The organism is Pigmentiphaga aceris (genome assembly GCF_008119665.1).
GTDB lineage: Bacteria > Pseudomonadota > Gammaproteobacteria > Burkholderiales > Burkholderiaceae_B > Pigmentiphaga > Pigmentiphaga aceris.
Map to the genome: position 1 here is coordinate 1,495,442 of NZ_CP043046.1, position 57,671 is coordinate 1,553,112.

The window sequence follows — 57,671 nt, forward strand, 5'->3', positions numbered from 1 at the left end:
CCTGTACGGCCGCAAACGGCGGCCGGACATGCTGGCCCTCAACCGCATGACGCTGGAAGTGTTGACCCCGGCGCTGATCTTCACGGCGCTCACGGACAAGTCTTTCCATATCGGCGAACAATTGCCGCTGGCCATCGGCGGCGTGCTGCTGATCCTGATCTGCGGCGCGATTGCCATTCCGCTGGCAAAGCCGCTGGGAATATCGCGGCGCGCGCTCATGCCGTCGATGATGTTCATGAACGCGGGCAACATGGGCTTGCCGATGGCAGTGCTGGCCTTCGGCCCGGCATCGCTGCCTGCCTTCGTGGCGCTGTGGCTGGTCTGCAACCTGTTGCAGTTCACCTTGGGCGTGCGCATTGTCAGCGACAACGCGTCGTGGCGAGCGCTGCTGCGATCCCCGCTGCTGATCGTGATGGCGCTCGGGCTGATTTTCTCGGTTGGCGGCTGGCATTTGCCGGCAATCATGATGCCGGGCCTGCGTATGATGGGCGACGCCAGCATTGCGCTGATGATCTTCTCGCTGGGCGTGCGCCTGACGGACGTGAACCTGCGCGACTGGCGCATCGGCGTGATCGGCGGGGCCTTGCGCCCGCTGGCAGGCATCATCGTGGCCTTGCCGCTGGCGTGGCTGCTGCCCCTGTCAGGGGAACAGCGCGGCCTGTTGTTGATGTACGCGGCGTTGCCGCCTGCCGTGGTCAATTATCTGATGGCAGAGCAGTATCAAAGCGAGCCGGAAAAAGTGGCGTCGATCGTGTTGATCGGCAACGCGATGGCGCTGCTGTTCGTGCCGATCGGGCTGTGGCTGGGTTTGAAGATGGGGTGATCCTCGCGCGGGCTGTCAGCCGCGGCGGGGTGTACGTGCATTGCAGAACCGCGTAAGTTCGTGGCAGCCTCGCACGATCGTCTTGCAAGGCTGCCTTGCTCGGCTGCTTTATACGATGAAATCACTTGCCTGGATGGCGGTCACTGCGACCCCAGACAGCTGGATGACGTTGGTGTAGCCATTCCCATCAATATCCGTCACCACATACGAGTCGTTCCCGATCTGCCCCAGGTAGTACTGCACAGAGCTGTTGAGCATGCTATTTGCAATCGAGAGCAGCGCGTCCAGGGTGCCAGGGTCCGCAGTATTCTTGACAAGGCTTGTCACTGATGCAGCCGCGCTGCCAACGATCTTGAGCTTGTCCACCCCGGGCGCGAAGTCGGTGATGATGGTAGTGACCGCACCGCCTCGTGCGTTGGCGTCCGGCGTACTGAACACGAAGGTATCCGCCCCGTCGCCACCGGTCAGGGTATCCAGCGTACCGGACACGGCAGCCGCAGCGGATCTACCTTGGCTCACGACCGACGCGACGGCCGCTGCCGCCCCCGTTCCACTGGCTGCGAGATCACTCACGTTGCCGGTTACGGTTGATGTGAAGGTGACGGTGTTGTTCGAGACCGAACTGGTGTCGTAGCCGGTCAGTGTGCCGGTGTAGCTGCCCAGGGCGGTGGCAGAGCCCGTCATGGCACCGTTGGTCAGGTCGGCGAATACCTGTGCCACCTGTGCCCGGGTGAGGGGGCTGCCGTGTGCCGTGAAGGTCAGGTTTGCCACCGTGATGGAGGCCCCCGCTGCCAGTCCGCCAGCGTTGGCCGTCAGCGTGGCGACTTCCGCTGCCGCAGTCACGGCAGCTGTCCCCTGCGTTACCAGCCCGCCGTCGATGATGTCATCCCCTGCGCCACCCGTGATCGTGTCGCTTCGGCCCGACCCGGTGATGCTCAGCTTGCCGGTGAACGCGTTTGCATCGACCGTACTGCCCAGGGTCGATCCTGCCAGGGCATTGGTGATCGTCAGGTCGGTGTCGCCCTTGATGGTGATGGTCGCGTCGTCGGCCTGAGTCAGGCTCGTGATGACGTTGGCATTTCCGGTGGTCCCCAACGACGTCAGGGAAATAGCCTTTGTGCTGCCGAGTGCCAAGGTGCCGAGTGTCTTGGCACCTGCGACGGCTGCCGCATTGGTCAGCGTGATGTCGGTAAGGGTTTGCGCCAGGCCATTGACGATGTTCACGGCAGTCACGCCGCTGCTGTTGTCGATGCCGATCCGCATCGTGTCCTGCGCCCCGTTGAAGGTGGTGGTGCCGGTATTCACGACCGCGAACCGACCGATACCTGCAACGTCCGCTGCGTCCACGGTCGTGCCGCTGGCACCCAGGGCCAACACCTCGAACCCAAAGACACCCCCGATCCCGGTCAGATCGGTCGTATTCATCTGCAAGGTGTCGTTCCCCGCACCACCGGTGATGGTCCAGCCTCCGACGCCGAGCGGTGCCGACAGGATCAAGGTGTCATCGCCGTCGCCAAGATCGATGGAGGCATTGACCGCCAGCGCACCCGCGATGCTGACCACGTCGTTGCCCGCGCCGACCTGAATCGATTTGACGCTTGCCCCCGCTGCGGTGATCGTGTCTTTGCCTGCGCCGGTGGTCACGGTCAATGCCGTGGTGCCGGTGGACGTGAGCTTGATCCCGCCGTCGCCTGCCGTGACGGTTTTCAGGGCCAGCAAGGCTTGTCCCGACAAATCGACCGATCCCGTGCCGGTCACGGCCAGCGTCTGCACCGTTGCCGCCGTCGCTCCCGACAGGCTCAGTACGTTGGTATCGGTGGCGGTCACGTTCACCGTGGTGACGGCGGCGCCGAGGATGGTCTGTGCCAGCGCGGCATGGGCACGGTCGAGCACGATATCGTGAGTCGTGGCCAAGGGGGCGGCCCCGGAGGCGGCCAGGTTGACCGCGGTCGGGCTGCCCGCGATGCCGACCTGGGTCAGCGTCAAGGACAGTGTCGTCGCGCTGGAGCCGGTGAATGCAGCTGCCGCGCGCTGATTCTCGACCGACAGACTGGCGTTGCCAACGTTGCGAATCGTGCCGCTTGACGAGAGGGTGCCGTCCACGAAGCCAGCGTGCGTGACGCCGGTGGCATTGGCGAGGTCCAGGACCGTGCCGCCATTACCCGATGTCGTGAGCCGGATCACCTCGATGTTCTTCAGCGTCGGGCTTACCAAGGTCGAGTTGATCAATGCCGCGTTCAGGGTGTCGGTCCCTCCGCCGCCATCCAGCACGTCGTTGGAATTCAAGGTGGCGGAATTGCCGACGATCGGCACGAGAACGAGCGGAGCGTTGAAGCTGTCGTTCGCGGTTCCGCCGGTGAAGGTGTCAAAATTGAGGGTCAGCGTGAAGACGGTCGGCGCGTCGGGCACGGTGGGCGTGCTGGGTGGCACCGGCGCATTCACATTGGCAATGACCTGCTTGGCCAGCACCAGATCTTCACTTTTCAGGTTCAGCGCGAAATCCAGGCCGATCGTCACCTTCTTGCCAAAGGTATCGCGGTCTTTCACCGTATCGGCATATTGCGCATCGCTCAGGTCGGCCGGCTTGGTCGGCAGCGGTGTGCTGACGACTTCGATGATCTTCCATACCAGCGCGGCCCTTGCCGCCATCGACCCCACGCCGCCAGCGGCATTCAGTTCACCGGTCCAGAACGTCAGGCCACCGGCGTCGGGCGCGCGACCGAATACGGTCTGATAGAACGTTGTGACGAAAGCCGTTGCGCTTTGCGATGCGGGATAAATGCCTGCCGCTTCGGGGCTGCCCAGGAATACCGCAGTGATCGACGGCAGTGAGACACCGGATGCCAGGCCCTGGCTCCAGAATTCAAAGCCAGATGCATCCGGAGCGCGATTGAACAGCGCAATGTACAGATTCGTGATTGCGGTTTGCTGAGCAGGGGTGGCAGTTGCCATGGCAAATATTCCGGTGTCGTGAGTGTGTTGGAACATCACGGAGAGAGAGTGCCGATTGTCCGAGATGGTCTGAGCGGCTTGCTTGCGTGCCAGGGGGGCAGGCAACGAGAAAGACGTACCAAGCTGCTGTCCGTAACTACGATGCGTTACGGGTTCCCAATTAATGGCCGGTTGGATTGGTCAAGTTGGGATGGGTGTGACGAGCGTCACAAACCGCGCTTGTGGCTAATTCAAATAGATGGTGTTTTGGAGCCTGTTGGTGGCTCGCCCGCCATCGCCTTGCGCAACACCCGGTGATACCAGTACTGCAAACACGCCGTCGTCAACACCATCGCCAGAATCGCCATCAGCCACAAGGTTGCCGCTCCCACTGGAGCCCCAGGCAGCCATTGCCCGATCACTCCAGCCAGCGGGTTGGACGCCGACCCAAAACCCAGCCACCAGCCGCCACCCAACCCGATCCCCCACAGCGTGACCGCCTGGATCAGCATTGGCACCACCGCAATCTTGTGCGCCCGCAAGATGTAGCTGGTAATGCACTGCAAGGCATCCAGCATGTGAAACACCACCAGCAGGCGGATCAGCGCCATGGCACCCAGGGCAACCTGGGCATCGCTGGTGTAGCCATCCACAATCCAGGCGCGCCCGACGATCAGCAGGCTGATGGTCAGCATGGCCCCGGCCACGCCTATACCCAGCCCGGCGAGCGCCGTTCGGCGTGCACGGTCAGGGGAACCTGCACCGATTGCCTGCGCGGTCAGTGTGGACGTAGCCACGCCAATCGACATCGGCATCATGAAACACAGCGCCGCCAGATTCGACATGATCTGGTGGCTGCCCAGCGCAAAGGTGCCGCCGCGTGCCACCAGCAGCGCCATGAAGGTGAAGGACGTGACTTCGATCAGGTAGGACGCGCCCATGGGCAAGCCCAGGCGTATCAGGCCGCCCAGAATCTTCCAGTCAGGCCGATACAGGCGGATCTTGAAGCGTGCGTAGAAGGGGTCACGCAGCAAGATCGTGATGCTGATGGTGGCCGAGATCCAGAACACGATGGCGCTCGACATGCCGGCACCCACCGCACCGAGTGCGGGTATGCCGAACTTGCCGTAGATCAGCACCCAGTTGAAACAGGCCTTCAGGCAGACGCCAACAATGTTGATCGCCATGATGACTTTCGGGCGCGACACGGCAGTGCTCAGCGCGTAGACGGTGCGGAACAGCAACGCGGCGGGGAGCGCAATCACCAGGCAGCGCAGGTAATTGGTCATCAGCTCGCGGACAGTCGGGTCGACTTCGCCAGACATGCTCAGCCACACGTCGGGGAACAGCATGGCCACGCCGCCCACCACTGACAAGGCAGCTGCAAGCCATACGCCTTGCGCCCAGGTACGGCCGATCTCGGCCATGCGGCCGCCGCCGAAGTCCTGCGCAATGATCGGGATCATGGCGTGCAGCACGCCCATCAAGCCCACGAACACGCTGATGAATACCGATGCCGCCAAGGCCATCGCTGCCAGGTCGGTGGGCGAGGCGTGGCCCGTCATCGCGGTGTCCATCACCCCAAATGCCATGCTGGCCCACTGACTGATCAATACCGGCCAGGCTTGCTTGACGATGCGCCATGCTGCGCGCCGGAATCCACCCGGCGCGCTTACCGCTGAAGTCATGGTGCGGTTGCCTCGGGAACGCGTACCAGCCTGAAGCGTTCACGCAAGTCACTGGCGCGGCCACCGTCCCAACGCACCACGGCACCTTCCAGATCAGGGCGGCGCTGGTAGATCACCAGTTGGTCTGGTGAGCCTTGAATCAGGACCAGCGGGCAGTTCGGTGAGGGCGTGAACACCAACTGGTCGAACAACGCGAACGAGGCGCGCTGGGGCAGGCCCAGGCCGATGGTACGCACGCAGGCGGTCTTGCCGACGACACGGTGCTCGGCTTCCAGCGCCTGTGCCAAGCCTTGCGACACCACGCGATAGCTCTTGCTGTAGTTGATTGATGGCAGCCACAGGGTCATCAACAGCAGCCAGCTGACCACCATGCCGCCCGCCGACAGCACGGAACCGCGCCACATGGCCGCCGGACGCATGCGCACCCGCCAGGTCACCAGCGCAATCCAGGCGACCGTGGCGGCCACTGCAATGCCGATCGACAGAATCGAGAACTCGGCGATGAAACCCGGGGTCTGGCGGGCGATATTGCGGGCCAGCCGGGGCGGCACGCCGGTCGACAGCGCGGTCCAGCCCAGCCAGATCACGAACAGCGCAAACGAATAGCTCATCAGCGCGAACCAGTCGAGCGCGTTGACCAGCCCGCGTCGCAGGGTGGGCAGCACGAAGACACCGAGTGCTGCGCAGGGAATCACCAAGGCCAGGAATTCCGGGTCGCTGGGTCGCTGGGTGAAGAACAGCATCACAAAAGCGGCTGCGCCCAGCGCCAGCGGCAGTTGCACATGCAGCATGGCGCGATGGCCGCGCCAGCGCCAGGCAGCCAGCGCAGCCAGCGGCAAGGTCGGCCACAGGAACCAGGGCAGATTGCGCAAGGTACCAATGGCCCCCTGCTGCGAAATCCAGCCCAGCACATTGCCGTGCCAATGCCACCAGCCGTTCATCCAGTAAGGATTGCTGTTGGCAGCCGGAATCCACCAGGCCAGCGACAGCGCAATGCCAATCGGCAATGCAAGCAGGAACAGCCAACGGATTTCCCGCACCAGGGTCGTGCCCGGACGGAACAGCACCGGCAGTGTGATCAGCAAGGGGGCGACGGCAGGCAGGCCACGCGCCAAGAACGCCGCCGCCAATGCCACGCCCAGGGTGATCGCCCCGCTGCGCGGCCGGTCGGCCATGCGGGCCAGGGCGTAGAAGGCCAGCGCCTGCGCAGCCACGGCTGCGGGTTCAGCCGAGGTTTCATGGCTGCGCCACAAAAATCCCAGGGTTGCCAACAACAGCAGCAGGGCTGCATCGGCCAGCATGCGCCCATAGGCGGACGGCGAAGGCTGGCCACCGAAAGGCAGCGCAAGCGGTTGCGCTTCGGCACGTCGTCCAAGCAGGTACACGCCGTACCAAAGACTGGAAGCGGTGATCGTGAACCACAGAATGTTGGCAACCCGACCCGCCATGATCGGGTCGAGAATCGGCCCGAGCAGCACCATCAGGCCACCACCCACCCAGGTGGCAAGCGGGCCTTTCTGAGACACCGCAATGCCCGCCACCTGCGGATGCATCCAGGCGTTGTCGCTGAATGCGGCCGTCCACATCTGCGCCAGGCCGATCACGTCGTCCGATTTCCAGGGCTCGCGCCCGATCAGCCCGGCCAGGATATACACCGCGCACAAGGCGAACAAAGCCCAGCGTGGAAGCTTGGCAGTGGCCGGCGCGGTCAGGCGGGCAGGGGTGGACAACTTGGATGGCGTGGTGCTGATCATGAAGGCAACGTGGATCCGGCTCCGCGGCGGGCGAGGGCCGCACTATACCCCGGTGGCGTCGAGCCGGCAGTCATAGTCTTGCGACCGATGGGGCCGATCGGCAGTGGATGGCGACAGGCGTGTATCGCCTGAAACGATGAAAAACAAAAAAGGCAGCCGAAGCTGCCTTTTTTACCGGACCTGAGGTCAGCGCAAGCCGTTGGCTTATGCAGTCTTCGTGGTCGGGGTGGTGCGGGCGAAACGCTGGCGGAACTTTTCAACGCGGCCGGTTTCGACGATGCGGGTTTGCGCACCGGTGTAGAACGGATGCGATTCCGAGGTCACGTCGCACTTGAACAGCGGATACTCTTTGCCATCGAGTTCGATGGTTTCGCGCGAGTTCAGGGTCGAACGGCTGATGAACTTGGTGCCGGTCTGCAGATCGTGGAAGACCACGTCGCGGTAGTTCGGGTGAATGCCTTCTTTCATGGCAATTTCCTGGTAGTGGGTCGCCAGTCGGGCGGGGCAAAAGCCCTGCGGGGAAAGTGCCCCCATTTGCCCGACAACGTTCCCGTTGTCGATTAAGCCCTACATTATCGCGTGAGGGCGTCGCGTTGACAAGCCAAAACGGTCTGGTTGTTGCCGATCCGACCGTTTCAGGGCTGCACCAGCGGAAATCAGCTGCCGCCGCGCTTCATCATGTCGAAGAATTCGCCGTTGTTCTTGGTGGCGCGCATCTTGTCCAGCAGGAATTCCATCGACTGGATTTCGTCCATGTCGTAGATGAACTTGCGCAGCACCCAGACCTTCTGCAGCACATCGGGCTTGATCAGCAGTTCTTCGCGGCGGGTACCCGACTTGTTCAGGTTGATGGCCGGGTAGACACGCTTTTCAGCCAGGCGACGCTCCAGGTGCACTTCGCAGTTGCCGGTGCCCTTGAATTCTTCGTAGATCACGTCGTCCATGCGGCTGCCGGTTTCGATCAGCGCCGTGCCGATGATGGTCAGCGAACCGCCTTCTTCCAGATTGCGCGCGGCACCGAAGAAACGCTTCGGGCGTTGCAGCGCATTGGCGTCCACACCACCGGTCAGTACCTTGCCCGAGGCCGGCACCACGGTGTTGTATGCACGCGCCAGACGGGTGATCGAGTCCAGCAGAATCACCACGTCTTTCTTCAGCTCGACCAGGCGCTTGGCTTTTTCGATCACCATTTCTGCAACCTGCACGTGGCGGGTGGCCGGTTCGTCGAAGGTGGATGCAACCACTTCGCCGCGCACCGAGCGCTGCATTTCGGTCACTTCTTCAGGGCGCTCGTCGATCATCAGCACGATCATCACGGCGTCGGGATGGTTGCTGGTGATGGCGTGGGCCATGTGCTGCATCATCACCGTCTTGCCGGACTTCGGGCTGGCGACCAGCAGGCCGCGCTGGCCGTGGCCGATGGGCGCGAAGATGTCCAGAATACGGCCGGTCAGGTTCTCTTCGCTCTTGATGTCGCGTTCCAGGCGCATCGGGCGGTTCGGGTGCAGCGGCGTCAGGTTCTCGAACATGATGCGGTGCTTGACCTGTTCCGGCGGCAGGTTGTTCACCTTGTCCACCTTCACCAGCGCAAAGTAACGCTCGCCGTCCTTCGGAACGCGCACTTCACCTTCGATCGAATCGCCAGTGTGCAGATTGAAACGGCGAATTTGCGACGGCGAAATATAGATGTCGTCGGTGCTGGCCAGGTAAGACGTTTCCGGCGAACGCAGGAAGCCGAAGCCGTCCGGCAGCACTTCCAGCACACCGTCGCCGAAGATCTGTTCGCCCTGCTTGGCGCGGCGTTTCATGATCGCGAACATCAGTTCCTGCTTGCGCAGGCGGCTGGCGTTGTCGATCTCAAGGGTGGCGGCCATTTCCAACAGTGCGGAAACGTGCAGCGCCTTCAATTCGTTCAGATGCATTGCGGGTATTACTCCGGGATTTTTGGCTGGGGGACGCTGCGGTGAGCATCCTGCGCGCCGGCAGGGCCGGATCTCGGGCAATCGGGAAACCGATGCGGACGATCCGGCGTGCGATGAGGTGACGAGTGTCTGAAGCGTGTTCTTTCGGTGGAGCAGGGCGGGTCTGCGACGTGGCGGCCCGCCCGTGTTATTTGACTCTTCGGTTTACAGCGAGCCGTCCAGGAATGCGGTGAGCTGCGACTTCGACAGCGCGCCGACCTTGGTGGCAACAACCTGACCGCCCTTGAACAACATCAGGGTGGGAATGCCACGAATACCGAATTTGGAAGCGGTAGCCTGATTATCGTCCACATTCAGTTTGGCGACCGTCAGTTTGCCGGCATATTGCGCGGCAGCTTCTTCCAGAATCGGCGCAATCATCTTGCAAGGGCCGCACCATTCGGCCCAGTAGTCCACCAGCACCGGTTGGTCCGACTGGAGTACATCCGTGTCGAAGCTCGTGTCGCTGACGTGCTTGATCGCGTCGCTCATGGTGTTCCTTCTTGTCGCGCCACGGCGCGGAAAAAATGATGGATACAGAAACTTTGTTGGCTTGCCCGACTGCAGCACACTGCGTCTACCGCAATCGGCATGCCCAATCGATCCTGTCGGCGGGTGCGGCGGCTCGCGCACGACAACACGCGTGAGGGGGCAGGCGCAGACAGGGGGGAGGGCAAGAGGGGCGCTGGAAAAAACAGCAAAAGGCCCGAGATAACGTTAATGGTAACTGTAAAAAGCGCGGCGCTCAACGTGGCCGGCTTTTTATGTGTTTTCGTCCGCTTTTCGTGCCTGTTCAGCGGCATTTGAGCCACCACCGCTGCTTGTATCAGCCCCCCTACAATGCCTGTAGTGCCACCGCGCGCGTTGCCGCCCGCTGTGCGTTGATCCGTTTCAGCCTTTCCATCGTCCGGGAACTCCACTCTCATGTCGCAGGCCACCCCGCTTCAGCCGGGATTCATGATCGTCCAGAGCAATCGCCTGGAAGACCTGCGCCAGCTCGCGGTCGGCTGGATGCGCCGGTATCCGCTGAACCCGCTTGAAAACGAAGTCATCCTGGTGCAAAGCAACGGGATTGCGCAGTGGCTCAAGCTGGCGCTGGCCGCCGACCCCGACGCGGCAGATGGCGGCGGTTGTGGCATTGCTGCGGCCATCGACGTGCAACTGCCGGCCCGTTTCCAGTGGCAAGCCTATCGCAGCGTGCTGGAACGCGGAACGATTCCGGCCACCTCGCTGCTGGATCGCGCCCCGCTTACCTGGCGATTGATGCGCTTGTTGCCCGCGCTGCTGGCGCAGCCGGTTTTTGCGCCGTTGCACCGTTTTTTGCATGGTGACGATGATTTGCGCAAGCGTCATCAGTTGTCTGAACGGCTGGCCGATCTGTTTGATCAATATCAAGTCTATCGAGCTGATTGGCTGACCGACTGGGCGGCGGGGCGCGATGTGTTGCGCACGGTGGCAGGCACCACCCGACCGCTGGATGCCGAGCAATCCTGGCAACCGGCGCTGTGGCGGGCGGTGCTGGCAGACGTGGGGCCTGAAGGCCTGGCGCAAAGCCGCGCCGGGGTGCATCAGCGTTTTCTCGAACAACTGTCGGCGCTGGATCAAGCGCCCCAACGCCTGCCGCGCCGGGTAATGGTGTTCGGTATTTCCTCAATGCCTGCGCAAACGCTGGAAGCGCTGGCGGCCATGGCCAGGTTTGTCCAGGTGCTGCTGTGTGTGCACAACCCCTCGCAGCACCACTGGGGCGATATCGTGGCCGACAAGGAATTGTTGCGCCACGAATATCGTCGTCAGCAACGCCGGCCCGGTACGCCGGACCAGCTTGATGCCGACGCCATGCACGCACACGGCCAGCCTTTGCTGGCGGCCTGGGGCAAGCAGGGCCGGGACTACATTTCCCTGCTGGATCGTTACGACGAACCTGCGCTGTACAGCGCGCTGTTCCAGGACGTCGTCAGCGGCCGCATCGACCTGTTCGACGCAGCGCCCCCCGACACCTTGCTGGCCCAGTTGCAGAACGATGTGCTCAATCTGCGACCGCTTGCGGAAACCCGGCAGACCTGGCCGCCGGTCGATCCGCGTAGCGACCGGTCCATCCGGTTCGAAGTCAGCCACAGCCCGCAGCGCGAAGTGGAAATCCTGCACGACCAGTTGCTGGCCCGTTTCAACGCAGACCCCAGCCTGCGCCCCCGCGACGTGATCGTGATGGTCCCGGACATCGACGCTTACGCGCCGCACATTCGGGCCGTGTTCGGACAGGTGGCGCGCGACGATCTGCGCTTTGTGCCCTTCACGATTGCCGACCAGGGCCAGCGCGGGCGCGAGCCTTTGCTGATTGCGGTCGAGTTGCTGCTGAAACTGCCCGACAGCCGCTTTGCCGTCAGCGAAGTGCTGGACCTGCTGGATGTGCCGGCCGTCAGGGCGCGCTTTGGCATCAGTGATGTGCACCTGCCAGTGATTCATCGCTGGATCGAAGGGGCAGGGGTTCGCTGGGGCGTCGATGGTGAACACCGTCAGCAGTTCGGCATGCCGGCTGCGCTCGATCAGAACAGCTGGTATTTCGGCCTGCGCCGCATGTTGCTGGGTTATGCCGTGGGCAACGGTGATGCGCTGGGGGAGATCGAGCCTTACGACGAAGTGGGCGGGCTTGACGCGGCGCTGGCCGGGTTGCTGGCCGAACTGCTGGCGCGTCTGGACATGGCGCGCGAAGAGTTGTCGCAGCCGGCCACCCCAGTGGTGTGGACGGCGCGGCTGCGTGCCTTGTTGTCAATCTTCCTGCTGGTCGAAGACGACCGTGATGCCTTGCACATCGACCGCCTGATCACGCTGCTGGAAGACTGGGCGGCGCTGTGCCGCGATGCCGGGCTGGAAACCGAGCTGCCGCTGAGTGTGGTGCGCGAAGCCTGGTTGGCGGGGCTGGATCAGGGTGGGCTGACTCAGCGCTTCCTGAGCGGTTCGGTCAATTTCTGCACGCTGATGCCGATGCGCGCGATTCCGTTCCGGGTCGTGTGTCTGCTGGGCATGAACGACGGCGACTATCCGCGCATCCAGCGTCCTATGGACTTCGATCTGATGGGCAACGATTATCGGCCTGGTGACCGTTCGCGCCGCGAAGACGACCGCTACCTGTTGCTTGAAGCCATGCTGTCAGCGCGCGATCACCTGTATGTCAGCTGGGTCGGCCGCAGCATTCAGGACAATAGCGAGCGTGCCCCTTCGGTGTTGATCGGCCAGTTGCGAGACCACCTGGCCGCAGGGTGGCGACTGGATCGGGGCGAGGGTGACGCCGCCTTGCCGGAGACCATGTCGCTGGTCGATGCACTGACCTGCGAACACCCGCTGCAGCCCTTCAGTCGCCGGTATTTCGGTTCGACTGAGCCGCAGGATCAGGCGCAATCCGAAGGCCAACCCAACCTTCAACCTAAAGCTTGGCCGCATTACTTCACCTACGCCCGTGAATGGCGCGACGCCCTGTCGTCCGACCAAGGACGCGACGATGAAGCACCCTTGCCACCCCTGGTGGTGACCGAACCTCTGAACCTGGCCACGCTGAGCGATTTCCTGGTCAACCCGGTGGCGGCCTTCCTGCGACAGCGGCTGAACGTGCGTTTCGACCGCGCCTTGCCCACCAGCGAAGACAACGAAGTATTCGAACTGGACGGCTTGCAGACCTGGCAGTTGCAGGACGAACTAAGCGATCGGCTGCGCGACTGGGCCGAAACCGATGGCGACGAGACCACCCTTGCGCCGCGTCTGGCGCAGGAGATGCAACGCTTGCAGCGTCAGGGGCGTTTGCCGATGGCGGCTTTCGGTCAATTTGCGGCTCGGCGTCTGGAAACGCCATTGCCCGCTTTGCTGTCGCGCTATCGCGATGCATTGCAGGAATGGACCACGCCGGTGCCGGGGCAGATTGCGATTCATCATGTCTCGCGTACCGATCCCGAACTGGTGATTGAAGACTGGGCCGAGGGCTTGCGTCGCCATGTCGACGGACGTCTGGCACGCGTACAGCTGATCAGCAGCAAGCTGCATCAAGGGCCAAGCCTGCGCTGGCATGTGTTGCTGCGCCATTGGGTGCGGCACCTGGCCTTGCAGACCATTGGTGAACCCGTTGCCAGCGTGCTGGTCAGCATGACCGACACCGTGGTGTTGAAGCCTGTGGCAGCACCAATCGCCGCATCTGAACTGGACACCTTGCTGGGCGCGTGGCGTGACGGCATGCAGCGCGCTCTGCCGGTTGCCTGCAAGACCGCATTTGCATGGTTGGAAGATGGCGACTACGCCGCGTCGGTTGCCTACGATGGTGCCTACAACCGGCCCGGCGAAGCCGCGCAGTCGGCTGCGCTGGCACGGGTCTACGCCGATTATGCGGCGCTGACCGCAGATGGCACTTTCAGCGAATGGGCGCAGACCTTGTATGGGCCGCTGCTCAATACCTTGGGTCGCAAAAGCGCTGACCACAGTGCAGATGCCGATGCAGGCGGGGAGCAATCGCAATGAGCGCTGCACATCTGAAGAACCATTTGAACGACGATCTGAAAGACCACTCCGACGCTGACCTGAACTCAGGTTCACGTGCGCTTGATCCGCTGCGCTTCCCCTTGCACGGCAGCCGCTTGATCGAGGCCAGCGCGGGCACCGGCAAGACCTACACCATCGCCTTGTTGTATGTCCGCTTGGTACTGGGGCACGGCGACGAGCAGGCTTTCGACCGCCCCCTGAATCCGCCCGACATCCTGGTGGTGACCTTCACCGAAGCCGCCACGCAGGAGCTTCGTGAACGCATCCGCAAACGCCTGGGAGAAACCGCACGGTGCTTCCTGGACAGCGACGACAAGCACGACGATGCGGCTCTGGCGCTGCGTGACACTTATGCACAGGCCGAATGGCCGGGTTGTGCACGCCGCCTGCAACTGGCCGCCGAATGGATGGACGAATCCGCCGTGTCCACCATCCACGGCTGGTGTTATCGCATGCTGCGCGAACACGCTTTTGATAGCGGCAGCCTGTTTCTTCAGGAACTGGCCACCGACCAGCAAGACCTGATTTCCGAAGTGGTGCGCGACTACTGGCGGCGCAACTTCTACGGCCTGAATGCAAACGCAGCCCAGGCCGTTGCGCAAAGCTATGCCGGCCCGGCACAACTGGCGCAGGCCCTGCGTCCTTTGCTGGCCCAGGGCGATGCGGGATTTTTGTATGGCGGCGAAATCACCAAGGCACCTGCATCCTTGACCCCGCTGCTGGAAGACGCAGGGGCGTGGCTGCAAGAATGCGAAACCTTGCATGGGCGGGCGCGCGATGCGTGGGCCGCCGACGGTTCAGGGGCAGCGAAGGTCTTGCACGACGTGCGGGGCAACATGCATCGATCGACCTACGCGGATCGTGACGACGACACGGTTTTCGAAGGCTGGCTGTCTGCCCTGGATGCCTGGAGCCAGGGCGCGGACGCACCACCGAAGATCGCCACCTTCGGCCACAAACGCCTGCGGCTCACGGGCAAAAAAACGGCGTCTGAACATCCCGCCTTGCTGGCCATCGACGCCTGGCAAGACATGCTGGAAGCACCGCCGGAATTAGGTGCCGCGATTTTGCTGCATGCCTTGCGCGAAGTCGGGTGTGATCTGGAAGTGCAGAAGCAGCGCCGCGCCGAACTCGGGTTCGACGACCTGCTGATCCGTCTGGATACGGCTTTGCGCGGGCCGGGCGGCGAGCGCTTGGCTGCCTTGATCCACCAGCAATTCCCGGTGGCCATGATCGACGAATTTCAGGACACCGACCCGGTTCAGTACCGAATCTTCGACACGATCTACCGCGTGAAGGAATCACCCGCAGATCGCGGTCTGTTCCTGATTGGCGATCCCAAGCAGGCGATCTATTCGTTCCGGGGGGCCGACATTAATACCTATCTTCGTGCGCGGTTTGCGACCGAGGGCAGGCATTACACCCTGGCGACCAACTACCGTTCGACCTCCACGATGGTGGACGCCGTGAATCAGGTCTTTGCGATGGCCGAAACGCATCCCCGTGGCGCGTTCCGGTTCCGTTCCGACGGCGATGATTCCGTGCCTTTTGTGACGGTAGCCGCGCAAGGCCGCAAGGACACGCTGGAGATCGACGGCAAGCCGGTGTCCGCACTGACCTTTTGGCAATTGCCCCCGGAAGGCGACAGTGACGTGGTGGGTGCCACGCGGTATCGCGAGCGCATGGCTGCCCACGCGGCGTCTAGCGTGCGTGAATGGCTGGCGCTTGCACAGGAAGGCCGTGCCGGGCTGCGCGACGAGGCAGGAAAGCTGTCGCCGCTGCGGCCTGCCGACATCGCAATACTGGTGCGCAGTGGAACCGAGGCCCAGGCTATTCGTGACGCTTTGGCCGCGCGTGAGCTGCCCAGTGTCTACTTGTCGGACCGAGACTCGGTATTCGCCAGCGCACAGGCCGCAGACGTATTGGTGTGGTTGCGCGCATGTGCCGAACCTGCCAATGACTTGCTTTTGCGCAGTGCACTGGCCACCCGCACCTTGGACCAGGATTGGGCCACCCTGGATCGCCTGAGCCACGACGAAATGTTCTGGGAAGAACAGGTCATGCGCTTTCGGGGCTATCACGAATGCTGGCAGCGCCAGGGCGTGTTGCCCATGCTGCGCAGCATGCTCAGCGATTTTTCCTTGCCTGCCCGGCTGCTGCACCAGCCCGATGGAGAGCGCAGCCTGACCAACCTGCTGCACTTGGCAGAATGGTTGCAGCGCGAGGCGGCGGAACTCGACGGCGAACACGCGCTCATCCGTCACTTGGCGGAACAGCTGGCCTCGCCCTCGGGTGAAGAAGTGCTGCGCCTGGAAAGCGATGACGATCTGATCAAGGTGGTCACCATCCACAAGTCCAAGGGGCTGGAATATCCCCTGGTGCTGCTGCCCTTTGCCGCCAGTTGGCGCGAAGTGGGCGGGCGGGGCGCTGCGCCGCCAAGTTATTTCGACCCGATCACCAAGGGCCGCCTGGTGGAATTGCTGCGCGACACCAAAGTGTCCAAAGATGCCTACGTTCAGGCCGATGACGAGCGTCAGGGCGAAGACATGCGATTGCTGTACGTGGCGCTGACGCGTGCTCGTCATGCCACCTGGCTGGGGGTGGCTCCGCTGGTGTCGGGCAATGCCAAGCGCAATGAATTGCACAAGGGCGCGCTTGGCTATCTGCTGGGGGGCGGCGAGGCGCTGGACCTGACGCAGATCGACGAGGCGTTGGCCAAACTTGCCGCCCGCAGCCCGGCGATTGCAATTGCGCCAGCCCCTGCCATCACCGACTTAAGCCTGGCCCCGCCACCGGTCACGGCACCCGGCCCGGCGCGCATGCCGGTACGATCCTGCCGCGAGTCGTGGTGGATCGCCAGCTATTCCGCCTTGGCCTTCGATAACGTATTGCGTAGCGGTGGTGATGCGCCGGTTGCCGACGACGCGAATGCGGTGCGCCTGCCTGTCGTGGCGTCACGCCGTGGCATCGAGCCGGAAAGCGCCGTGCAGGCCCTGGTGTTGGAAGAGCGCGAACAACCTTTGCAGGCCGACCTGGGCTCGCCGGGGCGAACTCAGATCGACGACTTGCATCGCTTCCCGCGCGGCCCTGCTGCGGGCACCTTCCTGCACAGCTTGCTTGAATGGGCGGGCGACGAAACCTTTGCGTTGGCCGCCGACGATGGCGTGTTGCGTGAAGACGCGATTGCCCGACGCGCCAACCTGCGCGGCTGGACCCACTGGATTCCCGTGCTGGATGCCTGGCTGGCAGAGCTGCTCACGTGCCCGCTGCCATTGCCTGGCGGAAACCGCATGACCCTGGCGTCGCTGCGCACCTACCAGGTTGAACTTGAATTCTGGTTCGCCAGCCATCGCGTGGATGTTCAGCGCGTCGATGCATTGGTGGCCGCACATACGCTGGAAGGCCGGTCCCGTCCGGCCTTGGCTCCCAGCCTGCTCAACGGCATGTTCAAAGGCTTCATCGACCTGAGCTTTGAATATGAGGGCAGGTATTACGTGGCCGACTACAAGTCCAACTGGCTAGGTGAGAACGCGTCCGCCTATACCGTGGCCGCGATGCGCGACACGGTGCTGGAAGCGCGTTATGAACTTCAGTATGTGATTTATCTGCTGGCCTTGCACCGGCAGTTGAAGGCGCGTTTGCCTGACTATGACTACGACGAACACGTAGGGGGCGCTTTGTGTATTTTCCTGCGGGGGACCACCGCCTCCAGTCGCGGCGTTCATGTGGAACGGCCACCCGCCGCGCTGATCCACGCGCTTGATGAATTGTTCAGCGGAGGCACCGCATGACTTCGTCCCGCAAACGACGCGGTTCCGATGGCGACGACGGGCAATTTGCGCTGCCTGGGATGGGAGCGGAGGCGGAGTCTCCTGCGGTTGTGCCACAGGCTGCGCAGCATGCGGTTCCTGTGCCCGCGACAGTGACTGCTGTTGCCGAAACTGCTACTGCTGAGAATGCTGCCGCTGAGCCTCCTGCTGCTAGAAATGCCGCCGCCGCTGGAACGTCCGCCAGCGAACCGGAATGGTTGATGGACTCTGACCTGAACGGTGCCTGGGAACCGGATTTCGAATCCGAGCCAGACTTCGCGTCCGAGTCCTCTTTGGAACTTGCTGACGAGCCCGCGTGGTTGACTGCGTTCCTGGACGAAGGCGTCACCCACACTGAGTCCGCACCCGCACCCGCACCCGCACCTGGGTCTGCACCTGTGTCTGCACCTGGGTCTGCTGCTGCGTCTGCACCCGCATCTACCGCCAAGACAGCGCCAGCAAAGCCAGCTGTGCCGTCCGTGCGTGCCCACGCGCCTGCCACTGCACCGAACATCGAACCATTGACCGGCGCAACTCGGTCACTGGCCCAGTTCGCCGCCGATCGCAACGACCCCGTACAACCCGGTGGCCTGCGCCCGCTGGAAAACGCAGACGATCTGCTGCGCCAGCTCGATCTCTGGGTCGGGCGCGGCTGGCTGCGCGCGCTCGATCGCGCCTTTGTCGATCTGCTGCATGGCATCGCGCCGCAGTCCGACTCACTGGTCTTGCTGGCAGCCGCGCTGACCAGTCATCAATTGGGTCACGGTCATGTGTGTCTGGACCTCGCCGCCACCTTGGACGAGCCTGACTTTGCCTTGTCGCTGCCGCCAGAAGGCGATGCCCTGCGCAACACCATGCTGCCCTCGCAACTGCTGTCCGGGTTGACGCCAGACGTCTGGCGCGATGCCTTGCTGGCCAATCCGCTGGTCGATCACGGCAGCAACCTGGCAGCCGGCGACCGGCCGATGGTGCTGGCCGGCAATCGGCTGTATCTGCGCCGGTACTGGAACTACGAATTGAGTGTCGCGGCATCGCTGCGCGACCGTCTGGCCGAACCCTTGCCGGTGCCGCCCGATCTGCCTGCGCGCCTGGCCGACCTGTTCCCCGAGCCGCCCCCGCAGGTAGATGGCAAGCCAGTCAGCGACTGGCAGAAAGTGGCCTGCGCGCTGGCTGCCCGTGGCCGCTTCAGCCTGATCACGGGCGGGCCCGGTACCGGCAAGACCACCACGGTAGTCCGGCTGCTGGGCATGTTGCAGGCTTCGGCATTGGCCGATGGTCAAGCCCTGCGTATTCGCCTTGCCGCCCCGACCGGCAAAGCGGCCGCGCGCCTGGGGGAATCGATTGGCGTGCAACTGAGCCGCCTGCCGCTGACCGACGACGTGAAAGCTCATGTGCCGACAACGGTCAGCACCTTGCACCGTTTGCTCGGCAACCGGCCGGACAGCCGGCGTTTCCGCCACGACCGGCGTCACCCACTGTCGCTGGACGTACTGGTGATCGATGAAGCATCGATGATCGACCTGGAAATGATGGCCAGCGTGCTGGATGCCTTGCCCGCTTCGGCCCGCCTGATCCTGCTGGGCGACAAAGACCAGTTGGCGTCCGTGGAAGCAGGTGCGGTGCTGGGTGACCTGTGCCGTGACGCAGAAATCGGTGCCTACCGCGCCGATACCCGTGCGTGGCTGGAAGCCATGACCGGCGCACCGCTGGTCGATCCCATGCTTGAACCAGGCGAACAAGCGCTGGCGCAGCAGACGGTGATGCTGCGTCACTCGCGCCGCTTCGGTGGGGCCAGCGGCATCGGCCGTCTGGCGCGCGCCGTCAATGCGCAAGACCCGGCGCAGGCCCGCGTGGTGTTCGCCCAGTCGCCCCAGGATCTGAGCACCTTGCGTGTGGATGGCGAGCGCGATGCGGCGCTGCTTACGCTGATCGTCGGCGCAACATCACGCCGCGCAGCGGGTGCCGGGCGGACAGGCAGTGCGGCTGCAGCCGCGAGCAACGACGTGCCGTCAGACGCCGCGAATGCGGGTCCCCAAGGCTACGCCCACTACCTGAACCGCCTGCACAACGGCCGTCCACCCGCCACTACCCACCACGACGACCCCGCCTGGGCCAAATGGGCCGCCGATGTGCTCGCGGCCTTTGACGACTTTCGCTTGTTGTGCGCGCTGCGCAAAGGCCCTTGGGGCGTCGAAGGCCTGAACCAGCGGGTTGCCGACACCTTGCAGGCGCGCGGGCTGATCCGTGCCACAGACATCTGGTACGAAGGCCGTCCGGTCCTGTCCACCCGCAACGACTACAGCCTGGGCCTGATGAACGGCGACATCGGCATCGCCATGCAGGTGCCCACCGCAGAAGGAACGATGGCGCTTCGGGTTGCTTTCCCCCGCAACGACGGGCAGGGCGGCGTGCGCTTCGTGCTGCCGAGCCGCATCGGCGCGATTGAAACTGTGTTTGCGATGACCGTGCACAAGTCGCAGGGGTCTGAATTCGCGCACACCGCGCTGGTCTTGCCGCCCGCCTTGAATCCGGTGCTGACCAAGGAATTGATCTACACGGGCATAACCCGCGCCCGGCAGTGGTTCACGCTGGTGGAAAGTGGGGAGGGCGTGTTCGACGCCGCCGTGGCGCGCCGGGTCAGGCGGCTGAGCGGCTTGTCGCTGCATCTGGATGCGCCGTCGCAGGCGGTGGGGGCAGGATAGGGGGCGTGGTTGGTGCTTGGGTGCGAAGCGGGCTTGGAGATTACGAAGCCTGATTCCCACCATCTGCAACCGTTCAGCACAATTGTCGGCCTCGGCCCAACGAAGGGCCCGCCGATTTGCTACACTGCTCCCCGGCGGGCCCCTTCGCATGGCGGAGCGGTGAACCTGGTCAGGTCGGGAACGAAGCAGCCACAGTCGTATCCCGTTAGTGCCGAAGTCAGGCTCGCCACCTCATTCATCGCGGTTCTCACCGCGCGCAACATCGCTTTTCCCGTGCCCGGCTTGCATGCCGCGGCGCGCGGCGACACAAGCGGTGTGTTGTCTTCCCTGTTGATCTTCCCCTTACCGTTTCACTGGCAACGCGCTTGCTGCGCACAGCTACAATGCCGCTATGAGCTATCTCGTGCTGGCCCGCAAATGGCGGCCTCGTTCGTTCGACACGCTGGTGGGCCAGGAACACGTCGTCCGCGCGCTGACGCATGCCCTGACCACTCAGCGTCTTCATCACGCCTGGCTGTTCACCGGCACGCGTGGCGTCGGCAAGACCACCTTGTCGCGCATCCTCGCCAAATCGCTGAATTGCGAAACCGGCATCACGGCTACGCCTTGCGGCAAGTGTCGCGCCTGTACCGAGATCGATAGCGGCCGTTTTGTCGACTATCTTGAACTCGATGCCGCGTCCAACCGCGGCGTGGACGAGATGACGCAGTTGCTTGAGCAGGCCGTGTATTCGCCTACTGTGGGCCGTTTCAAGGTCTATATGATCGACGAAGTGCACATGCTCACCGGGCACGCGTTCAATGCCATGCTGAAAACGCTGGAAGAGCCGCCCGCGCATGTCAAATTCATTCTGGCGACCACTGATCCGCAGAAAATTCCGGTCACGGTCCTGAGCCGCTGCCTGCAATTCAATCTGAAGCAGATGCCGCCGGAATCCATCGTCGGCCATTTGTCGCACGTGCTTGACGCCGAGCAGATGCCCTACGAGACGCCCGCACTGCGGCTGATCGGGCAGGCTGCGCGCGGTTCGATGCGTGACGCCTTGTCGCTGACCGACCAGGCCATTGCCTTCAGTGCTGGTAACCTGACCGACGACGCCGTGCGCAGCATGCTGGGCACCATCGATCAGCGTCACCTGGTGCGTCTGCTGGACGCGCTGGCCGACGGCGATGGCGCAGCGGTGCTGGCGGTGGCCGACGAATTGTCGATCCGCAGCCTGTCTTATTCCGGCGCGCTGGGCGATCTGGCAGTGATGCTGTCGCAGATTGCAATCGCGCAACGGGTTGCCACGGCAGCCGTGGCGGAACACCCGCTGGGCGAAGACCTGATTCGTCTGGCATCGCGCTTGAACCCCGATGCCGTGCAATTGTTCTATTCGATTGCCGTGCACAGCCGGGCTGAATTGGCCTTGGCACCGGACGAATACGCCGGTTTTGCAATGGCCTGCGTGCGCATGTTGGCCTTCAGTGCAGAATCGGGCGGTGCCACGGTGCCGCCAGGAACGTCTGCCATCGTGCCTGCGGCGGCGAAGTCGGCTGCGCCGGTGGCGGCAGCGCAAGCGGCTGTTTCGGCCCCGGCCCCGACCCCGGCTTCGACCGCGATTGCTGTGGCTGGACAGACGGCTGCGGTGTCGCCGGCACAGAACCAGGGTGCGGCAAACGGTGAACCGCCTGCAGTCGCTCAAGGCGCTGCTACCGCTGCTGAATCTCGTGCCTCGGCAACCGCTTCGCAGAGCGACTCGTCGGCTGCAGTGAATCCTGCATCGGTGGCTTCTGCGACGGTCAATCCTGGCGCGGTCAGTTCTGTTGCGGGTAATTCCACTGCTGTTGACCCTGCTCCGGCCAGTCCCGCTGCAATTGCTTCGTCCTCTGTTATTACTGACGCAGTGTCTTCTACTGCGACGTCCTCGGGCGCAGTCACAGATTCGGCCAGCGCTTTGAACGCAGTTGCGGACTTAAACGCAGCCGCGGAATCAAGCACGCTCCCGGACCCCAGCGCAGCCATCAACAAGCCTGTTGCGTCGCAAGCTGACGTAGCCGTGCCCAGCGCCGCTGCCGATATGGCTACGCTGGAAACCGTGCCGACTGCGGCGGCTACTGCCGTGTTGCCTGAAGTGCCGGGTACACCGCCAAGCGCAGAATCCGGCGCGGTATCGCCTCCTGTCCAATCCGACTCAGCATCCACCGCCACCGATGATTCGCCGCCGTGGGATGTGACACAGGATGCTGTTGCAACACCTGCTGTTCCCGCAGCGTCGGCAACCGTCAGCGCCGCACCCGCCACTGCGCCAGCAGCATCGCAAAACACGTCAACCGACGCCCCGGTTAACAGCCCGCGCGCCGCGATGGCGCGTGCGCTGGCAGCCGGGCCCGCCTCGTCGCGCGATGCCAGTGCTGCGCAGTCGGCACCCGCCAACACGCCTGCACCAACGCGTGGCTCTGCTGCCCCGGCACGCGCCCCCGCGCCTGCCCCGCCGCCAGCTCGCCAGTCGCGCGCCAGCAGCGGCCCCCCGGATCTGGAACCGCCCCCGTGGCTGATGGACGACGCCGAGCCCAGCTTTGCCGAGCCGCCACCGGGCACCCAAGGTCGCCGGGATGGGGCAGGCAGCGCGTCACGCGGCTACGATGCCGACACGTCGCCAAGGCAGTCACCCCAGCCAAGCGCCCGTGCGTCCGCCCCGGCCTCTGCGACCGCGCGTCAAGCCGCACGCCAGCCTGCACAACAACCCGCTGCAGCCGCCTACGGTGATCCGCGCGACGCTCAAGACAACGGCTTCGACGACGAATTCGAGTCGCCGGCACCCAGTCGCGCGCCAGCGCCTGCTGCTGCACCGGCTTTTACTGGCAACCCCGGCGACGCGCTGGTCCTGAACGAACCCTGGTCCGCGCTGGCGGCCCGCTTGCCGGTACGCGGCATTGCGGCGCAGTTGGCGCGCCAAAGCGAATTGCTACGAATCGACGGCAATCTGCTTGTATTGCGCGTATCCGCCCGCACTCTTGCTGAAGGGCAGGGCGCGGAGCGCTTGCGCAGTGTGCTTGAAACCCATTTCGGTCGCCCCGTGCGGATCAGCGTCGAAGTAGGTACTACTGGCTCGGAAACCGCCCATGCGGTCGAGCAATCCGTACGCAGCGCTCGCCAGCAGGCAGCGGAAGAAGCGATCCTTGCCGATCCCTTCGTGCGTACGCTGATGGATAATTTCGGCGGACAGATCGTGCCCAATTCGATCAGTCCGGTCTCCCCAGAACTCCCCGTGAAGGAAACGCCAAAATGATGAAAGGTCAGATCGCTGGTTTGATGCGCCAGGCGCAGCAAATGCAAGAAAACATGAAGAAGGCGCAGGAACAGCTGGCCGACATTCTGGTGGAAGGTGCCGCAGGTGGTGGTCTGGTCAAGGCCACCGTCAGCTGCCGCAACGACGTCAAGCGCATCGTCATCGATCCCAGCCTGCTGGCTGACGACAAGGACATGCTGGAAGACCTCGTGGTTGCCGCATTGAACGACGCACTGCGCAAGGCCGAAGCCACCAGCCAGGAAAAGATGTCGGCGCTGACCGCCGGCCTGCCGATCCCCCCGGGCATGAAGCTGCCGTTCTAAAAGCAGCTTTTCAAGACCGTTCTCGAAAACAGGTTTCCATGATGTCTGCGCCCAAGCGCGTGCCCCAATGAGCGACCGGAACGCACCTGTTCCGCTGGCTGCCCTGGTCGATGCCTTGCGTCGCCTGCCGGGCGTGGGCGCGCGTTCTGCGCAGCGCATGGCGTATCACCTGTTGCAGCACGATCCGCAGGGCGCACGCATGCTGGGTCAGTCGTTGACCAATGCGGTCGAAAAACTGCGCCACTGCGCGAAATGCAATACGTTTACCGAGGTCGAGATCTGCGAGGTCTGCCTCAACCCCCGGCGCGACGCCACGCAGCTTTGCGTGGTGGAAACGCCGGCGGACCAGAACATGATCGAAGCCAGCCACAGTTACCAGGGGCTGTACTTCGTGTTGATGGGTCGCCTGTCGCCACTTGAAGGTGTGGGCCCCCGCGACATCCGTTTCGACCGCTTGCTGGAACGTGCCACCGATGGGGTGGTGAACGAGGTCATCCTCGCCACCAACTTCACCACCGAAGGCGAAACCACCGCGCATTACCTGACTGAATTGATGCGTGCGCGTGGCTTGCGTGTCACCCGCCTTGCGCGTGGTGTGCCGGTCGGCAGCGAACTGGAATATGTCGATGCCGGCACCATTGCCTGGGCCTTGATGGACCGCCGCGCGCCTTGAGCGCATTGTCATCACACCAGGTGATGCAGCAACAGGCTGGAAAGTTCGGTCTGCCCAAGCGCTCCGCAATGTGCCAATCTGCAAGTGTCAATCTCTGCTTATCGCCCAAAGTGCCATATTGCGGTTTTTGTGGTGCTGATTCGGGATCATCCTCATGCGTTACCTTGAGGCAAACCGATATCATCGTGCGGCGATAGACGCGCTGGAAAAAGAGGGTGCACCGCTTGTGCCCCGGCCGGCGTCGCTGCTTTCCATCGCCGGAGACCCTCGATGACCTTCACCCGACGCGACATCATCAAGCTGGCCGGCACGGCCGCTGCCCTCCAACTGTTCCCGGCATTCGTGCACGCCCAGGGCCTCGAAAAGAAAAAGGTCAGCATTGCGGTTGGCGGCAAGAACCTCTTCTATTACTTGCCGCTGACGATCGCAGAACAGCGCGGTTATTTCAAAGATGAAGGTCTGGACGTCGAAATCTCGGACTTCGCCGGTGGCTCGCGCGCCTTGCAGGCCGTGGTCGGCGGTAGCGCCGACGTGTGCTCGGGCGCGTTCGAACACACCATCAGCCTGCAGAACAAGGGCCAGGCCTTCCGCGCCTTCGCCCTGCAAGGCCGTGCGCCGCAGATCGTGATGGCGGTGTCCACCAAGACTTTCGCCAACTACAAGACGCCGGCCGACCTGAAAGGCAAAAAGATCGGCGTGACGGCACCGGGCTCGTCGACCAACATGATGGTCAACTTCTTCCTGGCCAAGCACGGCCTGAAGGCGTCCGATGTGTCGATCATCGGCGTGGGCGCTGCCGCTGGCGCGGTTGCCGCCATGCGTTCGGGCCAGATCGATGCGATCTCCAACCTTGACCCGGTCATCACCACGCTGGAACGTGCTGGCGATATCCGCATCATCTCGGACACCCGCAGCCTGAAGGACACGGAAACCATCTTCGGTGGCCCGATGCCCGCCGCGTGCCTGTACGCGGCGCAAGCCTTCCTGGACAAGAACCCGAACACGGCGCAAGCCCTGGCCAACGCCATCGTGCGCGCCAACAAGTGGCTGCAAACGGCCGGCCCCTCGGAAATCGTGAAAAACGTGCCGGAATCCTTCCTGCTGGGTGACCGCGCGCTGTACATCGATTCCTTCCAGAAGGGCAAGGAAGCGATCTCGCCGGACGGCGTGGTCCCGGAAGCTGGTGCGGCAACCGCACTGCGCGCCCTGGCTGCCTACGACACGGCCATCGACGCCAAGAAGATCGACTTGTCGCGCATCTACACGAACGAGTTCGTGAAGAAGGCGAACCAGAAATACCCGAACGGCTAAGTTCGTCACTGCGCCGCGGCGTGTGTCCAGTGGGCACACGCCGCGGCTTTTTTCATGATTACAGGAGTCGGGTTTGTCGACCGTATCATCCGCCACCCCCGCGTCCGCACCCGCGCTTCGCTTTGAAAACCTGACCTGCACCTTCGTGTCGCGTGAAGACCGCTCGCAGCGCTACACCGCTGTGAGGGACACCACCATGTCGGTGGAAGCAGGCGAGTTCGTCTCCGTCGTCGGCCCCACGGGCTGCGGCAAATCCACCTTGCTGAACATCGCTGCCGGCCTGTTGCAACCCTCGTCGGGCAGCATCAGTGTGTTCGGCAAACCGCTGGAAGGCATCAACACGCGCGCGGGCTACATGTTCCAGGGCGATGCATTGCTGCCCTGGCGCAATGCGCTGGACAACGTGGTTGCAGGACTGGAATTCGCGGGCGTGGGCCGCAGCGAAGCCGTCGAGCGCGGTGAAGAATGGCTGCGTCGGGTTGGTCTGGGTGGCTTCGGCGACCGCTTCCCGCACCAGATGTCGGGCGGCATGCGCAAGCGCACCATGCTGGCACAGACGCTGATCCGCGACCCGGACATCATCCTGATGGACGAACCGTTCTCGGCGCTTGATATCCAGACGCGTCAGCTGATGGAAAACGAAGTGCTGGAATTGTGGATGGCCAAGCGCAAGGCCGTGCTGTTCATCACGCACGATCTGGATGAAGCCATTGCCATGAGCGACCGGGTCATCGTGCTGTCAGCAGGCCCGGGCACCCACCCGATCGGTGAATTCGCGATCGACCTGCCGCGCCCGCGCGACGTGTCGGAAGTGCGCATGCACCCCCGTTTCGTCGAGCTGCACGCCGCCATCTGGGGCGTGTTGCGCGAAGAAGTTCTCAAGGGCTATGCCCAGCAAAAGTTGGTCGCGTAAGCGCCATACCAAAGGGCATCAGCATTATGTGGAATCTCATCAAACCCAGTCACAAGACCCTGCGCCTGTGGCAGTTGGCGGTACTGGTCGTCATCCTGGCCGTCTGGCACGGCATCACACGTGACCCGGCGGTTGCGTTCTTCTTCGGTGAACCGATCAAGGTCTTCCTGCGCGTGTGGCAGTGGTTCGTCACCGACGCCGACATCTATACCCACCTGGGCATCACGCTGCTGGAAACCATGCTGGCGTTTGCCATCGGCACGATTGCCGGTCTGGGCTTCGGCCTGTGGCTCGCGCTGTCGACCATGGCGGGTGCCATCCTGGACCCGTACATCAAGGCCATGAACTCGATGCCACGGGTGATCCTGGCGCCGATCTTCGCGCTGTGGTTCGGCCTGGGCATCTGGTCCAAGGTGGCACTGGCCGTCACGCTGGTGTTCTTCATCGTGTTCTTCAACGTCTACCAAGGCGTGAAGGAAGTCAGCCCGGTGGTCCTGGCCAACGCCCGCATGCTGGGTGCCAATGGTCGTCAGCTGCTGCGTCAGGTCTACCTGCCGTCGGCCACCAGCTGGGTGTTCTCCAGCCTGCATACGTCGGTCGGTCTGGCCTTCGTGGGCGCGGTGGTGGGTGAATACCTGGGCAGCGCACGCGGGGTCGGTTATCTGATTCTGCAGGCCGAAGGCACCTTCGACGTGAACACCGTGTTTGCCGGCATCATCGTGCTGACGGCGTGCGCGCTGTTCCTGGATCTGATGGTGGGCGTGGTCGAAAAGCGCCTGATGAAGTGGCAACCAAAGTCGGGTGAAACCGAGCGCCTGTAAGCGCACGGTACGAACGTGCTGCGCCGTCGATCCGGTCACGCAGCACGAACCAGTTGTTGTCACACGCAATAAAAGCGTACCAAACGGCCTTGGGGTTATCCCGAGGCCGTTTTCATTTCCGCGTCAGTCATGGGAAGTCGAAAGGTCGTCACCTTCCCGCCCAGCGCCAGACGTGACGTTTTGTAATCCAGTCACGAATAAAATTCGTACATCAGGCCGAATTAATATCGTTTTGCGCTGAAACCACACGGCTTTTAAATGGGCGTTCGTTCACCAACCGAGCCTCATTCAGATGAATCCCATCGGCTACCGCATGCTTGAGCGGTCCTCCTCGCCCGTGACCAGTGATGTTCTGCAGCAATTTGCCACCGTCGGCACCGCGCAGATCAGCGATTGCATGCAGCGCCTGTACGGCGCAGACGGTCTGCGACCGATGCATGGCGGCACGGGCCGGATGGTTGGCCTGGCAGTGACCGTGAAGGTACGCCCGGGCGACAACCTGATGATCCACAAGGCGATCGAGATGGCTGGCCCCGGCGACATCATCGTGGTCGATGGCAGCGGCGACACCACCAACGCGCTGGTCGGCGAACTGATGATGATGGCTGCCCACGAGCGCGGCATTCTCGGTTTTGTGATCGACGGCGCGATCCGCGATCTGGACGTGTTCGCCCAAGGCGAATTCGGCTGCTTCGCACGCGGCGTGTCGCACAAGGGTCCGTACAAGGATGGCCCGGGCGAAATCAACGTGCCGGTGTCGATCGGTGGCCAGGTCATCTGCGCAGGCGACGTGATCGTCGGTGACGCCGATGGCGTGGTGGGCATTCCTGCTGCGCATGCCGCAGACATCCTGGTGCTGGCGCTGAAGAAAGAGAACGCCGAACTGGTTTCCAAAGAAAAAATCCTGGCCGGCACGTACCAAAAGCCCTGGCTTGAAAAAACCATTGCTGAAAAGACCGGAGCAGCCTGATGTCCTTCATTTCCGAAAAAATCCGTCGCATCAAGCTGTCGCCCAGCGTGGCCGCGCGCGCCATCATCGCTGAACTGCGTGAGCAAGGCCGTCGTGTCATCGACCTGACCATCGGCGAGCCCGATTTCTCGACCCCCAAGCACATCTGCGACGCGGCCAAGGCTGCGATGGACCGAGGCGAAACCAAGTACCCCGCCGCCCAGGGCACCCCGGCGCTGCGCAAGGCTGCCCGCGTGCGCCTGTTGCTGGACACCGGTGTGGACTACCCGGTCGGCCAGATCATCGTCAGCACTGGTGCCAAGCAAGTGTTGTTCAACGGCCTGGCTGCCACGCTGAACGACGGCGACGAAGTGATCATTCCCGCGCCGTTCTGGGTGTCGTACCCCGACATGGTGCTGGTCAACGGCGGCGTGCCGGTGCCGGTCACCACCACGCCGGCCACCGGCTACAAGCTGACCCCGGAAGCCCTGGAAGCCGCGATCACCCCGCGCACCAAGTGGCTGATGATGAACGCCCCCAGCAATCCCACCGGTGCCGTCTATGGCAAGGAAGAATGGGAAGCGCTGGCTGCGGTGCTGCGTCGCCACCCGCACGTCTGGTTGATGACCGACGACATCTACGCGCGTCTGGGCTTCCTCGACACCGCCGCTGTGCATCCGCTGCAAGTCGCGCCCGATCTGGCGCCGCGCACCCTGGTGGTCAATGGTGTGTCGAAGGCCTACGCGATGACGGGCTGGCGCATCGGTTATGGTGCAGGCCCGGATGAACTGATCAAGGCCATGGCCATCCTGCAATCGCAAAGCACCTCGGGTGCCTCGTCGATCAGCCAGGCCGCCGCGCTGGAAGCGCTGTCCGGCCCGCAGGATTGCGTGGTCGAATTCGCCAAGATCTTCCGTGCACGCCGTGACGTCGCCGTGGCCGAACTGTCGAAGACGCCGGGCCTGACGGTAGTCGTGCCGGAAGGCGCGTTCTACGTCTTCCCCGACTGCAATGCACTGCTGGGCAAGAAGACGCCCGACGGCAAGGTGATCGCCACCGACAACGATCTGACAAATTACTTCCTGCGCGATGCAGGTGTGGCCGTGATCGACGGTCATGCCTACGGCGCGCCGGGCACGTTCCGCCTGTCGTTCGCGGCATCGGAAGACGACATTCGGGCTGGTTGCGCAGGCATCCGGGCCGCTTGCGAAAAGCTGAGCTAAGACCAATCCCCCCCTTAGATCCACCGAGGAGCACACATGAAACTGACCAACATCGCATACGGCCTGCTGGCCCTGACGCTCGCAAGCGCCGCCACTGTGGCGAAAGCCGACCAATTGGACGACGTGAAGAAGAAGGGCGAACTGGTGTGCGGCACCCTCGGCACCTCGCAGCCCTTCAGCTTCCAGGACCCGGCCACCCGTGAACTGGTGGGCTACGACATCGACATGTGCACCCTGGTTGCCAAGAAGATTGGCGTGAAGATCCAGTTCAAGCAGATCTCGGTCGCCGCGCGTATCCCTGAGCTGAACGAAAGCCGCGTCGACATTCTGGCCGCGAACCTGGGTTACTCGCCTGATCGCGCCGAGCAGATCTCGTTCAGCCACGCCTACTACGTCAGCCCGCAGAAGCTGCTGGTTCGCGCTGATTCGCCCTACCAGACCATCGACTCGCTGGACGGCCAGCGCATCGGTGCGACCAAGGGTTCCAGCTCGGAGCGCCAGATCAAGGAACGCTTCACCAAGTCGCAAGTGATCGGCTACGCCGACAGCCCGGCCGCTTACCTCGCCCTGCAGCAAAAGAAGGTCGAGGCGCAATTCGCGTCCGAGCTGATCATGGCCCGCCTGGTCATGCAATCGCCCCCGAGCTCGCCGGTTCGCATGATCGAACAGCCGGTGTTCAACGAGGCCTGGGGCCTGGGCGTACGCAAGTCTGAAGGTCAATTCCTGCGTCAGGTGAACCGCGCGCTGGAAGAAGCCGAAGCAACCGGTGAAGCCAAGAAGATCTTCGAGAAGTGGTTCGGTCCCAACACCGAATACAAGATCAATCGTTCGTTCACCATTGGCCGTATCGTTGGCTGATTGAACGTCTGATCGAAGCTTCGATCTTTCGTGTGTCCCGGCCGTGCTATTGAGCGGCCGGCAGGCAACGGGCTGGCCTATCGACTGAACGGCTGGCCCGTTGCCATGTGCGCCGCTGCCTCGGGGCGGCGTGCACACCGCTTCACGGCGCCATGTTCCATGGCGTTCCGCCCGTCATTCGTCGCCGCTGGCGACTTCCACGAGAAAACCCGCCACATGAGCTTTCTCACTAACGCCCAATTGCTCTCGATGCTCGAAGGCATGCTGACCACGGTTCAGCTGTTCGCGATCTGTTGGGTGATGGCCTTCATGCTTGCCGTGGTGCTGGTGGTAATTCGCACCATCGACTTCGCGCCTTGCCGCTGGTTCGTCGACGCCTACGTCGAGTTCCATCGCAACGTGCCCTTGCTGGTGCTGGTGCTGTTCTGGTATTTCGGCATGCCCGAGTTGCTGCCCGAATCCTTCCGCACCTGGCTCTACGCCCACAATGCCGAAATGTCGCTGGCTGCCATCGCCTTGTCGCTTGGCTCGGCCGCCTACATCTCTGAGGACATCCGCAGCGGGCTGCGCGCCATCCCGGCTACGCAGTTCGAAGCGTCGCGTGCCCTGGGTTCCAGCTTCCTGCAGACCATGCGTTTCGTGATTGTGCCGCAGGCCATCCGCACCTCGATTCCGCCGCTGGTCAGCCGCGCGCTGCTGCTGTTCAAGAACACCTCGGTGGCCATGGCCATCGGCGTGGTGGAACTGACCTACCGCGCTCGCGAGATCGAAAGCGAGACCTACCGCACCTACGCCACCTTCGGCGCAGCGACCATCATGTACCTGCTTGGCTCGTTCCTGATCATGTTTGTCGGGTCCCGTCTCTACAAGCGTTATCGCATCAACACGGGAGCCGGCCATGCTTGAGATCCTGCAGGACTTCTGGCTCCAGCTGCTGATCGGCCAGTACCCCAAGGGGCCGCTCGGCGGCGTGGTGATGACGCTGATCCTGGCGGTGTGCGGCATGCTCGCATCGCTGCCCTTGGCCGTGCTGCTGGCCATCGCCCGCGTCAGTCCCTATCGCTGGGTGGCCCGCAGCGCAGCGGTCTTCGTCAACTGCGTGCGCGGCATGCCGCTGCTGATGCTGATCTTCTGGTCCTACTTCGTGTTGCCCAAGCTGACTGGCTTTTCGCTGAGCGGCTTCTGGACCTTGCTGATCGCGCTCGTAGTCTATGAAAGCGCCTACATGTCCGAGGTGGTGCGTTCTGGCATCGAAGCCTTGCCGCGTGGCCAGATCGAGGCCTCGCGCTCGCTGGGCGTGGGCTACTGGACCACCATGCGCAAGGTGGTACTGCCGCAGGCCTTGTTCAACGTCTTGCCCAGCATGACCAGCCAATTCGTCTCCACCATCAAGGAGACCTCGCTCGGTTACGTGATCAGCGTGAACGAACTGACTTTCGCAGCCAACCAGGTCAACAACATGTTGCTGACCAAGCCGCTCGAAGTGTTCGGCTTGCTGGCCCTGATTTATTTCATCGTGTGTTTCAGCATGAGCCGCGCGCTGCGCTCGCTGGAATGGCGGGTGCGCCGTGCGCGCGCCATGGTTTGAGGATTCGTCATGATCAAGCTCCAGCAAGTCAATAAATGGTACGGCGAGCACCACGTGCTCAAGGAAGTGGACCTGGACGTCGCACGCGGTGAAGTGGTGGTGGTGTGCGGGCCGTCGGGCTCGGGCAAGTCCACCCTGATCCGCACGATCAACCGTCTGGAACCGATCGGCAAGGGCAAGATTCTGGTCGATGGCGAAGACGTGCATGCCAAGGGCACGAACATCAATCGCCTGCGCCAGAAGATCGGCTTCGTGTTCCAGCAGTTCAACCTGTTCCCGCACATGAGCGTGCTGGACAACGTGATGTATGCGCCGATCAACATCCTGAAGCAGCCGCGCGCGGAAGCCACCGAGCTTGCCCGCAGCCTGCTTGAGCGCGTTGGCCTGGCCGACAAGGTCAAGGCCTTCCCGGGCAATCTGTCGGGTGGTCAGCAACAGCGCGTGGCGATTGCCCGCGCGTTGGCGCTCAAGCCGCCGGTCATGTTGTTCGACGAACCCACCAGCGCACTCGACCCGGAAATGGTCGGCGAAGTCTTGCAGGTGATGAAGTCGCTGGCACGTGACGGCATGACCATGGTCTGCGTCACCCACGAAATGGGCTTTGCCCGCGAAGTGTGTGACCGCGTGATCTTCATGGACGGTGGTGTGATCCTGGAAAGCGCCACGCCCGAGGAGTTCTTCAGTGCACCGAAGACCCCGCGTGCGCAGCGCTTCCTGGCCGACGTGATCGGCCACTGAGCCTGATCGTGCATTGAGTCTGCTTGGGGTAATCGGCATGTGCGCAAGGGGGTGTTATGGTTGACCGTCGTCACCCGGTGCCCACTGCGCGCATGTACACCCTCAAGCAACTCGAAGCGTTCTACTGGAGCGCCACCCTTGGCAGCTTCAACGCATCGTCGAACCGGCTGCACACCACGCAGTCGGCCATCGCCAAGCGTGTAGGCGAACTCGAATCGTTTGCCGGCATGCCGCTGTTCGAGCGGCAGGCGCGCCGTCTGCTGCTGACGCAGCAAGGGCACAAGTTGCTGGTCATGGCGCGCGAAATGCTGGAACTGAACCAGCGCATCGTGCAGAGCATTGGCGACCCTTCCTCGCTGGAAGGCGTCGTTCGGCTGGGCGTGACCGAGCTGGTCGGCCTGACCTGGCTGGCCACCTTGATCGACGAGATCAGCCGCCGTTATCCCAATGTGCAATTGATGCCCGAGATCGATGGCGGGCTGACGCTGTACGAACGCTTGCAACGCGACGAACTGGACTTGGCGTTCATGCCCGGGCCGTTCTGGAGCTACGAATACGACAGCACGCCGCTGGGTTCGGTGCGCAACGTGTGGATGGCCAGCCCCGACATCGACATTGAATCCGGACGGGAGCTGACACCGCATGACCTGGCACCGTATCCGGTGATCTCACAGCCGCCGAATTCGGCCTTGTCGCACATTTACGATGCCTGGTTTGCCGAGCAAGGCATGTCGGTCAAGCGGGTGTTCACCTGCAATAACCTGGGTGTGACAGCGCAACTGACAGCGCTGGGCATGGGCATCAGTTATCTGCCCGATGCGTACTTTTCGCCGGTGGTGGCGCGCGGTGTATTGCGGCGGCTGGACGTGAAGCCGGATCTTCCGCCCATCCATTACTACTCGGTCTGCAAGAAGAGTTTCGTCACGCCCTTGCTGTCCACACTGGTGGATGTGGCGTGCGAAGTGGCGCGTTTCGATATTCCGGGTGGGACGTCGAGACGGCAGGGGGGTACGCCGTCGGAAGCGTCTCCGTGATGGGCGCGGGCGGTCGTTAGAAGATCGCTTGAACGTATTCTTTGGACCTGCCTCGCATCATTCCTTGGTCCGCATCGCATTCGCAAAATCAACGAACGCCCGCAGCGGTGCCGGCAGGTGCCGACGCCCCGAGTAGTACAGGAAAGGACCGGAGAAGCCCGGCCACCAGTCGCTCAGCACGGGTTCCAATTCGCCACGATCGAAGTAGGGCTGCAACCAATCTTCAAACAGGAAGATGATGCCGTTGCCAGCCACCGCTGCCGCCACCGCGAGTTCGATGGCAGCGCCGATTTCTACAACCAGCGGCCCCTTCGCATCCACGGTTACCGTTTCGCCATCGCGCTCGAATTGCCACGGAGGAGCCGCACCGCTTGCGTGCCGAATGCGCAGGCAACTGTGGTCAAGCAGGTCACGCGGGTGGGCAGGGCGACCGCGCTGGTTCAGGTAGGCGGGCGCTGCGGCCGTCGCAAAACGCTGCCATCTTGGCCCGATGGGCACGGCGATCATGTCCTGTTCCAGCCGTTCCTCGTAGCGGATGCCGGCGTCGCAGTTTTCTGCCACCAGATCCACAAAACGATCCTGCGCGATCACTTCCACGCAGATGTCCGGGTAGGCCGCCAGGAAAGGCGGCACGATGCGCGGCAAGATGGTGTGCGCCACATTCACCGGCACGTTTAGACGCAGACGGCCTGCCGGGCGATCCCGAAAACCGTTGACCACATCCAGTGCCGATTCCACCTCGGACAGTGCCGGACGCAAACGCTCCAGCAGACGTGCACCCGCATCGGTGGGGGCCACGTTGCGGGTAGTCCGGTGCAGCAGCCGCACCCCTAACTGGGTTTCCAGACGGCGCAGCGCTTCGCTCAGCCGTGACGCGCTGGTACCAGTTGCCCGGGCCGCACCGCGAAAGCCGCCTTCGCGCACCACGGCGACAAACGCCGCCAGATCTTCAAGGTTTGCCATTCAAGATTTACCATTGTGCTGAATTCAGTACGCCTCGTGCTGATTGCACCGGATAGTCGGCCAATCGTACACGCCTTAGTCTGGCAATTCACCTTGATTCAGGACGCCGACATGACCTCCACCACCTCCAACATCACTTCCACTGGCACCTTCCAATTGGGCGATCGCACCGTCAATCGCATGGGCTACGGTGCCATGCAGCTTGCCGGGCCTGGCGTGTTCGGCCCGCCGAAAGACCGCGCCGCAGCACTGGCGGTACTGCGGGCGGCGGTGGACGCAGGCGTCAACCACTTGGACACCAGCGATTTCTATGGTCCCCACATCACCAATCAGCTGATTCGTGAAGCGCTGCACCCGTACCGAGATGATCTGGTCATCGTCACTAAAGTGGGCGCCAAGCGCGGGGCCAACGGCTCCTGGGACTCGGCATTCACCCCTGCCGAACTGGAACGCGCAGTGCATGACAACCTGCGCAATCTGGGCTTGGACGTGTTGGACGTGGTGAACCTGCGTGTGATGTTCGATGTTCACGGACCGGCCGAAGGGTCCATCGAAGCGCAGGTTGCGGCTTTGGCGAAGCTGAAGCAGAAGGGCTTGGTGCGGCACGTTGGGTTGAGCAATGTCACCCGCACGCAGATTGCCGAGGGGCGCGCCATTACCGACATTGCCTGCGTGCAAAATCAGTACAACCTGGTGCACCGTGGGGATGACGCACTGATCGATGAATTGGCAGCGGCAGGCACCGCCTACGTGCCATTTTTCCCGCTGGGTGGTTTCAGCCCGCTGCAATCTTCAACACTGGATGACGTAGCCAAACAGCTTGGTGCTACGTCCATGCAGACTGCGCTTGTCTGGTTGCTGCATCGCTCGCCGAACATCTTGCTGATCCCGGGCACCTCGTCGGTGAAGCACCTTGAACAGAACCTGGCCAGTGCCAGCCTGCGTTTGCCTGCGGATGCGCTGGCGGTGCTGGATGGCTTGGACAAGCACGCCGAGTCTTATTGATATCTGCAGTGGTGCAGGCCAAGCTGCTCCCGCATCACCAACGCCTTATCGCGTAGCCGGTGCAGTCATCGCCTGCGAGCCCGACGCCTGCTCGACATACGCCACCACCCGATCCAGCACCGGAGCCCGGAACCGCAACGGACGCGCAAAACTGCCGATCATCATCGCGTGACCGATACCGTCGAAAGTATCGGTCTGCACCGGCACCCCCACTGCGCGCAGCTTTTCGGCCAACTGGCGGGTATTGCGCACCGGGTCCACAGTCTTGTCGTCGCCGCCCGCCAACAGCAGTGCCGGTACACGTGCTTCACCCACGTGATTGATGGGCTGGGAGTCCGGTGGCGTGTTCGGTGCCAGGAAAGCAGGCTTGATGTCTTCGCCGGTGATCGGCGTGAAGTCATAAGGTCCGGCCAAGCCGATCCAACCGCGCAGCATCGCCGGTTTTTCGCCGTAGGTCGCCAGCCAGCGTGGGTCCATCGCCACCATGGCCGCGTTGTAGCCACCCGCGCTGTGCCCCATCACGAATAACTCGTCTCGATTGCCGCCGTGTTCAGCAATGTGCGCCCGTGTCCAGGCCAGTGCACGTGCCGAGTCGTCCAGGAAACCGGAGTAGGTCACCTGAGGTGACAGGCGGTAGTCCACCACCACGGTGGTGATGCCGCGCGCCGCCAGCGCTTCGCCCACGAACAGGTAGTCGTCGCGGTCACCGCTGGTCCAGTTGCCACCGTAGAAAAACACCACCACTGGGGCGTTCTGTGTACCCGTGGGCCGGTAGATATCCAGCCGCTGTCGCGGGTCGGTGCCGTAGGCAATGTCCTGGTCGCGGCTGAAATGACTGCTGGGCGTCAGGGCGTTCAGCGTACCCAGCGGCGAGCAGGCCGCCAGCGCGGTCAACGCAGGGACAGCAACCATCAGCATCTTCAACACACGTTTCATCTCGACTTCCTTCAGCTAGGGGGAAGGCCCGCGCGTACTGCCATCTGGCCGACAAGTCCCGACAAACAGTTCTACGCAGGCCACGCTCGCTTGGTTGCATCAAACGCATCGATTCCATCGAGAAGCCTGATTCGCCCGATGCATCGCGGGTTTGGCTCGCAAGCCTCGTGCCGACGCTTGAGTTCCTCCCTTCGTCGTGACGAATTCCGGTCGTGTAGTTGCCGATTGCCGATCTACAAAAGTGGCGTTATATTGTTCTGCAACAAGAGTTATTTCTATGAGATAGGAGACGGCATGACGCAGTTCATCGAAATCGAGACCCACGGCCAGACCGGACTGCTTCGGCTGAACCGTCCCGAGAAGCTCAACGCCTGGCACAAGCCCATGCGCGACGAGATCATCGCGACGCTGAAAAGCTTCGATGCGAACGAGTCGATTCGCGCAATCATCATGACCGGGGCAGGGGACCGCGCCTTCTGCGCAGGCCAGGACTTGGCCGAGGCGCATGGCTTTGACGTGACTGCGTCGGAAGCGTGGATGCACGAGTGGGAGGACTACTACGACACCATTCGCAGCCTGAGCAAGCCGCTGATCATGGCCTTGAACGGCACGGCCGCAGGCTCGGCTTTCCAGGTCGCGCTGCTGGGCGACATCCGCGTCGGCCACCCGGGCGTGCGCATGGGCCAGCCGGAAATCAATTCCGGCATCGCCAGCGTGACCGGCCCGTGGATCATGCAATCGATGATCGGTATGTCACGCACCATCGAACTGACGCTGACCGGGCGCATGATGGAAGCCGAGGAATGCCATCGCATCGGCCTGATCCATCACTTGGTTCCCGCCGACCAGGTCCTGCCCCGCGCGATGGAAGTTGCCGCCTTGCTGGCGAGCAAGCCGCCCGTTGCTATGCGTCTGGACAAGGCCCGTTTCCGTGAAATGACCCAGCCCGGTTTCGAAGAAGCCATCCGCGCTGGCATTCGCATCCAGGGCGAGTCCTACGCCACCGGTGAGCCGCAACGCATGATGGAAGAATTCTTCCGCGTGCGCGGGCATTCGGTGCCGAAGGGCTGAAGCCGTCTTGGCAGATCAGGCACGGCGCAAAGACCAATCCTGCAAGACCGGGCACACCGCAACGCGGCCGTGCCCGATGACCACAAGGCCGAACATACGGCCGCCGCAAGACAAAGGCTTCCCCCAAGCGTTGCACGCCCCCGAAAAAAGCGAGGAGACACCATGAGCCAAAAGACCAACCAAGCCATCAATACAACCCGCCGCCGCATCCTGCAAGCATCCGCAGGTGCCGGTGCCGCGTTGATGTTGCCCGCAGGCGTGCACGCCCAGGCCAAGCGCCTGATCGTGTCCGATCCGGGCGGCCCGTACACCGACGCCTATCGCAAAGCCTTTTACGATCCGTTCTTCAAAGAAACCGGCACCGTGGTGGTCAACGTCGCGCGTGAATCGCAGCCGGTATCGCTGTTCACCGCCATGGTCCAGACCAAGAACTACATCTGGGACGCGACCATCCTGACCCTGTCCAGCGACATCCCGATTCTGGAATCGCGTGGCCTGCTGGAACCCATCGGCCTGAAGGCTGACGAATTCCCCGGCATCATGCCCGAAGCTATCCGCCCCGACTGGCTGGGGGTGGACGTGTACGCCACCACCATGGCCTACCGCACCGACAAGTTCGGCGCCAATGGCCCCAAGACCTGGGCCGACTTCTGGGACGTGCAGAAATTCCCGGGCCGCCGCAGCCTGCGCCGCAACGCGCTCGACACGCTGGAACAGGCCCTGATGGCCGACGGTGTGCCCGCCGACAAGCTCTACCCGATGGACCTGGACCGCGCCTTCAAGAGCCTCGACAAGATCAAGGCCCACATCTCGGTGTGGTGGACCAGTGGCGCGCAATCCACGCAACTGATCCAGTCTGGTGAAGTGGACATGATCTCGACCTGGAACGGCCGCAGCCAAAGCGCCATCGACGGCGGCGCACCGGTTGCCATCAACTGGAACCAGGGCCTGTATTCCATCGAAGGCTGGGGCATCCCGAAGGGCACGCCGCGCGCCGACATCGCCAAGCAGTTCGTGCGCTTCTGCGGCGACGCCAAGCGCCAGGCCATGTTCACCGACCTGCTGGCCTACGGCCCGACCAACCTGAAGGCCTACGACAGCATCGCACCGGCACGTGCGGCCTTGCTGCCGACTGCCGCGCCCAACATCGCCGGCATGGTGCTGCCCAGCCCGCAATGGTGGAACGACAACCGTACCAAGGCGACCGAGCGTTTCAATGCCTGGTTGCTGGGCTGAGTCGAGGTAAGCATGCATCCAAAGCTGTCCACCCGAGGTCTTGCCAAACGCTACGGCGCGGTCAATGCGCTCTTGCCGACCGATCTCGACGTCCTGCCGGGCGAATTGCTGACCCTGCTCGGACCTTCCGGTTCGGGCAAGACGACCCTGCTGCAAATGCTGGCAGGGCTTGTCGAGCCGACCGGTGGACAGCTGTTCATCGACGGCAAAGACGCTACCGACCTGCCCGCAGGCGAACGCGGCATCGGCATGGTGTTCCAAAGCTACGCGCTGTTCCCGCATATGACGGTGGCCGAAAACGTCGGCTACCCCTTGCGCATGCGGCGGCGCAAGCCTGCAGAAATCGATGCTGATGTTGCCAGCGCGCTGGCCATGGTGAAGATGGACGCCTTCGGCGCGCGTTATCCGCGCGAGCTGTCGGGCGGGCAGCAGCAGCGCATTGCGCTGGCGCGCTGCTTTGTCTATCGCCCCGGCATCATCTTGCTGGACGAACCGCTGGGTGCGCTGGACAAGAATCTGCGTGAACACATGCAGGGCGAAATTCGCAGCCTGCATCGTGAACTGGGTGCCACCTTCATCTACGTCACGCACGATCAGGACGAAGCGCTGAGCCTGTCCGACCGCGTGTGCCTGATGAACGATGCGCGTATCGAACAGATCGGTTCGCCGCGTGACTTGTACGACCGCCCCGTATCGCGCTTTGCCGCCAACTTCATTGGTCAATCCAACCTGCTGGATGGCCGTGTCGATGCCGGTGGTTTTGTGTGGCGGGACCGCAAGCTGGCTGTAGCGGATGCGGGTGCAAACAGCTTGCCCAAGGCCAGCCTGATGGTGCGGCCTGAAGTGGTGCAAGTGGTGCCGGCAGAGCAGGGCATATTGCAAGGCACCGTGCGCGAATTGGTGTTCCAGGGTTCGGATATCAAGCTGATCGCAAGCTTGCCCGGTGGCGAAGAATTCAGTGCGCGTGTGTCGTGCAAGACGCCGCATCCGCAAGTCGGTGAAGCCGTCGGCCTGTCCTGGGACCCGCAGCACGCCGTTGTGTTGTCGAGGTAAGCGGCCATGCGCACGCGATCCCTCTGGCATACCTGCCGGCCCTGGCTGCCCGGCATTCCCGCGATCCTGTTCCTGATCGTGTTCTTCATCGTCCCGGTGCTGGAAATCCTGGTCAACTCGTTCAGCAGTTCGGACGGCACCTGGGGTTTTGCGCAATACGTGCGCATCGGCCAGCAAACCGCTTACCTGCGGGTGCTGGGCGTCACCTTGATGATCTCGGCGCTGACGGCACTGCTGGCGGTGGCGCTCGCCTATCCGTTTGCCTACCTGCTTAGCCAGATCACCGCCAAGCAGCGCGCGCGCTGGTTGATCTGGCTGCTGATCCCGTTCTGGACCAGCTATCTGGTCAAGACCTTTGCATGGATTCTGCTGCTGTCGCGTACCGGCGTGCTGCGTTCGCTGGCCGATGCCTTCGGCGCGGGTGAAATGACCGCCTCGCTGATCCCGTCGCTGACGGGCGTGTTGGTCGGCATGGTCCACGCGATGGTGCCCCTGGCCGTGATGAGCATGCTGCCCATCATGCAAGGCATCGACGCGCAGTTGTCCCGCGCTGCCCACACCCTGGGCGCGGGCCGTCGCACCGCGTTCTTCACCATCTTCATGCCCTTGTCGATGTCGGGTGCGGCCGCTGCCGGGCTGCTGGTGTTCATCACCAGCCTGGGCTTCTTCATCGTGCCTGCGCTGTTGGGCACCCCGCGTGAAACCATGGTCGGTCAGCTGGTCATCTCGGTGATTCTGGAACTGTTCGACATGCCGTTTGCGGGCGCACTGTCGGTGCTGCTGCTGGCGGTGACCATCGTCGTCTTCATCGCCTACGACCGCTGGGTGGGTTTGTCGTCAATGAGTGGCGATGCACCCGCAGGGCGGGGCGGCAGTCGGCGCATGCAAGCCTTCTGGGGCACGCTGGGTCGCTGGGCAGATCAGGTATTCCCTGCGCCCAAGCGCGGCACCGTCGCACGTCGTTCCTGGACCTTGCACTTGTACGGCGCGCTGGTGGCCTTGTTCCTGATGCTGCCGGTACTGACCGTGGTGCCGATCTCGTTCACCAGTTCCAACTTCCTGGCCTTCCCGCCGCAAGGCTTCAGCCTGCGCTGGTACGAAACCTTCATGACCTCGCCCGCGTGGCAATCGGCCTTCATTCGTTCGGTGCTGGTGGCAACGTCCACCGCATTGATCGCAGTTGCCTTGGGCCTGGGTGCCGCGCTGATGCTGGTGAAGATGCGCGGAAAGATTGGCAACGCGCTGTTCTCGTTCTTCGTCGCCCCGCTGATCCTGCCGCGCATCGTGATTGCCGTGGGCTTGTTCTACCTGTTTGCCCGCATGGGCCTGACGGGTACCGATGCGGGTCTGATTCTGGGCCACACCGTGCTGGCCATTCCCTATGTCGTCGTAACGATGGCAGCCGCCTTGAAGCGCTACGACTGGCGACTGGACGACGCAGCCAAGATTTTGGGTGCCAGCGCATCGGCCCGCATGCGCACGGTCATGTTGCCGATCCTGCTGCCCTCGATGGCGTCCGCCTTCCTGTTCGCTTTCCTGACTTCGTTCGACGAACTGACGATTGCGATCTTCGTCAGCGGCGGCCTGAAGACCACGCTGCCCAAGCAGATGTGGGACGACATGCTGCTTCAGGTCAACCCCACGCTGGCGGCGGTATCCACCACGCTGCTGGCCATCATCACTCTTATTATTTTCGCGATGGCCATGCTGCGACGCGAACGAAAAAATCATGCATGACTACACGCGTTATTTCCCCGTCCGCGGTGACGACGATCAGCTCGACGTACAAGGCATTCTGCATGCCGGTTTGAATGCCACGCCCGATCGCATGGTGCTGGCTTTCGACGCAGAGGAATGGACAGTGTCACGCCTGCGCCGTCATGTCGCGCTCAGCCAGGCCTGGCTGGCTACGCAAGGCATGGTGCCGGGCGACCGCGTGGCCGTGATGCTGAAAAACCATCCGGCCCATGTCGCCCTGATCTATGCCCTGATTCTGTCCGGCATGGTCTGGGTGCCCGTCAACACGCGCCTGAAGTCAGCAGGCCTGCAATACCTGATCGACCACGCCAAGCCGTCCTTAGTCGTGGTGGAACCCGAGTTCGATGAACAGGTGACGCAAGCCGGGGCCACGCATCCGTTCAAGTTGGTGCATGCCGAGTTGGTCGAATCGGAAGTGGAGGGCGCAGCCATTGTGCGTGCCCCTTGCGTGCCCAGCGACCTGCTGTGCTTGATCTATACCTCTGGCACCACCGGCGCGCCCAAGGGCGTGCGCTTCACGCATCGCATGCTGCGCATCGCCAGCGAAGCCGCCTTGATCGCGGCGGATGCCCACGATGGCGACCGCCTGTTCCTGTGGGAACCGCTGTGCCATATCGGCGGCGCGCAGATGCTGATGGCCCCGTTCCTGGCCAAGGTATCTTTGCACGTCGTGCCCGCGTTTTCGCTCAGCCGCTTCTGGCAGCAGATCGAAACCTCTGGCGCGACTCACCTGCATTACCTGGGTGGCGTGCTGGAACTGCTGATGCGCCAGCCGGAAACCATTCCGGCCAAGCACAGCATTCGCGTGGCCTGGGGCGCAGGGCTGAACAAGCTGACCTGGAAACAGGCCCAAGACACCCTCGGCATGGGACTGCGCGAATGCTACGGCATGACCGAATGTTCCAGCTTTGGCTGCTTCAATCAGAACGGCAAACCGGGGTCGATGGGGCGTGTGCTGCCCTGGATGACGCTGGAACTGCTGGATGAAAACGGCAAACCAGTGGGCGTGGGCGAGCATGGCGAGATCGTGCTGGCTACCGATGTAGAAGGCGCTTTCCTGGCCGGTTATCTGGACAACCCGGAAGCCACCGCCAGTACCTTGCGCGATGGCCGCCTGTACACCGGCGACATTGCGTGGCGCGATGCCGATGGCGACCTGTTCTTCGTGGGCCGTCGCACCGACAGCATGCGGGTGCGGGGCGAGAACGTATCCGCCTGGGAAATCGAACGGGTGTTTGCACAGCACCCGGATGTCAGCTCGGTGGCGGCGGTGGGCGTGAAAAGCGATATCGGCGAACAGGAAGTGCTGCTGTATGTGCAGTGCGAAGATAGCTCGCCGGAAAACCTCGCGCGCTTGGCACCGACCTTGTCCGCGTGGGCTTCGAACCGCTTGGCCAGTTATCAGCTGCCGCGCTACTACCGACTGGTCGAACGCTTCGACCTGACCCCCAGCGAACGCATCCGCAAACACTTGCTGCCGCGTGAGTTGGACGGGGCGTGGGATCGCTCGGTTCGGGGTTGAACGTCAGCGCTTGATCGTAAGTAGAAAAAAAGGGGGACCGCAAATAATTGCGATCCCCCATTTTGTTTGATCTATGGTCTGTAGCGACCTTGTCTACCTTCGCCCGGAAATCGCCCCGGCCGCCGTGATCACCAAGTCCGACAAGTGCTTTTCATCTTCCGCACGCCAACGCGGCTTGGTCACCGCCACGTTGATGCCACCCAGTGGGCGTCCTTCCGCATCCACAATCGCCGCCGCCACCGAGATATCGCCCATGTAGTATTCCTCGGCCGTTATCGCATACCCCGCATCGCGGATGCGAGCCAGCCGCGCGTGAATGGCCGCGCGATCGTTCACCGTGTTCGGCGTGTGGGCAATCAGCTGCGTGTCGTCCAAGATGGCATCGACCTGCTCAGTGGGCATCTGCGCCAGCATCGCCAGGCCGGGCGAGGTGCAATAAGCAGGCAGACGATTGCCCACGATCACCGTCGGGTTCAGCACGTTGCGGCTGACGATACGCAGCACGTACACAATGTCCGGGCCGTCCAGCACCGTGATGTTCGTGGTCTCCTCCGTCTCGCGGCTTAGCTGCTGCAAGTAGGGCGTGGCGCGATACACCAAGTCGTTCGACGCCACGTAGTTGTACGTGAAATCAAACAGTTTCACGCCCAGCGAATACGTCTTGCTGGACTCATCTTTCTGCAAGTAGCCCAGCGTCACCAAGGTGTAGGTGAAACGCTGCGCCGTGCTCACGTCCATGCCGGTCTGCGCCGCCACTTGCGACAGCGTCAGACGCTTGCGGGTGCCATCGAATGCGGACAGTACCCGCATCGCCTTTTCCACCGAATTGACGAACAGCGACGAGCGCTCCGGCGCATTGGCGTCCGGTGCGGTTTTCGCGGCGGATTGCGACGGAATGGTAGGCGAGCGGTGCGGAGCGGGTGACTTGTTGGACATGGAATCTGCTGGCCTGCGCCAAGCAGTTGGTGCGGAAGGGACCCGGCAATCTTACCGTGCCCCACCGGCACCCGCCGCCGGGAAAAACCTGGATGAGTCGTTCTGAATCGTGCGTTTGAAGGCGGTGGATTTCACAGCGGTTTAATGCCGCATCAGAGCAATATCACCGCGTTCACAGCACCTTAATTCTGCTGCATGAAGCGCGCCTTGAAGCGCTTGCCCTTGATGTTGGTCTTCAACAGCTTTTCCAGCGTGGCGTCCGCAATTTCCTGCTTCAGCGCGACGAAGGTCACGAACTCGGTGATGTTGATCTTGCCCACTTGGTCCATCGTCAGGCCGATGTCCTTGGTCAGCGCACCCAGGAAGTCGCCCGGACGCAGCTTGTCCTTCTTGCCGCCATGCACGCACACCGTCACCATCGGCGGGCGCAGCATGTCGCCAGGCGCGGGCTTCAGCTTCTCAATGTCACGCCATTGCAGCGGGCTGCCAATAAAGGTCTCGATCAGGTTGGCAAAGTGAACTTCTTCCGGCGAAGCCAGGTTCAGCGCCAAGCCTTTTTCACCACTGCGACCGGTACGGCCGATACGGTGAACGTAGATTTCCTTGTCGCGCGTGACTTCCACGTTGATCACCGCGTCCAGGTTCGGAATATCCAACCCACGTGCGGCCACGTCAGTAGCCACCAGAATCGAACAGCTGCGATTGGCGAACATCACCAGCACGTCGTCACGATCGCGTTGTTCCAGATCGCCATGCAGAGCCAGCGCGCTGAAACCCTGGCGCACCAAGTCGTCAACCAGTTCGCGGCACTGCGCCTTGGTATTGCAGAACGCAATCGCCGACTCCGGGCGGAAATGCTTCAGCAGCTTCACCACGGCTTCGGTGCGCTCGTCTTCGTCGATCTCGTAGAAATACTGCTCGATCTGCGCCGACTGGTGGATCGATTCCACCTTGATCTCTTCCGCGTTGCGCATCAAGCGCCCGCTGATCTTCTTGATGTCGTCGGGGAAGGTCGCCGAGAACAGCAGCGTCTGGCGACGCGGCGGGCACAGCGCCACGATCTGCGAAATCTGGTCGATGAAGCCCATGTCGACCATGCGGTCGGCCTCGTCCAGCACCAGCGTGCGCAGTTCGTGCAGTTCCAGGCTGCCGCGATCCAGGTGATCGAAGATCCGGCCCGGCGTGCCCACAATCACGTGCGCGCCATACAGCAGCGATTCCACCTGCGGGCGCATCGGCGCGCCGCCCGACAAATTAAGAATCTTCAGATTCGGGATCGAACGCGCCAGCTTGCGCACTTCCTGCGACACCTGGTCAGCCAGTTCGCGCGTCGGGCACAAGACCAGTGCCTGCACCTTGAAGCTCGTCACATCAAGGTTCTGCAACAGGCCAATACCAAAGGCCGCAGTCTTGCCGCTACCCGTCTTCGCCTGGGCGATCAGATCGCGACCATTCAGAATGGTCGGCAGGCTCTGCGCCTGGATCGCGGTCATGTTGTGGTAGCCAAGCGTGTCCAGCGTCGCGAGCATCGCGGGGGACAAGGGCAAGCTGGAGAAGGCGCTGGTGGTCACGGCAGGCAGTCAAAAAGGGGCAACCGGGTAGTTTACCAGTTAGGTGATGACAGGGCGTGCGGGACTGTGCGCGGGGCGGTGGGTATTGATATGGTTGTGCATACCTTGATGATTCGAATCTGCCTCGTATAGCGTTCCTGTAAGGGCCAGATCCGCCGTAAGGGTAATCGCCGTCTTAAATTACCGATGACTAATACCTAGACTTTGGCCCCATACGCCCTGGTCTTGATGCCTCCCCGCCAAAGGCCGCTGCGGCCATCACCGACCGAGGTTTTGCATGTCCAGTTCCAGCACGTCTCCGCTTGGTACATCCGTGTCCAGCGCTTCCGCATCTGCTGCGGCTACGTCCGGCAGTTCTGCATCTGCTGCAGCTACATCCGGCAGTTCCGCATCTGGTAAGTCCACATCTGGTGCGACCACATCCAGCACGCCGGATGCCGCAGCAACATCCCCCGTTCTGCTCGACATCGATGGCCCCGTGGCACGTCTCACCTTCAACCGTCCCGCCGTGCTCAACGCGCTGGACGGAGCAATGGCAAGCGCCTGGCAAGCCGCCCTGCAAACCGTTCGCGACACTGCCGGGCTGCGCGTATTGGTGATGCGCGGCGCAGGCCGCGCCTTCATGGCGGGCGGCGATCTGGGAGCCTTGCAGCAAGACCCGGTCGCCAAAGTGCAAGCCTTGCTGCCCGTCGCCCACGACTGCGTGCGGATAATCACCGATCTGCAGATACCCGTCGTAGCCAGCCTGCACGGTGCCGTAGCAGGTGCCGGCGTCAGCATCGCGCTTGCCGCCGACCTTGCCATCGCCGCCGAGAACACCCAGTTCACCCTGGCCTACGCCCGCATCGGAGCCAGCCCCGACGTAGGCGCAACCTGGCACTTGCCGCAGGTCGTAGGCCTGCGCAAAGCCATGGAAATCGCCATGCTGGCCGACACGCTGGATGCACAGGAAGCCTTGCGGCTGTCACTGGTGAATCGCGTCGTGCCGACCAATGCGCTCGAAGCAGAAACCGATGCGTTGGTGCAGCGCCTGGCCAACGGCCCGACCGCCGCCTACGCAAAGATTCGGCACCTGCTGAGGGATGCGGGTCAACGCAGTTTGTCTGCGCAGCTGGATGCGGAACAGGCTGCTTTCGAGGCCTCCGCGGCGACCGAGGACTTCCAGGAAGGCGTGGCGGCGTTCCTGGGTAAGCGACCGGCTAAGTACACGGGTCGCTGACGCATTGGTCTACACACATTCTCTTCCAAGGTCGTCATGACACTTCCAGCCATTCTGCAAAACCTGCGCTTGCCCGTCATCGCCTCGCCCATGTTCATCGCCAGCGGCCCTGAACTGGTCATCGCGCAATGCAAAGCCGGCATCGTCGGCGCATTCCCCGCACTGAACGCCCGACCGGCAAGCATGTTGGACACTTGGCTTGGCGACATAAAAGAAGCGCTGGCCGAACATCGCCGCCTGAACCCCGACGCCATCATCGGCCCGCTAGCGGTCAACCAGATCGTCCACCAGTCCAACACCCGCTTGGCAGAGGACATAGAAACCTGCGTGCGCCATCAGGTGCCCATCGTCATCTCCAGCCTGCGCGCGCCGCCAAAAGAAATGCTGGACGCCGTGCACAGCTACGGCGGCATCGTGCTGCACGACGTGATCTCCATCCGCCATGCCAACAAAGCGCTGGAAGCCGGCGTCGACGGCCTGATCCTGGTCGCAGCCGGGGCGGGCGGACACGCGGGCACCTTGTCGCCCTTCGCGCTGGTAGGCGAAGTGCGCCGATTCTTCGACGGCCCGGTCGTGCTGTCAGGTTCCATTGCCACCGGCTCCGCCGTGCTGTCCGCGCAAGCCATGGGCGCAGACCTGGCCTACATCGGCACCCGCTGGCTGGCCAGCCGGGAATCGAACATCGGCGACGCCTACCGCCAAGCCATCATCGACTCGGCTGCGGACGAAGTGATCTACACGCCCGTGTTCACCGGCGTGCATGGCAACTATCTGAAGCGCTCGATTGTGGCTGCGGGTTATGACCCGGCAGCGTTGCCCACTGAACCTGCCAAAGCAATGGACTTCGGTTCAGGCGGTGGCAGCGAAGCAAAAGCTTGGCGCGACATTTGGGGCGCAGGGCAGGGCGTAGGCTTGATGGACGACGCGCCACCGGTGGCGGAGTTGGTGGATCGGCTGCATGCGGAATATGTGGCGGCTCGCGCTCGGCTGAATGCGTTGGCTTGAATACCGCCTGGCATCGTCCAGGCTGCCTGGACGGGCCGGTTTGCGCGGTGTTGGCTAGGGCACACGCTAGGCGAAGGTCTTTGGAAAAACCACTATTCTTTCGGAACTCTCGAAGGAAGCAAACATGACAGTCATCACCTCGGTCGAAGACCTGCGTATCTTGGCCAAACGCCGCGTGCCCCGGATGTTCTACGACTACGCGGATTCCGGCGCTTGGACCGAGTCCACCTACCGCAACAACGAAACCGACTTCGGCAAGATCAAACTGCGCCAGCGCGTCGCGGTCAACATGGAAAACCGCACGCTGAAAAGCACCATGATCGGTCAGGAAGTCTCCATGCCTGTGGCGATTGCACCCACCGGCCTGACCGGCATGCAGCACGCCGACGGCGAAATCCTGGCCGCACGCGCTGCTGAAAAATTCGGCATCCCGTTCACGCTCTCGACCATGAGCATCTGCTCCATCGAAGACGTAGCCGAGAACACCAGCAAACCCTTCTGGTTCCAACTGTACATGATGCGCGACCGCGCCTTTATGGAACGCCTGATCAACCGCGCCAAAGCCGCAGGCTGCTCGGCGCTGGTCGTCACGCTCGACCTGCAAATCCTCGGTCAGCGCCACAAAGACATCAAGAACGGCCTTTCCGCGCCGCCGAAGCCCACGCTGCGCAACATGATCAACCTGGCCACCAAGCCGCGCTGGTGCCTAGGCATGTTGGGCACGCAACGCCGCACCTTCCGCAATATCGCGGGACACGTGGACGGCATTGCGGACATGAGTTCGCTGTCTTCGTGGACCGCTACGCAGTTCGACCCCGCGCTGAGCTGGGACGACGTGCAGTGGATCAAGGAACGCTGGGGCGGCAAGATGATCATCAAGGGCATTCTTGATGAAGAAGATGCCGAGATGGCCGTTCGCTCAGGTGCGGATGCGCTGATCGTGTCGAACCACGGAGGGCGTCAGTTGGATGGGGCGCTGTCGTCGATTGAGGCACTGCCGCGCATTGTGCGGACGGTGGGTGATCGCATTGAAGTGCATATGGATGGTGGCGTGCGTTCAGGCCAGGATGTGCTGAAGGCCGTGGCGCTGGGCGCGCGTGGGGTTTATATCGGCCGTGCGTTCTTGTATGGGCTGGGTGCGATGGGTGAAGCGGGCGTGACGAAGACGCTTTCGCTGATTCGCAATGAGATGGATATCACGATGGCGCTGTGCGGGCTGCGTGACGTGCAGAATGTAGATCGGAAGATTTTGGTGCCGGGGACTTGGAATGAGGGGAGTTCGGTCACCTCGCGCTGACTGCATGGCCCTGAATATTTCGTGCAGGTTTTTGAGATTGCTTGGTGTGGCTTCCGGTTAACCGGAGGTCACACCAAGATATAGAGAAATCGCCGAATATTGGATCGATCAAGATTCGCTTGATAAGTACAGCCGATAGCAATTTATAGAACAGTTCTTCAAGCTTCCTGGCATTCATGTGGCCTCGTAAAAATTCTTGTTTCTACGTTAGCTACGGCGATAGTAATTTTGAAATAAATTGAGTGAGCTGGGGGGCACGGTTATGCTGAGCATGTCCGCACGGTGCAGCTGATGAAGACTACCTGTATAGCACTTTGATCCGAAATCAATGGTGTTGACCATATTTGTGTGCATTAATTTATTTTTGACTTGGTTTATTCGTGGTTTGAGGGTCTTGTTGGGAGATGCTGGGTATTATCTTTTCATGTGCTAGGTTAAATATGTTATCAATGACAGGAGTAAATTGTGCCAGTATCTGCATCGTCCGTACAGGTTGGAGAATATTTCATTACCTCCAGCGGTCAGCTGCGAAAGGTGACGCAGCTTGATCAAGATGGGAAAGGGCGAGGTCGTGTCTATTATTTGAGCAAGAGCGCAAATATTACAAATCAAAGCTTCCATCCTGGACACAGTGTTTCTAATCCTCCGCTTCTGGAGAATTTTGCTAATGACTGTGCGAAGCTGCTAAGCAACGCAGATGTTGTTGCCTTCAGGAGCAATAATATTATTCTGCCGGGTGAATAATTTGTAATTGTTTATTTAGGTTGACGTCTCTGTATGCGGATTGCGGACGGTAGACGTCCACTTTCACTGGAAATGTGTTGCATCATCCGAGCTGACCTCTCTTCTAGCTTTTGGCTAAATGCGGGGTAGGTCTGCAAGGTCTTTGACTTACTAGCCCTTGATCGCCTAGGCGTGCTCGGCAAATAGTTTGATGTTTCGTTGATGTTGCATGCGTCCAACCGATTCGAAAGCTATTGATTTTCATCTAATTGGAGATGCCGCGTGATCGAGTCTACAACCTCTTCGGGAAATAGTATGAAGTTGATCAAGTACCGGGTTACAAATTTCCGATCTGTGAGGGATAGTGGCTATATCGATGCTGGTGATGTCGCCGCATTAATCGGTGTTAACGAATCGGGGAAGACAAATTTGCTGCTTCCGCTTTGGAAACTTAATCCTGCTCGTGAAGGCGAGATTCAGCCGACATCAGACTATCCGAAGACCATGTTTGCCGATGTGCGAGACGCACCAGAAAAATATAAATTTATCAGCGCCGATTTTGACGTCGCCCAGTTCAAAGAGAATCTAATAACCATTACGAACCTCGACGGTGCACAACTAGAAGTTGTTCGTGTTGATAGGTACTTCGATGGAAGCCACAAAATCTCGTTTCCCCAGTATGCTCCCAAGACGACAGTCGCTGCATCGGAGATCAAAGGCGAATTGGCGAATTTAGTCTCGGCTATTCAGCGAACCGACGCGCTCAAGAGCGAAGATCATCTTAAGTCAACGATCGTTGAGAACGTTCGTGCTTTGGCAGAGTTCACTGATCAGTACTGGACGGCTCAGGATCTAGATACTGCCATCGAGTCCTTAGGAAAGTTACTGCCAGACCAGCCAGCCAAGACGTCAACGATTGTTCCTCGTCTTCAGCAGACGATCGACGTGATGGGCTTATGGCTGTCCAACATCAAGTCGCCTACACCGGAAAATATTGAGGGCGTTAGGGACCTTGTTCTGAGCGCGATCCCTAAATTTGTCTACTATTCCAACTATGGAAATCTGGATTCGGAGATTTATCTGCCGCATGTGGTCGATAATTTAAAAAGAGGGGACCTTGGCGCAAAGGAAGCGTCTAAGGCGCGGACCCTCCGCGTGCTCTTCAGTTTTGTTCGTCTCCAACCCAAAGAGATCCTTGAACTTGGTCGCGATTTCAAAGATCTAAATAACCAGAATCGCCAGCCCACCGCAGAAGAAATTGCTCAAATAGCTGAACGCAAGCGAGAACGCTCAATCTTGCTACAGTCTGCAGGCACGACTCTAACCAAGGAGTTTAAGTCTTGGTGGAAGCAAGGCGACTATCGTTTTCGATTCGAAGCCGACGGCGATCACTTCCGCATTTGGGTTTCGGATGACCGACGCCCAGAAGAAGTAGAGCTTGAGAATCGCAGTACGGGGCTGCAGTGGTTCCTAAGTTTCTACCTCGTATTTTTGGTCGAAAGCCAGGGTGATCACGAGGGCGCAATTCTTCTGCTCGATGAGCCAGGACTATCTCTTCATCCACTCGCTCAACGCGATCTTTCAGCCTTTTTCGATGGACTGACGAGGACTAATCAGATCATCTACACGACGCACTCGCCTTTCCTCGTCGACCCAGATCGGTTGGATCGAGTGCGAAAAGTCTATGTTGCTGCGGATGGCTCCACCGAGGCATCACCAAACTTGCGTCAGTCGGGCGTTGACCCGGCACAGGCCGGCGCAGCATATGCCGTGTACTCAGCACTCAACCTGAACGTCGCTGAAAGCCTTTTGTTAGGTTGCCTCCCGATCGTTGTCGAAGGTGCCTCCGATCAACATTATCTGACGATGATCAAGGCTCTTCTTATTGGTTCCGGGAAGATCAAGCCTCGCCGCGAGCTTGTGTTTCCCCCCGCAGGCGGAACTAAGACGTTGAGAATTACCGCGTCTATCTTGACCGGCCGGGACGAGAGTCTTCCAGTCGTTCTGTTAGACGGTGACCAGATGGGTCTTAGAATGGCGACTGAGTTAAAAAGCAGTCTTTATAACGGTGAGGAAAAGAAGGTTCTGACAACAGAAGAGTTCACCGATTTCAACGGATCGGAGCTAGAGGATCTGATACCACATGAGCGTTTTGTCGAGGCGGTGGACCGACATTTCCGTGCATCGGAACAGCAGTTCTTGGAAGTCGCTTCGAAAGAGAAACCAATCGTGCCGCAGGTTGAAGCCTGGGCTAAGAGTGAAAGTATTGAACTTACGGCTGGGTGGAAGGTTGAAGTAGCTAAGCGGGTGAAAGTTGTCCTGCTAACCAAGGGAATTGGTGAAATCGACGATGGTCTGGTTGAGCTATGGGTCCAGCTCTTTAGCCGATTTGAACCCTCTTAAACTCACTCGCTCTAGGCGTCAAGTCCCATGCGCAGGTCAGCGAAGCCTTTCATTTAGATCTAGAGCATGTCGGGAACTTCCCGCAGCGGCCAAAATCTGTGTAGCGGCGGGAAGCATCAGGATAGAGAACACCTAAAAATGCAGCCCGCTCAAGACTGAGGAGAAGCGCTCATAACCTCGTGTAAAACGGTGGCAGCATGCTAGCCAGTCGAAACTGCGTTCGACCACCCAACGCCTGGGCAGCAAGACGAAATTTTTCTTGACTGCGGGCAGCTCAAGGATCTGTAGATCAATCCAGCGGTTCAGTGCTGCCTGCTGGGCGTTCTCACCCGTATAGCCTTGATCGGCCCACGCCAGCTTGAATGTCTCAACAGTGACCTGCTGAACCGCATCGCATAAGACCTAGACCTGCGCACGATTTTGCTCATCGGCCGGGGTGACGTGAACGGCGAGTAAATGTCCAATGGTATCGACACGCCGTGTGAACCTTGCTGCCGCGTTTGCGCTCGTAGACATCGTAGCCAGCACGTGGGCCACTGTCACAACTTGATTGCAGCGTTCGGCCATCCAGAACGATCGCGCCGGGATGGCCTTTGGGTCGTTTTGCAGCGCGAACGACCGGCCGCAGGTCCGATACCATCACCTCAAAACAACCTGCTTCAACCCAGCGCCGACACTGCTGGTAGACCGCTTCTCAAGGAGGAAAATGTATCGGCAGCATACGCACTGCGCGTCAGTACGTACGATCCAGCGCAGCGACATCGCACAGTTCATGTTGACGCTGTGGCGCAGCCGTTTCCAACAGCGTCAGATATGGGCTGCAATCTCCATTTTTCATCGATGACACGGGTGGAATAAGGCTTGCGAAACATCCGGAAATTTTAGCTATGAACCAACCCTGAATTTCATAACGCGCCCTAGTAGAATTTATAGCCATCTCTAAAATTAATTCCATTAATTGCTTGCTGGTGTTCCATTCCATTTCCATCTAAAGCTGTGATGATGATTGTCATAGCATCCGTTCCGCGAGGAGTAGTTACTGTGATAGAGGTGTGACGTCCGCGAGATATTTTAGGGAAATTAAATTCTTTTGAAAAAACATCTGATTGCAGATTTACGTTATAGCAATCTCCACCTCGATTGTGAATCTGAAGTCTGTGTTCTGGATCTTGTCCAGATATCAAGGTGCGACCGGATGGCTTAATGAAAAAAATTGGTTTTGCAAGTTTTGTTGGGATGCTATTTTCTTTCACGATAATTGAGCCCACAGCGATGTCGCCGGAGCCTTGGATATTCACGGCATTTCTAGTAGCGATCTGATTGGTAGTGGGAGGGTCCTTTTCTTTAGTCTTGTTGCGTAAAAAATTAAAAATGGCGCTTATTGCAACAACTCCTGCGCCGCTAAAAAACCATTCCTTGTTTATGCGTATAAAATCGAGCATCGCTTGAATCATTTTGTTTATTTTCTATGGGTTTCGGAGATTATTTGTCGCTAATTATTGATGTTTTTATGGATATTGTGGTGTTTTCATATTTTTTTTGTCAAGGGGGAATAAGTGTATAGAAAATAAAATTCGCAGAAAGCCGGACGCAGAATTAATAATCCAAGCATAGACCATTGCCTACGTTCAATTTTCAATGCTTGGTCGGCAGCACAAAGCCCTTTCCTCGCCTCGGTCAGTTTGGCGCTCTGCAAGTCGATGCCATGTAAATCTGCCGCCTGCTAGGCGTTTTCACCCAATAACGATATTCCGTTCATTCCAGCTCCACCGTATCGCGCGTCCCTTGCTGGACGGCATCACACAAAACCTAGGCGCGCTAGTTCCTGTTTACTGGTGAAATTCATATGGACGACCAGTAATGGCCCCATCGTGCTGACTGCCATGTGCACCTTATATTAAAATACTTAAATTTTAAATTCTTGTTAGCCTATGCGTGTCTCGCTTCCGCAATTTTATTTTAGTTTACGGACGCAAAAGCGTGTGAAGCTGCAGCTCAGGCGCTTACATCGGCGTTATATACAGAGCCGCGAAGCTCCGTTCTTCATCGACAAAGTCAGCATTCGGCACGGTTGAAAAAATTACATCAAATATCTACCCGCAGTTTTTTGAATAATACGCTCTAGACTTGAGGTGCTCCACTATTAGTTGGCGGGCTATCGAGTTAGTTGAATTAGATCCCAAGACCGAAGGTGTGCAACGTCCTTTAAACGCAGCAATCCTTCGCGTTTTTCCAAGAGAAACTGCTCCTGCCGAGGTGGCAGGCAAAGAACGGCTTGAAACTCCTCTGCCGCGATTGTGTTGAGAAGATTCTGGTAATTAGGTTCGTCAAAATTGAACGAAATGCCATCAACCAGAAATAAAGTTAGTCGCTGTTTGGCGACTTCCCGTGCCTTAGCAATGAAGAGATCAAGAATAACCTTGTCGGTACTACTCTTCGACAGTGATGAAAGCGGAAGCCATGAATTTCCGTCGGAAAATTGGAGTTCAAAATGGGGCTTGCCGTTGATCTTGAATCTCAGCTGAACATCAGTGCCGTGTTCATTGTCTTCATAGCCTTGAGCTATACGATATTTACCAGGCAATAACTTCCCAACTGCCAGACTGAGAAGTGCGTGTACGGTACTGTGGTCTATATTTAGCAATCTCATCAAAAATTCGACATCGTCTTCATCTGTTCGTTGCTCGGCGTCGTTCGAACTGCAAAGTATCACCTCAATATCACCCGGCGGGAGGAGGCAGGGTGTCGATCCTTCCCGTCGTCTAAAGTGTCCAGCATCGATGTCAAGTTGAACGACCTTGTCTAATACATCGACCGTCGTGTATAAAACTTTGCCCGACCACGTGGGTAAATTTGATGCTGCGCGCGGTCCCTGGCTTTGAGAGAGCATCCGACGAGCATTATGTGAGTTTGTGATCGAGGCCGCGAGCTCAAGGAGTACGGACTTCCCGCTGTTTGAGGGGCCGTGTAGAAGATTGAAGCGCGATAGCTTTATCTGTAGCTTTGCTGATACCGCGAATGGCAAGAGCGTGAGTTCGATGACATCGACCCAGCCTCGTGGAGACGGAACCTGATCAACCTGCTTTCTGGCGCGTGCTTCAACCAGTTTCTTCCAATTAAACAGCTTCTCCGCCGCGAACTCTTTTCCTCCTTTCTTGTCGATCAGGTCGCCATGGACGGCGCAGCACCAGAGACCGTTCTCTGCACTCCGGATGAACGCTTCGTTTTTGCCACCACGACCTCTCGGCCCATCCTCTGATGCACTATATATGTGCGCCGCTTTTCCCATATTTATCGCGCTAGAGTCCACTTCTGCGGGTGCAGCGGTGGAATTATTGCATCTAGGGAGCGAACATTTTCCGTTTGCGCGCTTGAATAGATCGAGGGGCACGCCGGACAGGAAATCCCATCTTTCAGGCTTCGTGTTGATACTCATACTTTCTCCATTAATCCTGGCAGCCATTAGTAACTGCTGTGCGAGCTCGCCTCAAGTTTCCAAAGCGAGATTATTTGAGAGCTGACAATTGTTTGTTCAGCATGTAGGGCAATGGAACATTGCTTCGTTAGTGCTAAAACTGACCATCATCCTTAAGCTGTCGGCTAAAACTGGTATGGGTCAGCAGCTTCTGGCGATATCAGCACTACCCTGATGCAGAGCGAAACTAACTTTCATCGGAACTGATTCTTTGCGCTGAGTCGGTTTGCCGTCAACCAAAGTTCAGCGAATGGCTTGAATGAAACACGCTACGTTACCGAAGCTTGCCGGACCGTTGGGACCAGAGTCGCTCGTATTTGAGCTCGTCGACCAGTTCGATAGATAATCTGCGCCCTGGCGATAACCGGCTTCGTTAAGGCTTTCTGCGACAGTTCGGGCATGGTGCCGCACGCCCGCGTTGTTTGGTCCAGTACGGCGACCTACGTGCACTGCTCCGGCGAGCAGTTGCAAAGCCTGCTCTAGCGGTGTGGCAGCGGCGTTTTCGTGGTGGGGAAGGGAATTTGAGGCAGCGCCTGCTGGTACCGCCTCCAGATCCGGCACCAGCAGCCGGTCCGCCATTATCAACCACGGGTCGCAGATCAAGTTGTCGCTTTCCACGTACACCGGGCCGACGATGCGACGCAGTTTGCCGTATTGGCCGCTTAACGCCCTCGTGAGAGCTTCCAGTGCTTGGGGGGCTACCGCATCGTAACGCCGCTGCAGACGTAGTACACCTCCTTCGTTGGTCAACTGTACTGCCCCATGCCAACACTGTCCTCCCTCAGCCAGCGCCTGTCCAAGCACTTCCTCAATCTCAAACACCCGAACATCGCCGGTCGCATCATGCCGACGTACAAAAGCCGGTGGACGTGCGGACAGCGTTTCGATCAGCTCATCGACATTCGCAACCATTAAGGGCGCACGCAATGCGGCGTTGCCGTCGTAGGGCATGGTTTGAGTCAACCCGCCACGCTGGCTACCCAGCACCAGCCTGCCGTCCACACGACGTTTTCCCGAACTGGTCAGAATCTGCCCGTGCGCGGCCGCAGACAACGACATGCCTGAAGAAAACTGGCGTTGCGCCAGCACCGCAGTGGAAGGCAACTTGGTGTCACGCGCCTGCGTAATACGACGCTCCAACACCATCACCGCACCAGTATCTAAGTCAGCCAACATCACACTGGCATCGACCTGCCCAGCATCACCGCGCAGGCGTGCGCCCAAAGAAACCAAGCGGGTGCGGCTCATTGCGGTTTCCAGCGATTCGCCGATACCTAACGCCACGCGTGGATCAGTCGTACGAGTGCGGGCGTAAAGCTCGGTGGCGTACTGCAATGCCAGCATTTCGTTGTGACGCGCGCTGCGGGCGGCGTAGGCGTCGATCTGTTGGGACAAGCCGTCCAGCGCAAGCAGGTATTGCACTGCCCCCAGCGTAGTAGCTGCGGCGCGGGCGTCGGCCAGGGGTTGGGCGAAGGCGTCGGGGCCGCTGCTCAGGCCTACGTCCAACAGTCTGGCCAGCAGGGCATCGCCTGCGACGCGCAGTGCGTCCAGGCGAGCTTCGGTTTTGGCGTCGAGCTGATTCCCGACCTGGGTGTCGTTTGCCCCTG

41 protein-coding genes, 1 other RNA gene and 1 pseudogene (2 of these 43 running past the window's edge) are annotated in these 57,671 nt (G+C 61.0%); 28 read left to right on the forward strand and 15 right to left on the reverse strand.

Features of this window, described 5'->3' with window-relative positions:
- Nucleotides 1-823, forward strand: the 3' portion of a protein-coding gene (locus tag FXN63_RS06310; protein ID WP_222864006.1) for an AEC family transporter. Its footprint begins 65 nt before the window's first position; the window shows 823 of its 888 coding nt (coding positions 66-888); its start codon lies off the left edge, out of view; it ends in the stop codon at nucleotides 821-823.
- A 108-nt stretch (nucleotides 824-931) separates the two neighbouring features.
- On the opposite strand, the gene FXN63_RS06315 is transcribed toward FXN63_RS06310, so the two are convergent.
- From FXN63_RS06315 to trxA, 6 genes are all read right to left on the reverse strand, one after another.
- Nucleotides 932-3,775: a DUF4214 domain-containing protein gene (locus FXN63_RS06315; protein WP_187395123.1), complete on the reverse strand. Its 2,844-nt coding sequence runs from the start codon at nucleotides 3,773-3,775 to the stop codon at nucleotides 932-934.
- A gap of 230 nt (nucleotides 3,776-4,005) precedes the next feature.
- Nucleotides 4,006-5,442, reverse strand: coding sequence for an MATE family efflux transporter (locus FXN63_RS06320; RefSeq protein WP_148813773.1), 1,437 nt, complete (start codon nucleotides 5,440-5,442; stop codon nucleotides 4,006-4,008).
- Entirely contained in the window at nucleotides 5,439-7,196 is a 1,758-nt protein-coding gene (locus tag FXN63_RS06325; RefSeq protein ID WP_148813775.1) for an ArnT family glycosyltransferase, read from the reverse strand. Before FXN63_RS06325 ends, FXN63_RS06320 begins: the two co-directional genes overlap by 4 nt.
- A gap of 204 nt (nucleotides 7,197-7,400) precedes the next feature.
- Nucleotides 7,401-7,664 carry a type B 50S ribosomal protein L31 gene (locus FXN63_RS06330; RefSeq protein WP_148813777.1) on the reverse strand — a complete coding sequence of 88 codons (264 nt, stop codon included), beginning with the start codon at nucleotides 7,662-7,664 and terminating at the stop codon, nucleotides 7,401-7,403.
- A 188-nt stretch (nucleotides 7,665-7,852) separates the two neighbouring features.
- Complete coding sequence (rho, locus tag FXN63_RS06335) at nucleotides 7,853-9,118, reverse strand: transcription termination factor Rho (RefSeq protein WP_148813779.1); 1,266 nt, start codon at nucleotides 9,116-9,118, stop codon at nucleotides 7,853-7,855.
- 204 nt (nucleotides 9,119-9,322) lie between these two features.
- On the reverse strand, nucleotides 9,323-9,649 hold the full coding sequence (gene trxA, locus FXN63_RS06340) for a thioredoxin TrxA (RefSeq protein ID WP_148813781.1): 327 nt from the start codon (nucleotides 9,647-9,649) through the stop codon (nucleotides 9,323-9,325).
- A gap of 432 nt (nucleotides 9,650-10,081) precedes the next feature.
- Between trxA and recC the strand changes: the two genes are divergently transcribed.
- The 17 genes from recC (at nucleotide 10,082) to FXN63_RS06425 (ending at nucleotide 33,891) form a co-directional block, all read left to right on the forward strand.
- Nucleotides 10,082-13,657 (forward strand): exodeoxyribonuclease V subunit gamma, encoded by a 3,576-nt coding sequence (gene recC / locus FXN63_RS06345; protein WP_222864007.1) that lies wholly within the window; start codon nucleotides 10,082-10,084, stop codon nucleotides 13,655-13,657.
- Nucleotides 13,654-17,469, forward strand: a complete 3,816-nt coding sequence (gene recB, locus FXN63_RS06350; protein ID WP_148813783.1) for an exodeoxyribonuclease V subunit beta — start codon at nucleotides 13,654-13,656, stop codon at nucleotides 17,467-17,469. The genes recC and recB overlap by 4 nt, the downstream gene beginning before the upstream one ends.
- Before the next feature lie 239 nt (nucleotides 17,470-17,708).
- Nucleotides 17,709-20,189 carry an exodeoxyribonuclease V subunit alpha gene (gene recD, locus FXN63_RS06355; RefSeq protein WP_148813785.1) on the forward strand — a complete coding sequence of 827 codons (2,481 nt, stop codon included), beginning with the start codon at nucleotides 17,709-17,711 and terminating at the stop codon, nucleotides 20,187-20,189.
- A gap of 133 nt (nucleotides 20,190-20,322) precedes the next feature.
- An RNA gene (gene ffs, locus FXN63_RS06360) (signal recognition particle sRNA small type) lies at nucleotides 20,323-20,420 on the forward strand.
- A 160-nt stretch (nucleotides 20,421-20,580) separates the two neighbouring features.
- A complete protein-coding gene (dnaX, locus tag FXN63_RS06365) occupies nucleotides 20,581-23,460 on the forward strand; it encodes a DNA polymerase III subunit gamma/tau (RefSeq protein WP_148813787.1) in 2,880 nt (959 codons plus the stop codon).
- Nucleotides 23,457-23,783 (forward strand): YbaB/EbfC family nucleoid-associated protein, encoded by a 327-nt coding sequence (locus FXN63_RS06370; RefSeq protein ID WP_148813789.1) that lies wholly within the window; start codon nucleotides 23,457-23,459, stop codon nucleotides 23,781-23,783. The genes dnaX and FXN63_RS06370 overlap by 4 nt, the downstream gene beginning before the upstream one ends.
- Nucleotides 23,784-23,850: 67 nt before the next feature.
- A complete protein-coding gene (recR, locus tag FXN63_RS06375) occupies nucleotides 23,851-24,456 on the forward strand; it encodes a recombination mediator RecR (RefSeq protein WP_148813791.1) in 606 nt (201 codons plus the stop codon).
- Between the two features lie 270 nt (nucleotides 24,457-24,726).
- Entirely contained in the window at nucleotides 24,727-25,767 is a 1,041-nt protein-coding gene (locus FXN63_RS06380) for an ABC transporter substrate-binding protein (protein WP_148813793.1), read from the forward strand.
- Nucleotides 25,768-25,840: 73 nt separating this feature from the next.
- Nucleotides 25,841-26,680 (forward strand): ABC transporter ATP-binding protein, encoded by an 840-nt coding sequence (locus FXN63_RS06385; RefSeq protein ID WP_187395124.1) that lies wholly within the window; start codon nucleotides 25,841-25,843, stop codon nucleotides 26,678-26,680.
- A 26-nt stretch (nucleotides 26,681-26,706) separates the two neighbouring features.
- Nucleotides 26,707-27,501 carry an ABC transporter permease gene (locus tag FXN63_RS06390; protein WP_148813794.1) on the forward strand — a complete coding sequence of 265 codons (795 nt, stop codon included), beginning with the start codon at nucleotides 26,707-26,709 and terminating at the stop codon, nucleotides 27,499-27,501.
- 292 nt (nucleotides 27,502-27,793) lie between these two features.
- On the forward strand, nucleotides 27,794-28,471 hold the full coding sequence (locus FXN63_RS06395; protein ID WP_148813796.1) for an RraA family protein: 678 nt from the start codon (nucleotides 27,794-27,796) through the stop codon (nucleotides 28,469-28,471).
- The gene (locus FXN63_RS06400) at nucleotides 28,471-29,673 is read left to right on the forward strand and encodes a pyridoxal phosphate-dependent aminotransferase (protein ID WP_148813798.1); all 1,203 of its coding nucleotides are present in this window, start codon (nucleotides 28,471-28,473) and stop codon (nucleotides 29,671-29,673) included. The genes FXN63_RS06395 and FXN63_RS06400 overlap by 1 nt, the downstream gene beginning before the upstream one ends.
- 36 nt (nucleotides 29,674-29,709) lie before the next feature.
- Nucleotides 29,710-30,531 (forward strand): ABC transporter substrate-binding protein, encoded by an 822-nt coding sequence (locus FXN63_RS06405; protein ID WP_148813801.1) that lies wholly within the window; start codon nucleotides 29,710-29,712, stop codon nucleotides 30,529-30,531.
- Between the two features lie 216 nt (nucleotides 30,532-30,747).
- A complete protein-coding gene (locus FXN63_RS06410) occupies nucleotides 30,748-31,437 on the forward strand; it encodes an amino acid ABC transporter permease (RefSeq protein ID WP_148813803.1) in 690 nt (229 codons plus the stop codon).
- On the forward strand, nucleotides 31,430-32,119 hold the full coding sequence (locus FXN63_RS06415) for an amino acid ABC transporter permease (protein WP_148813804.1): 690 nt from the start codon (nucleotides 31,430-31,432) through the stop codon (nucleotides 32,117-32,119). The genes FXN63_RS06410 and FXN63_RS06415 overlap by 8 nt, the downstream gene beginning before the upstream one ends.
- Nucleotides 32,120-32,128: 9 nt before the next feature.
- Nucleotides 32,129-32,857 carry an amino acid ABC transporter ATP-binding protein gene (locus tag FXN63_RS06420; protein ID WP_148813806.1) on the forward strand — a complete coding sequence of 243 codons (729 nt, stop codon included), beginning with the start codon at nucleotides 32,129-32,131 and terminating at the stop codon, nucleotides 32,855-32,857.
- Between the two features lie 92 nt (nucleotides 32,858-32,949).
- Nucleotides 32,950-33,891, forward strand: a complete 942-nt coding sequence (locus tag FXN63_RS06425; protein WP_148819013.1) for a LysR family transcriptional regulator — start codon at nucleotides 32,950-32,952, stop codon at nucleotides 33,889-33,891.
- Nucleotides 33,892-33,948: 57 nt separating this feature from the next.
- On the opposite strand, the gene FXN63_RS06430 is transcribed toward FXN63_RS06425, so the two are convergent.
- Complete coding sequence (locus FXN63_RS06430; RefSeq protein ID WP_148813808.1) at nucleotides 33,949-34,854, reverse strand: LysR family transcriptional regulator; 906 nt, start codon at nucleotides 34,852-34,854, stop codon at nucleotides 33,949-33,951.
- A 111-nt stretch (nucleotides 34,855-34,965) separates the two neighbouring features.
- On the opposite strand from FXN63_RS06430, the gene FXN63_RS06435 reads away from it, so the two are divergent.
- A complete protein-coding gene (locus FXN63_RS06435; RefSeq protein WP_148813810.1) occupies nucleotides 34,966-35,859 on the forward strand; it encodes an aldo/keto reductase family oxidoreductase in 894 nt (297 codons plus the stop codon).
- Between the two features lie 45 nt (nucleotides 35,860-35,904).
- Here FXN63_RS06435 and FXN63_RS06440 read toward each other — a convergent pair whose 3' ends face one another.
- Nucleotides 35,905-36,795, reverse strand: coding sequence for an alpha/beta hydrolase (locus FXN63_RS06440; RefSeq protein WP_148813812.1), 891 nt, complete (start codon nucleotides 36,793-36,795; stop codon nucleotides 35,905-35,907).
- A gap of 294 nt (nucleotides 36,796-37,089) precedes the next feature.
- Between FXN63_RS06440 and FXN63_RS06445 the strand changes: the two genes are divergently transcribed.
- The 5 genes from FXN63_RS06445 (at nucleotide 37,090) to FXN63_RS06465 (ending at nucleotide 43,435) form a co-directional block, all read left to right on the forward strand.
- Nucleotides 37,090-37,866, forward strand: a complete 777-nt coding sequence (locus FXN63_RS06445) for an enoyl-CoA hydratase/isomerase family protein (protein ID WP_148813815.1) — start codon at nucleotides 37,090-37,092, stop codon at nucleotides 37,864-37,866.
- A 162-nt stretch (nucleotides 37,867-38,028) separates the two neighbouring features.
- On the forward strand, nucleotides 38,029-39,102 hold the full coding sequence (locus tag FXN63_RS06450) for an ABC transporter substrate-binding protein (protein WP_187395125.1): 1,074 nt from the start codon (nucleotides 38,029-38,031) through the stop codon (nucleotides 39,100-39,102).
- Between the two features lie 12 nt (nucleotides 39,103-39,114).
- Nucleotides 39,115-40,155, forward strand: a complete 1,041-nt coding sequence (locus tag FXN63_RS06455; RefSeq protein WP_148813817.1) for an ABC transporter ATP-binding protein — start codon at nucleotides 39,115-39,117, stop codon at nucleotides 40,153-40,155.
- Nucleotides 40,156-40,161: 6 nt separating this feature from the next.
- Complete coding sequence (locus tag FXN63_RS06460) at nucleotides 40,162-41,892, forward strand: ABC transporter permease subunit (RefSeq protein WP_148813819.1); 1,731 nt, start codon at nucleotides 40,162-40,164, stop codon at nucleotides 41,890-41,892.
- Complete coding sequence (locus FXN63_RS06465; protein WP_148813821.1) at nucleotides 41,885-43,435, forward strand: AMP-binding protein; 1,551 nt, start codon at nucleotides 41,885-41,887, stop codon at nucleotides 43,433-43,435. The genes FXN63_RS06460 and FXN63_RS06465 overlap by 8 nt, the downstream gene beginning before the upstream one ends.
- A 93-nt stretch (nucleotides 43,436-43,528) precedes the next feature.
- Here the strand turns inward: FXN63_RS06465 and FXN63_RS06470 are convergent, their stop codons facing one another.
- The 3 genes from FXN63_RS06470 to FXN63_RS27000 all read right to left on the reverse strand — a co-directional run bounded on the left by FXN63_RS06470 (nucleotide 43,529) and on the right by FXN63_RS27000 (nucleotide 46,410).
- On the reverse strand, nucleotides 43,529-44,371 hold the full coding sequence (locus tag FXN63_RS06470) for an IclR family transcriptional regulator (protein WP_148813823.1): 843 nt from the start codon (nucleotides 44,369-44,371) through the stop codon (nucleotides 43,529-43,531).
- Nucleotides 44,372-44,553: 182 nt separating this feature from the next.
- Nucleotides 44,554-45,942, reverse strand: a complete 1,389-nt coding sequence (gene dbpA / locus FXN63_RS06475; protein WP_148813825.1) for an ATP-dependent RNA helicase DbpA — start codon at nucleotides 45,940-45,942, stop codon at nucleotides 44,554-44,556.
- Between the two features lie 258 nt (nucleotides 45,943-46,200).
- Complete coding sequence (locus FXN63_RS27000; protein WP_246165049.1) at nucleotides 46,201-46,410, reverse strand: hypothetical protein; 210 nt, start codon at nucleotides 46,408-46,410, stop codon at nucleotides 46,201-46,203.
- A 10-nt stretch (nucleotides 46,411-46,420) separates the two neighbouring features.
- Here FXN63_RS27000 and FXN63_RS06480 point away from each other — a divergent pair, with 10 nt between their 5' ends.
- The 4 genes from FXN63_RS06480 to FXN63_RS06495 all read left to right on the forward strand — a co-directional run bounded on the left by FXN63_RS06480 (nucleotide 46,421) and on the right by FXN63_RS06495 (nucleotide 52,589).
- The gene (locus FXN63_RS06480) at nucleotides 46,421-47,161 is read left to right on the forward strand and encodes an enoyl-CoA hydratase/isomerase family protein (RefSeq protein ID WP_246165050.1); all 741 of its coding nucleotides are present in this window, start codon (nucleotides 46,421-46,423) and stop codon (nucleotides 47,159-47,161) included.
- 36 nt (nucleotides 47,162-47,197) lie between these two features.
- The gene (locus FXN63_RS06485; RefSeq protein ID WP_148813829.1) at nucleotides 47,198-48,166 is read left to right on the forward strand and encodes an NAD(P)H-dependent flavin oxidoreductase; all 969 of its coding nucleotides are present in this window, start codon (nucleotides 47,198-47,200) and stop codon (nucleotides 48,164-48,166) included.
- Nucleotides 48,167-48,290: 124 nt separating this feature from the next.
- On the forward strand, nucleotides 48,291-49,463 hold the full coding sequence (locus FXN63_RS06490) for an alpha-hydroxy acid oxidase (protein ID WP_148813831.1): 1,173 nt from the start codon (nucleotides 48,291-48,293) through the stop codon (nucleotides 49,461-49,463).
- Nucleotides 49,464-50,501: 1,038 nt separating this feature from the next.
- Entirely contained in the window at nucleotides 50,502-52,589 is a 2,088-nt protein-coding gene (locus FXN63_RS06495) for an AAA family ATPase (protein WP_148813832.1), read from the forward strand.
- A 36-nt stretch (nucleotides 52,590-52,625) separates the two neighbouring features.
- Here the strand turns inward: FXN63_RS06495 and FXN63_RS27005 are convergent.
- The 4 genes and pseudogenes from FXN63_RS27005 to FXN63_RS06515 all read right to left on the reverse strand — a co-directional run.
- Nucleotides 52,626-53,461 (reverse strand): annotated as a pseudogene (locus tag FXN63_RS27005) (IS5 family transposase).
- A 45-nt stretch (nucleotides 53,462-53,506) separates the two neighbouring features.
- A complete protein-coding gene (locus tag FXN63_RS06505) occupies nucleotides 53,507-54,043 on the reverse strand; it encodes a hypothetical protein (protein ID WP_148813834.1) in 537 nt (178 codons plus the stop codon).
- Between the two features lie 701 nt (nucleotides 54,044-54,744).
- A complete protein-coding gene (locus tag FXN63_RS06510) occupies nucleotides 54,745-56,025 on the reverse strand; it encodes a hypothetical protein (protein WP_148813836.1) in 1,281 nt (426 codons plus the stop codon).
- A 282-nt stretch (nucleotides 56,026-56,307) separates the two neighbouring features.
- Nucleotides 56,308-57,671, reverse strand: the 3' portion of a protein-coding gene (locus FXN63_RS06515) for an SWIM zinc finger family protein (protein ID WP_148813838.1). The gene runs 763 nt beyond the window's last position; only the last 1,364 of its 2,127 coding nucleotides appear in the window; its start codon lies beyond the right edge, outside the window — the gene reads right to left on this strand; the stop codon is at nucleotides 56,308-56,310.

What these genes read in the sequence shown, in the direction of transcription:
- FXN63_RS06445 (WP_148813815.1), top strand. Translation starts at nt 37,090, where the DNA reads ATGACGCAGTTCATCGAAATCGAGACCCACGGCCAGACCGGACTGCTT.
- FXN63_RS06415 (WP_148813804.1), top strand. Translation starts at nt 31,430, where the DNA reads ATGCTTGAGATCCTGCAGGACTTCTGGCTCCAGCTGCTGATCGGCCAG.
- recD (WP_148813785.1), top strand. Translation starts at nt 17,709, where the DNA reads ATGGACTCTGACCTGAACGGTGCCTGGGAACCGGATTTCGAATCCGAG.
- FXN63_RS06440 (WP_148813812.1), bottom strand. Translation starts at nt 36,795, where the DNA reads ATGAAACGTGTGTTGAAGATGCTGATGGTTGCTGTCCCTGCGTTGACC.
- FXN63_RS06450 (WP_187395125.1), top strand. Translation starts at nt 38,029, where the DNA reads ATGAGCCAAAAGACCAACCAAGCCATCAATACAACCCGCCGCCGCATC.
- FXN63_RS06470 (WP_148813823.1), bottom strand. Translation starts at nt 44,371, where the DNA reads ATGTCCAACAAGTCACCCGCTCCGCACCGCTCGCCTACCATTCCGTCG.
- FXN63_RS06330 (WP_148813777.1), bottom strand. Translation starts at nt 7,664, where the DNA reads ATGAAAGAAGGCATTCACCCGAACTACCGCGACGTGGTCTTCCACGAT.
- FXN63_RS06370 (WP_148813789.1), top strand. Translation starts at nt 23,457, where the DNA reads ATGATGAAAGGTCAGATCGCTGGTTTGATGCGCCAGGCGCAGCAAATG.
- recC (WP_222864007.1), top strand. Translation starts at nt 10,082, where the DNA reads ATGTCGCAGGCCACCCCGCTTCAGCCGGGATTCATGATCGTCCAGAGC.
- FXN63_RS06465 (WP_148813821.1), top strand. Translation starts at nt 41,885, where the DNA reads ATGCATGACTACACGCGTTATTTCCCCGTCCGCGGTGACGACGATCAG.
- FXN63_RS06405 (WP_148813801.1), top strand. Translation starts at nt 29,710, where the DNA reads ATGAAACTGACCAACATCGCATACGGCCTGCTGGCCCTGACGCTCGCA.
- dnaX (WP_148813787.1), top strand. Translation starts at nt 20,581, where the DNA reads ATGAGCTATCTCGTGCTGGCCCGCAAATGGCGGCCTCGTTCGTTCGAC.
- trxA (WP_148813781.1), bottom strand. Translation starts at nt 9,649, where the DNA reads ATGAGCGACGCGATCAAGCACGTCAGCGACACGAGCTTCGACACGGAT.
- FXN63_RS06325 (WP_148813775.1), bottom strand. Translation starts at nt 7,196, where the DNA reads ATGATCAGCACCACGCCATCCAAGTTGTCCACCCCTGCCCGCCTGACC.
- FXN63_RS06315 (WP_187395123.1), bottom strand. Translation starts at nt 3,775, where the DNA reads ATGGCAACTGCCACCCCTGCTCAGCAAACCGCAATCACGAATCTGTAC.
- FXN63_RS06455 (WP_148813817.1), top strand. Translation starts at nt 39,115, where the DNA reads ATGCATCCAAAGCTGTCCACCCGAGGTCTTGCCAAACGCTACGGCGCG.
- FXN63_RS06400 (WP_148813798.1), top strand. Translation starts at nt 28,471, where the DNA reads ATGTCCTTCATTTCCGAAAAAATCCGTCGCATCAAGCTGTCGCCCAGC.
- FXN63_RS06430 (WP_148813808.1), bottom strand. Translation starts at nt 34,854, where the DNA reads ATGGCAAACCTTGAAGATCTGGCGGCGTTTGTCGCCGTGGTGCGCGAA.
- FXN63_RS06425 (WP_148819013.1), top strand. Translation starts at nt 32,950, where the DNA reads ATGTACACCCTCAAGCAACTCGAAGCGTTCTACTGGAGCGCCACCCTT.
- FXN63_RS27000 (WP_246165049.1), bottom strand. Translation starts at nt 46,410, where the DNA reads ATGTCGAGCAGAACGGGGGATGTTGCTGCGGCATCCGGCGTGCTGGAT.
- FXN63_RS06320 (WP_148813773.1), bottom strand. Translation starts at nt 5,442, where the DNA reads ATGACTTCAGCGGTAAGCGCGCCGGGTGGATTCCGGCGCGCAGCATGG.
- FXN63_RS06485 (WP_148813829.1), top strand. Translation starts at nt 47,198, where the DNA reads ATGACACTTCCAGCCATTCTGCAAAACCTGCGCTTGCCCGTCATCGCC.
- FXN63_RS06460 (WP_148813819.1), top strand. Translation starts at nt 40,162, where the DNA reads ATGCGCACGCGATCCCTCTGGCATACCTGCCGGCCCTGGCTGCCCGGC.
- FXN63_RS06380 (WP_148813793.1), top strand. Translation starts at nt 24,727, where the DNA reads ATGACCTTCACCCGACGCGACATCATCAAGCTGGCCGGCACGGCCGCT.
- rho (WP_148813779.1), bottom strand. Translation starts at nt 9,118, where the DNA reads ATGCATCTGAACGAATTGAAGGCGCTGCACGTTTCCGCACTGTTGGAA.
- FXN63_RS06420 (WP_148813806.1), top strand. Translation starts at nt 32,129, where the DNA reads ATGATCAAGCTCCAGCAAGTCAATAAATGGTACGGCGAGCACCACGTG.
- FXN63_RS06435 (WP_148813810.1), top strand. Translation starts at nt 34,966, where the DNA reads ATGACCTCCACCACCTCCAACATCACTTCCACTGGCACCTTCCAATTG.
- recR (WP_148813791.1), top strand. Translation starts at nt 23,851, where the DNA reads ATGAGCGACCGGAACGCACCTGTTCCGCTGGCTGCCCTGGTCGATGCC.
- recB (WP_148813783.1), top strand. Translation starts at nt 13,654, where the DNA reads ATGAGCGCTGCACATCTGAAGAACCATTTGAACGACGATCTGAAAGAC.
- FXN63_RS06390 (WP_148813794.1), top strand. Translation starts at nt 26,707, where the DNA reads ATGTGGAATCTCATCAAACCCAGTCACAAGACCCTGCGCCTGTGGCAG.
- FXN63_RS06410 (WP_148813803.1), top strand. Translation starts at nt 30,748, where the DNA reads ATGAGCTTTCTCACTAACGCCCAATTGCTCTCGATGCTCGAAGGCATG.
- FXN63_RS06395 (WP_148813796.1), top strand. Translation starts at nt 27,794, where the DNA reads ATGAATCCCATCGGCTACCGCATGCTTGAGCGGTCCTCCTCGCCCGTG.
- FXN63_RS06510 (WP_148813836.1), bottom strand. Translation starts at nt 56,025, where the DNA reads ATGAGTATCAACACGAAGCCTGAAAGATGGGATTTCCTGTCCGGCGTG.
- FXN63_RS06495 (WP_148813832.1), top strand. Translation starts at nt 50,502, where the DNA reads ATGAAGTTGATCAAGTACCGGGTTACAAATTTCCGATCTGTGAGGGAT.
- FXN63_RS06490 (WP_148813831.1), top strand. Translation starts at nt 48,291, where the DNA reads ATGACAGTCATCACCTCGGTCGAAGACCTGCGTATCTTGGCCAAACGC.
- FXN63_RS06505 (WP_148813834.1), bottom strand. Translation starts at nt 54,043, where the DNA reads ATGATTCAAGCGATGCTCGATTTTATACGCATAAACAAGGAATGGTTT.